Here is a 55,264-nt window from a genome sequence, read left to right on the forward strand (position 1 = left end):
CGCTCAAATTCCGCGATTCAAAGCGTTACCCCGACCGTATCAAGGCAGCCCGCGCCCAGACCGGCGACCAGGACGCGCTGATCAACGCACGCGGCGCAATCGACGACGTGCCGCTAGTCATGGGCGTCCAGAATTTCGCCTTCATGGGCGGTTCCATGGGCATGGGCGTCGGCGCGGCCTTCATCCAGGGCGTGAATGAGGCCATCGGCCACAAATGCCCCTATGTCATCTTCACGGCGGCAGGCGGCGCGCGCATGCAGGAAGGCATCCTGTCCCTCATGCAGATGCCGCGCTCGACCGTCGCCATCCAGAAGCTGCACGCGGCGGGCCTGCCCTATATCGTCGTCCTCACCGATCCCACGACCGGCGGCGTCACGGCGAGCTACGCCATGCTGGGCGACGTCCAGATCGCCGAGCCCAATGCCCTCATCGGCTTCGCAGGCCAGCGCGTCATCGAAAGCACGATCCGCGAAAAGCTGCCGGACGGTTTCCAGCGCGCCGAATATCTGCTGGAACATGGCATGCTCGACATGGTCGTGCATCGCAGTGAATTGCGCGACACGCTGGCCCGAGTGATCGGCTATCTAGCCCCTCGCGCCGCCGCCTGACGCGATCGCGCGAGGAACATAGGGCCATGCCCGACCACGCCATTTCGGACGACCCGGCGGTCCAATCGCAGCTGGACCGCCTCGCTACGCTGTCGCCGGGCGCGGACATATTGGGTCTGGAACGCATCACCAGCCTGCTTGACCGGCTCGGCAATCCGCACCGCGCGCTGCCGCCCATCTTCCATGTCGCAGGCACCAATGGCAAAGGATCGACCTGCGCCTTCTTGCGCGCCGCGCTCGAAGCGGATGGCCGGAGCGTCCATGTCTTCACCTCGCCCCATCTCGTCCGCTTCAACGAACGCATCCGCATCAACGGCCAGCTGATCAGCGACGAAGCGCTCGCCCACTATCTCTCCCGCGTCCTGGACGTGGCCGAAGGCATCGGCCCCAGCTTCTTCGAAGTCACCACCGCCGCCGCCTTCCTTGCCTTCGCCGAACATCCCGCCGACGCCTGCATCCTTGAAGTTGGGCTGGGCGGCCGTCTCGACGCCACCAATGTGATCGAAAACCCCGCCGTTTGCGGCATCGCCCAGCTCGGGATCGACCATCAGGCCTTCCTCGGCAACACGCTGCGCGCCATAGCGGCGGAGAAGGCGGGCATCGCCAAGCCCGGCGCCGCCCTCGTAACCCAGCGCTATCCCGAATCACTGGCCCCCGCGATGCGTGAAGCAGCGGCCCGCGCCCGCACCGACTGGCTCCCCATGGGCCAAAGCTGGGACGCGGCCAGCTACCGCGACCGCCTGCATTATCGCGACGAACAAGGCCGCATCGAAACCCCGCTCCCCCGCCTCCCCGGCGCGCATCAGGTGCAGAACGCCGCCCTCGCCTTCGCCATGCTGCGCCATCAGACCGCCCTGCCCGTCAGCGAAGCCGCGCTCAAAGCCGCCCCCCTCTGGGCACACTGGCCCGCCCGGCTCCAACGCCTGGACCACGGCCCCCTGCTCGCCCCGCTCCCCCCGGAAAGCGAAGCCTGGCTCGACGGCGGCCACAACGCTGGAGCCGGAGAAGCCATCAGCGCCTTCTTCACGACAGATCGCCTCGCCGGACGCAAACTGCACCTCATCATCGGCATGCTCGCCAACAAGGAAGTGGATGCCTTCCTCGCCCCCCTCGCCGGACGCATAGCCCACATCCACGCACTGCCCGTCCCCGGCCACGAGCATCATCCCGCCAGCCGCTTCGCCGCCATAGCGGAGCGCTGGGGCATCGACTGCACCGCGCATGCAGATCCCGCCGCCGCCATCAACGCAGTCGCGGCGTCATCCAAAACCGAACCTCCGCTGCTGTTCATCGCCGGGTCGCTCTACCTCGCAGGCGAAATTTTGCGCCTGAACGAGCAATATCCCGACTGAATATACTTGCGATTGACTCGCAATAGCGTAACTTGCTCTCCGTAACGCAACGGATAAAAGGTGCACGCACATGGCCCATGGAGAGATCACCCCCCTCGACCTGCCCGGCGCATTGCCTCCCGGCTACGGCAACCGCCTGTTCCTCTACGCGATGCGCCGCATGGCCAGCGCCGGGGTCGATGATGCTCACGCAGCCAACGCCATGCTCGGCGCATTCGGCCGCAGCTACCGCCGCCCGCTAGTCCTCATGCGCGCCATGATGCTCGAACTTGCCCGCTGCGCCACCCGCCGGATACTCGTGGCGCCCTGCTGCTGCGCCCGCATGACCGCGGACGAAGCATCGCTCATGCATTCCATCAGCACTGCGCTACAGGACCCGCCTTCATCCTATGAGCAACTCGCCTCGCTGCTCGGCACGGACGACGTCCTCGGCGCCCTGACCTGCCTGCAAGCCGTCGCGCAGGCGCACAGCGACCTCGGCCGCCCCCTCGACCTTTATGCCGGAGCCTGACCACCTTCGTCCGTCGCGGCGCTGCCAACACTCGCATCCACCAGTCCGCTGCGCATCATCAGCCAGAACAGGATAATGCCCGGCAGCGCCAGCACGGTCGTCAGCAGGTAGAAATCGACATAGCCGAACCGCTCGATCAGCGAGCCCGCCGACGTCCCTGTCAGGAAGCGCCCGACAATGCTCGCCGCCGCCGAAATCATCGCATATTGCGCGGCGGTGAAACGCAGGTCGCACAGCGCGGAGAAATAGGCGACCACGGCAACGCCGCCGATCCCGCTAGCGAAATTCTCGAACCCGATGGCACCCGCCATGCCCACATTGCTCTTGCCGGTCGCCGCCAGCAGGGCAAAGCTGAAGTTCGACACCGCCATCAGCATCAAGCTGATCAGCACCGACCGCTTCAACCCCAACCGCGCATACAGCACCCCGCCAACGAAAATCCCGGCCAGCAATGCCCAGAAACCCACGCCCACATCGTAGATCGCGATCTCCTCATTACTGTAACCCAGATCGTTGAACAGCAGCCGGAACGTCAGGTTGGCCAGCGTATCGCCAATCTTGTGGACGATGATGAACAGCAGGACGAGCAGCGCGCCCTTGCGCTTGAAGAAATCAACGAACGGCCCGATTATCGCCTGCACCAGTTCCCCGCCCGTCTTCCGGGAAGCAATCTCCCGATGCCGTTCAGGCTCGCCCACGATCAACGCCGCCAGCATCGCAGGCAGCGCGAACAGCGAACAGACCAGATAGGCCAGCGTCCAATCCCAATATTGCGCCACCACCAGCGCCAGAGCGCCCGCCGCCGCCGCGCCAATGCGCCACCCATATTGCGACATGCCCGCGCCAACGCCCAATTGCTCGGGCCGCAATATCTCGATCCGATACCCATCGATGATGATGTCGAACGTCGCCCCCGCAATCCCCAACAGGATCGCGGCCCGCACCGTCCCCATCAGGTCGTTCGCCGGATCGACCACGGCCAGATTGACCACCGCCGCCATCACCAGCAGTCCCGCCACCAGCATCCACGACACGCGCTGGCCCAACCGATGCAGCAGGGGCAGCTTCACCCCCTCGATCACCCAGGCCCACAGCCATTTGAGATTATAGGCGAGCAACACCAGGCTGAACGCCGTAACGCTTTTCTTGTCGATCCCATCCTGCGCCAGCCGCGACGCCAGGTTCGCGCCGATCATGGCAAAGGGAAAACCGGACGAGATCCCCAGGAACAGCGCAGCCAGCGGCGCCTTCTCCACATAGGGCTTCACCGCATCCAGCCAGCCTCGGGTGCCCACGGCAATGTCAGTCATGAAAAAGGCGCGCCCCCAAAATGCTTGTCGCGCCACCATATGGCCAATCATCGGAGAAACAAGCGGAACTCGCCCCAGCGGCATCTCCGCCTCATCCCATATGACGAAAGCTACCCCCATTTCCAAGGCATCGCATGGTCCAATAGGCCACCACTGGGACAGAGCCGCCGTTCGGGGCAACCGCAGCGAATAACCGCTGCTGTCCGGAGCGGACGTTGACCGTGAGTGTCGGAAGTGCCGTCAACCTTCCGCAGAACGCCGTTTACGATAGACGTTCTTGCCACCCCTATTCAGGAACCCATCCAGGCTAGGTCTATCATCGAGCTCTTTCGAGCACCTAGAAAAAGCTTGGTTTGGGTGGCCGTCAGGCCTGCCGCGTTTGGCGACGCCAACCCCGGCAGGATCCGAATCTGCAATCAAACAGCCGCAACGACTTTGCTCAATCTGACAATGGTGGCCGATGACCGCGCGATGTCGACAGCACCAGCAGGGACGCTGCGGGAGGTGAGGTCCAGGCGGGCCTCACGGCTGTCAAGGGACGGGCCGCTCAACGTGGCGACGCTCTGGTGGCGGGGCAGCGGCAGGCGGACGTCGGTGCTGACTTCCTTGTTAAGGATAGCAAGCAGCGTGCCCTGAGCCGTGTCGGCTGCATAGGCGACGACGTTGAGGCCCTGCGCGTCCAACTGGACGGTCCGCATGCGCGCCCCGCTGAACAGCCCGGCGAACTTCATGCCCCAATAGACGGGCTGCGGCTGCACTTGCCCGTCCATATTGCCGATCGGCGTGTAGAAGGGGCGCGGGCGGGGCTGCGCGTCGGGCAGCATCTTTTCGCCCGCAAGGCCGCCGACCGAGTTGGCAACCGCAGGGCCAGCGCCGCCGTGCAGGTTCACGCTGGAATAGCCCAGCGACATGAGCTGGAGCATATAATCAGCGGCCCAGAGCGCTGCGACATAGCTATCCGACACGCCCGGCTTGCCACCGTGGTAGGCGGTGTTGCCTTCCGTCATGCGGTAGGCAACACCCATCTTGCGCGCGGCGTCGCTGGTCAGCTTGCCTTCCTGCGCCTCCCGGGTCGAGCGCAGGAGGAGGCGGTCGGGCTTGATCCGCGGATCATTGGGACCGCCCTTGTAGAAATGATGCGACAGTGCCTCGATCCGCGGCGGATTCTTGATCGAGGCCCAGCGGTCGGCGACGGCGGGCAGCCAATCGAGCTTGTAAGCGACGTCGGGCAGGATGAAGCGGGCATCCGGGCTGCCCGCCGTGATCGCATGGGCAGCGGCGAGCCATTCGGCAAGATAGGTGTCGGGACCCCAGGTCTTGGGATCGCGCAGGTGCGAGCTGAACACGTCAACTTCATTGCCGATGACGAACGCGACCAGCCGCTTGCCAAGCCGCCGTTGGACATAGGCTGCCTCGCGCGCCATGTCATGCGGCACGCCATTGCCGAGGTTAAGGCCGTAGATGCACCGCCATCCGGTCGCATCCAGGAAGCCCTTTAGCGCATCGATGGCTGCTGGGGTGACGGCGTAGCTCAGGTCAGGGCGCGGCTGGCCCGGCTTGATCGGCCGTTCGATGCGCGGCGGCTGCTTGTCGCCGGGGCGCTCCTTCCACCAGGAAAATTCGCTGGTGTTGCCGCCGATGCGCAGAATGCCAGCGGGCGTCAGGTCACGGAAAGCGCGGACCAGCGGGCGGTTGCGCGCGTTGAAGAAATCGGGCGTTTCAAGCTGCTGCGTCTCGTAGGACAGGCCGACGAAGTCGCGGGGCACCAGCGGTCCTTGCGCCGATCCATTGAGTGAGAGCGACAGGGTCGCCGGGGTTTCCGCAGCGCGCGCCGGGACGATCAGCGCCCCGGCCGCCGTCAATATTCCCGCGTTCAGAAAATTACGGCGGTCTATCATTGCTCGCACCTCTTGGACGATAATTACCGGCGATCTACATTTCTGCCGACTTTAAATAAGCCAATAACGATTGGGCAGAGACGGTAAAGCTACTTGGCCCCATGACAGATTTAAGGGTCAATGGTGCAAAAGTAATAGCACGAGATTCAGGTAACCCCCGCGAGGGCAAGTCAGGTCAGACAAACCACCGCCGACCCAACCGCACCTACTCACCCCACCCGATCAAACAAATGCAACCCACGCGGCACGCGCGGCAACTCCCCACCACGCAGCACCGCCTCAATTACCCCGATCGAAGCCAGCAGATCACGCGGCAAATAGGGCTTCGCCAGACACCCTACCGCCATCTCATGCGCATCAACCGGACAGGCCCCACTGACGAACAGCACCGCCAATCCCCTGGCATAGGCATGACGCGCCACATCGATACCCGTCTTGTCGCCATGCAGGGTGATATCGGCGATCACCAGATCGACCTCATCCTGCTCAATGACGCTGATCGCATGGTCATAATCCTCGACCGTCGCGGCCACGCGGTAGCCCGCCTGTTCCAGCACATGCTCATTGTCGAAGGCGACCAAAGGCTCATCTTCCACCACCAGCACGCTGCTGATGGCCTGTGCCTGCTGCCGTGGCTTCGAGTCCCCTTTGACTAGCCCGAAAAACATTTGCCGATCTGCCCCATATGCGCCATGCACCCGATCAAACGCGCAACCGCCTAAGGGAGTTGCGACCGATCCTGCGCACTCGGCGACAGGACGGCACTATTCGTCATTTTCCCGGCATCTCCGATATGGGAATGCCGCCGCTTCGTTAAAAGGAACCGAGCGTGGAGCCGCCGAAAAAATCAGCACCGCCGCGCAGGACAGGACCGGGCGGCCCCCGGCGTCCTACCGACGGCAAGCCCTCCGGTTCGTCGCGCCCGGCTCGCCCGCCTTTCAAGAAAAGAAACGCTGCTCCAGCCAAACCGGCAAATCCTCATCCGGCACGCATGGCCGCTGCCGTCAGCGGCACGAACGAACCGCAACGTATCGCCAAACTGCTCGCCCGCGCCGGAATAGCCTCGCGCCGGGAAGTCGAACGGATGATCGAGGAAGGCCGGGTCACTCTCGATGGCCAACTGATCTCGACGCCCGCGACCCTGTTGACCTCGCTCAACGGCGTGGCGGTGGATGGCAACCCGGTGGCGCAACCGGCTCCCGCCCGTCTCTTCCTGTTTCACAAGCCTTCAGGCTATTTGACCACCGAGCGCGACCCCCGCGGCCGTCCTACCATCTACGACCGCTTGCCCGCCGATCTGCCCCGCCTCATGCCGATCGGTCGTCTGGACATGACCACGGAGGGGCTGCTGCTCCTCACCACCGATGGCGAATTCAAACGGCAGATGGAATTGCCCGCGACCGGCGTACCGCGCACCTATCGCGCCCGCGCCTTTGGCGAAATCAGCCAGGCCCAGCTTGAAGATCTGTTTATGGGCATAGAGATTGACGGCATTCGCTATGGCCAGATCGAGGCCAATCTGGAGCGCCGCACCGGCCGCAACCAGTGGATCGAAATGACCCTGACGGAGGGTAAGAACCGCGAAGTGCGGCGCGTTCTGGAGCATCTGGGCCTACAGGTAAGCCGCCTCATCCGCACCAGCTATGGCCCTTTCCACCTCGGCGAACTCGCGTCGGGCGCGGTGGAAGAAGTGCGCCAGCACGACCTCATCGTCTTCCGCAAGAGCTTGAAGACGCCCAAATCCTGAAGCTAAACCCGTTTGCCCTGCGCTTGTCTCAGGGCATTTCTTCTGCACGGACGCCAATAATGAGAATCATCGCAGGCCAATGGCGCGGCCGCCCGCTGGCAGCTCCCAAGGGCGACGCCACTCGTCCCACGGCCGATCGTACGCGCGAAACGCTCTTTTCCATGCTGGTGAGCCGCATCGGATCATTTGAAGGGCTGGCCGTCGGCGATTTCTTTGCAGGATCGGGCGCCTTGGGCTTTGAAGCCCTGTCCCGTGGCGCTGCTAGCTGCCTCTTCGTTGAACAGGATCAGGCCGCTTTGAATGTGATCCGCGCCAATGGTGACAAGCTCGGCATCCGGCCCGACATCCGCCAGAGCAGCGTGCTGTCGCTCGGCCCCGCGTCGAAACCGCTGGACCTCATTTTCATGGACCCGCCTTATAGTAGCGGCGCAGGCGTCGTCGCTCTCGACAAGTTAAGCCGTCTCGGCTGGACCGGCCCCGCGACCTGGATCAGCATCGAAACCGATCGCCGCGAAGATGTGGAGGTCAAGGGCTTCACCATCGACGCAACCCGCGACGTCGGCAAAGCCCGTCTGACCCTGTTGAGAATGGCTGCCTAACACTATCGTCCGACCCGAAAAAACGCAGACGGGAGGGACAAAAGCTCTCCTCCCGCAAGCGGGCGGGGCCGGGGGTGGGCCTGCGAGCGGGCGGGCCATTCACCCCACCCATCAATCAAGCCGCTTCAGCATCCTCATAAGCCTGCGCTTCCTTGCCAATCAATATCTCGGCCAGGAACCAATAGGCCTTGCCCCACGCTTCCAACACGGCGTCCGTGGCAACTTCCGCGCCCAGAACATCGCGGATCGCGGGCAGCAGCGCTTCGGCAACCTTGGGATAATGTTCGGCCTTCACGCCGGTTTCGACGTGCCGCTGCACCATGCGCTCGACCGCGCCGGTCAAAGCCTGCAACTTGTCGATATTCTCGGCATAGCCCAGGATCGCCGCAGCCAGACGCTTGGGCTGCTCACCGCTGTCCTGCGCCGCCTGGTCGAACATGTCCTTGATCGATGCATCCTGGAACAGGCGCGCATACATGGCGGTCGTGATTTCCACCCCATGGCTCCGCAGCGCAGGAGCGGTTGCCTTGACGATCGCGATGGTTTCAGCGCTGAGCTGGCTCATACATGCACCCCTTTGAACTAGAGACTCGGTAACGACGCCTTTACGGTACATCTTTAAACATGTAAACAATCTACATGTTTGATCCGCAAACCTCGTTCAATTAACGCATTCCCTCATGCAATTGACCCGTCACACCGACTACGCCCTGCGCGTCCTCATCCATCTGGCCGTCACGCCAACAGGTCGCGCAACCATCCCCGAGGTCGCAGACGCCTACGCTCTTTCGCGAAACCATTTGATGAAAGTCGTCCACCACCTCGGCCAAGGCGGCTTCATCCTAACCCAGCGCGGCAGAGGCGGCGGCTTCACCCTGGCCCGTGTTCCTGAAGCAATCAGACTGGGCGATGTGGTTCGTCACACCGAAACGGACATGAACCTGGCAGACTGCGCAGGCTGCGGCCTCCGCGCGGCTTGTGGCCTATCGGGTATTTTGAGGGCCGCGACGACAGCTTTTCTCGCTGTGCTTGATCAGCACAGCCTGGCGGACGCCGCCAAAGACAGAACCGGGCTGGCAGCGCTTATTGCCGCCCTGCCCGGTTCTGTCTCTTCGGTCAGCGATGCCTGCGCGCCGACCTCTTCGAACGCGGTGCCTCGCCTGGATTGATGCAGCTATCCTGTACCGTGCGACTGCATAGCGGATAATCTTTACCGCTCGCAGGCGGAGGGGTCATGTTCCCGCCAACGGTAACCGGATTCGCCGAACTGCCCACGGGCGCGGCAGGGTCTTTGGGCATGCCCGGCGTTGCGGGCATCATACCGGTGTCAGCTGGAACCTCTCCAGTCGGCTGACCAGCATTGGGATCTGCCGCTGTGGCAGGGTTCGCAGGCGTAGCAGGATCCGTCGGCATGCTATTAGTGGCTGGGGGTTGGGCCGTATTGGCCGGCACACCCTGAGCGATCGCAATGCCAGTAGCGCCGGTGGTAAAAGCCAGCATGGCGGCACTCGCAAGCATGATCGATTTCATGGGTAATCCTTTCCTGTTAATCACCCCGTTCTGCCTCTTGGCGGGTAGAGAACCAGATCGGTGACGCACGCGTTCCGATGTCGGCGACGAACTGTGGCTCTGCTGCTATCAGGCGATGACGACTGTCTCAGCAAAGCGTTCAAGTCTGAATTGCGCGCCCCTTTCCCCCACTGGAACCGCTTGGCCTTGACTTAACGACATGACGAGAGGCTGAGGGATATCGAAGGTGAACATCGTGACCTTCCCCCTTGCATTATTCCCCTTTTGTTCTCATAGATTGCTATCAATCACACGTGGTCAAGCCCTTGCTCCCTCTATCCATGCTCCCTAGTTGTTGACCATGACCCTTCCCGCTCCCTCGCCTGATGATCCGCCCTATCTTCAAGGCCTCAATGAGCCGCAACGGGAAGCCGTCCTTACCACTGAAGGGCCGGTCCTGGTGCTGGCGGGCGCGGGAACGGGCAAGACGGCTGCGCTGACCGCAAGACTGGCGCATCTTATAGCTACGCGCCGTGCCTATCCGTCGGAAATCCTGGCGGTCACCTTCACCAACAAGGCCGCGCGCGAAATGCGCGAGCGTGTCGGACGCATGATCGGTCCCGCAGTGGAAGGAATGCCATGGCTCGGCACGTTCCATGCTATCGCTGCCAAAATGCTTCGCAGACATGCCGAATTGGTCGGCCTGCAATCCAACTTCACCATTCTTGATACAGACGATCAGCTTCGACTGATGAAGCAGCTGATCCAGGCTGAAGGGATTGATGAAAAGCGCTGGCCCGCGCGGCAGCTTGGTGGCTTGATCGATCAGTGGAAGAATAAGGGGCTGACGCCTAACGAAATCAGCGCGGGAGATAGCGAATCTTACGGGAACGGGCGCGGGCAGAAACTATATGCTGCCTATCAGGCCCGCCTTCGCGATGTAAATGCTTGCGACTTCGGCGACTTGCTGCTCCATGTGCTCACCATATTGAAGCGTCACCGGGATGTGCTCGAAAGCTATCAACAGCGGTTCCGCTATATCATGGTGGACGAGTATCAGGACACCAACAGCAGCCAGTATCTCTGGCTCCGCCTGCTCGCTCAGCAGCGCAAAAATATTTGCTGCGTGGGTGATGATGACCAGTCCATCTATTCGTGGCGCGGGGCGGAAGTCGCCAACATCCTGCGATTTGAAAAGGACTTCCCGGGCGCCAAGATTGTCCGCTTGGAGCAGAATTACCGATCCACGCCTCATATCCTGGGCGCCGCATCCGGTGTGATCGCCGAAAATGGCAACAGGCTAGGCAAGACGCTCTGGACCGACATCGACATCGGGGAGAAAGTCCGCGTTATCGGCGTTTGGGATGGGCCAGAAGAGGCTCGCCGTGTCGGCGACGAAATCGAGGCGATCGAGCGCACCGGTCGATCGTTGGAGGAGGTAGCCATCCTTGTCCGCGCGCAGCACCAGACCCGCGAATTTGAAGATCGATTCATTCAGATCGGTCTTGCATATAGGATTGTGGGCGGCTTTCGGTTTTACGAGCGGGCTGAGATCCGCGACGCGCTTGCCTATCTTCGCCTGGTCAACCAACCGGCCGACGACCTAGCGTTTGAAAGGATCGTCAATGTTCCGAAGCGCGGCTTAGGTGACAAAGCCGTGGAGAAACTTCACCGGCTTGCTCGGGCCGAGGCTATACCCTTAGCGCTCGCTGCTGCACGAATTCTCGATACCGACGAAATGACTCCGCAAGCGCGCCGCAGTCTTGGCGCCTTTATCGGGGATTTGGCCCGCTGGCGCGACCGTGCGACCCAGCTTCCCCATGCTGAACTCGCGCGCCAGATACTGGATGAAAGCGGTTACACGGCCATGCTTCAGGCGGAGCGCACCGCCGAAAGCGCGGGCCGCCTCGAAAACCTGAATGAACTTACTCGCGCGATGGAGGAATATGAAACGCTGGGCGCGTTCCTCGAACATGTGTCGCTGGTCATGGATAATGACGCGCAAGCCGAGGAACGGAAGGTCACGATCATGACCATCCATGCGGCCAAAGGGCTCGAATTCGACACCGTTTTCCTCGCGGGTTGGGAAGAGGGTATTTTTCCTTCTCAACGAGCGTTGGACGAAGGTGGTCTCAACAGTCTGGAGGAGGAACGTCGGCTCGCCTATGTGGCGATTACCCGCGCCAGGAAGCTGTGCGTCATCCTTCATGCGGCGAACCGGAGAATATATGGCCAGTGGACCAGCTCCATCCCGTCACGGTTCGTAGGGGAGCTACCCCCTGAACATGTCGAGGAGGAAAGCAGCATGGCGGGCGGCGCATCCCTATGGCGTGCCAACTGGTCCGAGCGCGCTGATCCCTTCTCCGACGTACAACGAGGCAGCGGGCGTGGCCCAGGCTGGCAGAGGGCGCAACAAAGTGGCCAGTTCTCCCGCGAACCCGTGCGGATCGTGGAAGCTCGCGCCTCGGCGGTATCCCTCGGCAACAAGGGGCGAGATGATATGCACCTGGGGTTGCGCGTATTTCACCAGAAATTTGGTTACGGCACGATTGCGGAGATCGAGGGCAACAAACTCGAGATCGATTTTGAAACGGCAGGCCGTAAGCGCGTGATGGATAGCTTCGTGCAGCCAGCTTGAGCAGATGCCAATTGAACCCGTGAAAACTTGATGAGTCCTCGCCGACAATTTATGTCAGGCGACGTGGGACTGGAATACAATCTGCTACCAGACGCTCTCTGAGATTAGGCAAGCTGAGTAATGAGTAGCATTCCGGAGAATTGGTGGAGCCTAGCGGGATCGAACCGCTGACCTCCTGCATGCCATGCAGGCGCTCTCCCAGCTGAGCTAAGGCCCCATCGTCGCGCAGCATCATACCGCATCCCAATGGATTGGGCCATGTCCGGCATGGAGCAGCCGTCGGCCGATGTAGGATGCCAAGCACCCACTTGATAGCTTCCAGGCTATACAGGTGAGGCTTAGACCGTCCGGAAACTGGTGGAGCCTAGCGGGATCGAACCGCTGACCTCCTGCATGCCATGCAGGCGCTCTCCCAGCTGAGCTAAGGCCCCGTTACCAGTGTCAGCGCCGCTTGGGACCGGCGCTTCGGAGGTCGCTGCCATTAGGAGGCAGCAACTTCCTTGGCAAGCACAAAATTACTTAATTGTCGTCGTCGCCGTCGTCGGCGGCGGCATCCACGCCGAGGTCGTCGTCACCGCCTAGGTCAACGTCATTGTCCGGCGAATCACCATCATCATCGACGTCCAGATCAAGATCCAGATCGTCATCCGCCGTCTCCAGCTCCCCGTCGGCGGTTTCGATAACCTTCTTCGGCGCTTCCTCGTACGGCAGCGGCTGCTTCGACTTCAGGACCGGTTCCGGCTCCCAAGCCGTGTTGCAGTTGATGCAGGAGACCGGGTCGTCCTTGCCCAGGTCATAGAAGCGCGTGGCGCATTTCGGGCAGGTACGCTTCGTGCCCCATTCAGCCTTGACCATGTCCGGCCTTGTCCTTCTTACGAGTGCTTCAACGAATATCACGCGGCGCGACCATGTCGCCCGCGAAGCGACGGGCGCCTTGCCATAGCGGAACCGCGCTGTCAAAAGCCGGGCGCAATTTTTCAGCTTCCTGACAAACGGATTGACCCGTGACCACTTCTTCCGACCAGCCTGTTCCCATGACCTTCTCCAGTGCTCCTCCCCTTGCGGGCAGCGTAAGGGTGCCGGGTGACAAAAGCATTTCGCATCGCTCACTCATGCTCTCTGCACTGGCCGTTGGGGAAAGCCGTGTCGAAGGCCTGTTGGAGGGAGAGGATGTGCTGGCCACTGCCGCAGCAATGCGTGCGATGGGCGCGCAGATCCAGCGGGACGATAATGGCATTTGGCACATTCGGGGCGTGGGCGTGGGCGGATTGCTGCAACCCCAAACAGCTCTGGACATGGGCAACAGTGGCACGTCTACCCGCCTCCTCATGGGCTTGGTCGCAAGTCATGGCATCACCGCGACTTTCATTGGAGACGCATCGCTGAGCAAGCGCCCGATGCAACGCGTCACCGAGCCGCTGTCCCATATGGGCGCGAGCTTCACCACCAGTCCTGGACAACGGCTGCCGCTCACCATGCGGGGTGCCTGTCCGGCCGTGGCGCTTGATTATCGCCTTCCGGTCGCATCAGCGCAGGTAAAGTCCGCGATCTTGCTCGCGGGTCTGAACACCCCCGGGGTCACGCGCGTCGTCGAGCCGGTTCCGACTCGCGATCACAGCGAGCGGATGCTCAAGGGCTTTGGTGCTGACCTGGACATAGAAATCGATGCTGATGGAACACGGATCATCACATTAAAAGGCGAGGCCGAACTTCGTCCCCAAGCCATCACCGTCCCCGGCGACCCCTCATCGGCAGCCTTCCCCATGGTCGCCGCGCTGCTTGTCCCCAGCTCGAAGATTACCATTGAAAATGTCGGCCTGAATGGCACTCGGGCAGGATTGATCGATCTGCTGCGCGAGATGGGGGGCGATATCGTCATTGAGAACCCGCGCGACGTCGGTGGGGAGCCGGTGGGGGACATCGTCGTCACTGCCTCCCACCTGACGGGCGTCGAGCCAGACCCCGCCCGCGCGCCCTCCATGATCGATGAATATCCGATCGCGTTCATCGCGGCCGCGTTCGCCGAAGGGCGCAGCACCTTCCGAGGCCTTGAAGAATTGCGGGTCAAGGAATCTGATCGTATCGCCACCATGGCGGCGGGCCTTCGCGCCATCGGCGTGAGAGTGAACGAACTGGAGGACGGCATCGCCATCGAGGGAACTGGAGGTACGCTCCTGCCCGGCGGCGGCCCCATCGCGACGAAGCTGGATCATCGTATCGCCATGAGCTTTGCGGTGGCCGGTCTTGTGTCCAAAAGCGGTGTCACCATCGATGACATGCGCCCGGTCGCGACCAGCTTCCCCGGCTTTACCGCCCTCTTGCAAACTCTCGGCGCGATGGCGTGAATTTGGATTTCCCCAACGTGGTTGGCCTTGTTGGGAGCGGCCTCATGGTTATTGCTTACGCCTACAGCAATATGGCGAAGGTGCTGAACTTTACGCTATTCAACTTTCTCAACCTGATCGGTTCGTTGCTGCTGATTTACTCCCTGACGGTTCATTTCAATGTCGCATCGATGGCGCTGGAGGTCGTCTGGGCCTTTATAGCCATCATTGGTCTCGCCAAGACGTTGCGGAAAGGCAAAGCAGAATGATCATCGCCGTCGACGGTCCCGCAGCATCGGGCAAAGGTACGATCGCCAAGGCGCTCGGAAGTCATTACGGGCTGCCTGTCCTGGACACCGGCCTGCTCTATCGTGCGGTTGGGCTTGCTGTGGTGAAAGCCGGGGGCGATCCGGACCACGAATCCGATGCGGTTTCCGCTTGCGATTTTGACGATGCAGTCCTGTGCGACCCTGCGCTGCGGAGCGAGGCCATCGGCTCGCTCGCTTCCCGCGTTTCAATCCACTCGAGCGTTCGTCAGGCGCTCGTTCAGCGACAGCGCGATTTTGCGACCCGGCCGGGTGGCGCGATACTTGACGGCCGCGATATCGGGACGGTGATCGCGCCTGATGCGGATGCGAAGGTCTTTGTCACGGCGAGCGTTCACGTGCGCGCCAAGCGCCGCTATGATGACGCGCTTTCCCATGGCGGACGCCCGGACATGGACAGCTTGATCGCAGATATTCAAGCACGCGACACTCGCGACATGAGCCGGGATCATGCGCCGCTGCGAATGGCTGATGGCGCAGACTTGCTCGACACCAGCAATTTGACTATAGACGCCGCCGTCCAGCAGGCGATTGCTCTGGTGGACGCCCAGTTGGAACGTCGGCAACAGGCCTGACGCGATGACGGCGCTTGGGATTCCCCGGCGTCCTTTTCGCTTATCCAAAGAGCGTCTCACCCGACATGGCCGAACGGATGTTCGCGCGGCAATCCGGCCGTGCGGACGGTTTGGCCTGAAAGACCACCGGATACAACCGGTAGGCCAGCAATGACGAGTGAAGGAACTACCATGGCCTCTACGGCATTCCCCTCGCGCGACGATTTCGCCGCGCTTCTCAATGATTCTCTCGGTGGCGAGGACGGCGGCTTCGAAGGTCGCGTCGTCAAGGGCACCGTTACCGGCATCGAAAACGACATGGCGCTGATCGACGTCGGCCTGAAGTCGGAAGGCCGCGTGCCGCTGCGCGAATTCGCTGCGCCGGGCCAGAAGGCTGACCTGAAGGTCGGCGACGAAGTCGAAGTCTATGTCGACCGCGTCGAAAACGCCCATGGCGAAGCCATGCTGTCGCGCGACCGCGCTCGCCGCGAAGCCGCCTGGGACAAGCTGGAATCCGAATTCACTGAAAATGCCCGCGTCGAAGGCGTCATCTTCGGTCGCGTCAAGGGCGGCTTCACTGTCGACCTCGACGGCGCCGTGGCGTTCCTGCCCGGTTCGCAGGTCGATATTCGCCCGGTTCGCGACGTCACTCCGCTGATGGACATTCCGCAGCCCTTCCAGATCCTGAAGATGGATCGCCGCCGCGGCAACATCGTCGTGTCACGCCGTGCCATCCTGGAAGAAACCCGCGCCGAACAGCGCTCGGGCCTCATCCAGACGCTGGCCGAAGGTCAGATCATCGAGGGCGTCGTTAAGAACATCACCGACTATGGTGCGTTCGTTGACCTGGGCGGCATCGATGGCCTGCTGCACGTCACCGACCTGTCGTACAAGCGCATCAACCACCCGAACGAGATGATCAACATCGGCGACACCGTTCGCGTTCAGATCATCCGCATCAACCGCGACACCCAGCGCATCAGCCTTGGCATGAAGCAGCTGGAAAGCGATCCGTGGGAAGGCGCCGCCGCCAAGTATCCGGTCGGCGCGAAGCTGTCGGGCCGCGTCACGAACATCACCGAATATGGTGCGTTCGTCGAACTGGAAGCCGGCATCGAAGGCCTGGTCCACGTTTCGGAAATGTCCTGGACCAAGAAGAACGTCCACCCCGGCAAGATCGTTTCGACCAGCCAGGAAGTCGAAGTTCTGGTCCTCGAAGTCGATCCGGAAAAGCGCCGCATCTCGCTCGGCCTCAAGCAGGCCCAGAACAACCCTTGGGACAGCTTTGCCGAACGTCACCCGATCGGTTCGACCGTCGAGGGCGAAGTCAAGAACGCGACCGAATTCGGCCTGTTCATCGGCCTGGACGGCGACGTGGACGGCATGGTCCACATGTCGGACATCGCATGGGGCATTTCGGGCGAAGACGCGCTGGCTCTGCACCGCAAGGGCGAGACGGTTTCGGCCGTCGTTCTCGACATCGACGTCGAGAAGGAGCGCATCAGCCTCGGCATGAAGCAGCTTGAGCGTGGCGGTCCGGCCGCTGGTGGCACCGCTGCCGCTGCTGCTGGCCTCAACAAGAACTCGATCGTCACCGTGACGGTTCTGGAAGTGCGTGACGGCGGCCTGGAAGTCCAGGCTGGCGAAGACGGCGCCGCCGGCTTCATCAAGCGCAGCGACCTTGGCCGCGACCGCGACGAGCAGCGTTCGGAACGCTTCCAGGTCGGTCAGAAATTCGACGCCATGGTCACCGGTTTCGACCGTGCCAAGAAGCCAACTTTCTCGGTCAAGGCAATGCAGATCGCTGAAGAGAAGCAGGCCGTGGCTCAGTATGGCTCTTCCGACAGCGGTGCATCGCTCGGCGACATCTTGGGCGAAGCGCTGAAGGCCAAGAACGAAGGCTAATCCCTTCGGATACAACTAAAGTAATAGGCCCGTCGGAACTTCTTCCGGCGGGCTTTTTATATCCCAAAATGAGAAAACAACTACCGACATTGGATAATTGTCATGTGGGTAGGGACTCACTATGACTAAACTGGGAACCAGAAGGGGGAGCTGGAGGACCAATGATACGCTCGGAATTAATTCAGACTCTGGCAGAGGAAAATCCGGACCTTGGCCTTCAGGAGGTCGAGAGGATTGTAGACCTCTTCTTCAAAGAGATTGTTGACCGCCTGTCGGGTGGCGGCCGGGTAGAATTGCGTGGTTTCGGCGCCTTTACCACTCGTGCGCGAGACGCGCGGACTGGGCGTAATCCGCGTACAGGGGAACAGGTCCCTGTTTCGGCCAAGCGGGTGCCTTACTTCAAGCCGGGCAAGGAAATGCGCGAACGGCTGAACAGCAAGACGCAGTGAACTCCAGCACATCTTGACCTACGCGCTCGGAAAGGTCAGTGGGAGCGCCACGCGGACGTGGCGAAATCGGTAGACGCAGCGGACTTAAAATCCGCCTCCCCCTGGGAATGCGGGTTCAAGTCCCGCCGTCCGCACCAGGGGTATCACGCATCGGACGTGAATTTGCCGCAAGGCTGGATATTCTGCCGCGCTTACCGCAATGATGGCGTATGGCCGGTGCAATCAATCCACAAAGTTTCAGCGATTCCCTCGTCATTCTGGGGGCCGCCGGGCTGGTGATCCCCGGCTTTGCACGCTTGAGGATCAGTCCCGTCATTGGCTTCATTCTGGTCGGGCTAGCTGTCGGCCCATCGGGCCTTGGCGCGCTGGTCGCTGAATATCCGTGGCTTTATCATGTCACCATCTCAAACAGAGGTGCGATTGAACCATTCGCTGAGCTTGGTGTCATATTACTTCTCTTCTCGATCGGGCTTGAGCTCAGCTTTCGTCGCCTCTGGACAATGCGCGCCCAAGTGTTCGGGGTCGGCGCCGCCGAACTAATCGGCGGCGCGTCGCTGATTGCTTTGGGCCTCTACTTTCTGGGACAACCAACCGCAGGGGCTGTCGGATTGGGTCTTGCCCTGGCCCTTTCCTCAACGGCCGTGGTGCTCCCTATGGTCGGCACGCAAAGCGCCGTGGGGCGGGCCGCGTTCGCGATGCTATTGTTTGAGGATCTGGCGCTTGTCCCCATAATATTCATGCTCGGCGCGCTCGCGCCGTCGGTAGCCTCCAGTCCTGACGGTGCTTGGAGCGAACTGGCCAATACGTTGCTAAAAGGCGGCATCACTATCGCGGTGATGCTCGTTCTTGGCCGCATTTTCCTGTCACACATTTTCAGCCAGGCCGCGCGGACCAAAAGCCCTGAAGTTTTCCTTGCGGCCAGTCTGCTGGTGGTCATCGTTTCAAGCATCGCGACTTCGCTCGCAGGCCTTTCGCCAATCGTCGGCGCACTGCTGGCAGGCCTGCTCATCGCAGAGACCGAATATCATGGTGAGGTCGAAGTGATGACAGCGCCGTTCAAGGGGCTGGCGCTTGGCGTTTTCCTCATCACTGTGGGCATGAGCCTGGACGTCCGGGTGATCCTGGCGAACTGGCCGAGCCTTGTTCTTGCGGTCGTTGGCGTCGTCCTGGTCAAAACATTGGTCACCGCCGCGCTCCTCTATTTTTCAGGCGCGCGAAAGGGTGTGGCTCTGGAAGTTGGCGTGCTGATGGCCAGTCCTTCTGAAACGACCCTCATCGTGCTTTCGACAGCAGCAGCAGCCAAGCTCATCCTCCCATCGACCGCCGCCTTTTGGCAGATCGTCACAGCCATCGGCCTGACGATCACGCCACTTCTCGCACGCATCGGTCATGACATCGCGCGCAGGCTGGAAATGGCGCTGGGCGAGGAAGCGCCAGACCTACAGCAAGAAAGCACCGAGGCGGCAGCTGTCGTAATCGGGTTCGGGCGCGTCGGGCGAATGGTGTGCGATCTTCTTCGCCTCCATAACCAGCGCTTCACCGTTGTCGAATCCGACCCGGACGTAGTGGCGGAGGGGCGTCGTGGCGGCTACCCGATCCTTTTCGGTGATGTGGCGCGCGTCGAAATGCTCGACAAGCTCCGCTTGGGCCATGCACGAGCGTTGATCCTTACCATGGACGATCCCGTGCTTTCGGTGCGTGTCACGAAACGGGTGCGTGGATGGGTGCCGGATTTGCCGATCATCGCCCGTGCGCGCGATACTGATCATGCGGCACAACTCTATCAGGCGGGCGCAAGCGATGCGGTTCCCGAGACGCTTGAAAGCTCGCTACAACTCGCAGAAACGGCGCTCATCGACCTAGGCGTGGCGATGGGGCCGGTTATTGCCTCGATCCATCAAACGCGTGAGGACTTGCGCATGGGTATTAAAGATGCGGCGCAGATGGATACCGCTCCGAAACTGAGGCGGCTCCGCCCTGACGAGGTCGGCTAAGGTGCAATAGCTACAGCATTGTCAGGCCCCGTGCCGGGCATGCCGCTCCCATCCCAATTCGGTTCCTTATCCATCCGTTCCAATACTGTGCTTGCGGTCTCAGCAAGGCTACCGCCATGGGGGTTATAGGCCACAGGCAGTAAATTGCGTCGCGCCTCCTTGCGGTCACCGATACGCAATTGCTGGATCGCCAGAGTCATACGCAGGCCGAGGTCAAAGGGCGCCAGTTCCGACGCGCGCTCCAGCCCTTGAAGCGCGAGCGAAGATGGCGTTTTCCCCTGCCGGGCGAAGCTGTCATAATAATAGAAGAGCGGCAGCGGATGGTCATTTTCGATGCGATTGAGTGAAATGAAAGTGGCGCGTGCTTGCTTATAGCCCTCGTCCTGATCCGGGGCATCTTGGGCCATGCGATAGAGGGACAGGCCCTTCTGGACATAGGCGTTGACCTGCTTCGGATCGTTAGCCAGGGCAGCATCTGCTGCGGCGATCGCTTCCTTGTCGTTCCCAGCGTCATGTTCGGCCTCCGCCAACGCGGATAGGACCGCTGGATCTTTGGGGAAGCGCGAAGCTATGGCGCGCGCGTCCGTCAGAACGGCTTTGGCCGCTTCGTCATCGACGCCGCGCCTGGAACGAATGATAACCGGCATCATTGCGTTTGCTCCCGCACTTACCCCTTGCACGACAACGGGGCCGGTTTTGATCATGCTGGCTGGCAGCTTGAGCATGGTCATGCGGGATTTGAGCAGATAGCGGTCCAAATCGTGTTCGAGCTGGCCGAAATCTCCAAACGCTTCGATCGCAGCAGACCGTGGGTCCTTACCCTGGGACATGAGCGTGAGGTAGCGCGAAAGCTGGCCTTTCCTGTCGGGGCTGAAAGTCAGGTAATGATAAAGCAGCCAGCTCTTGCCGTAGAAGGCATCATACCCCTTGCCTCGGCGCTTTTCATAGGCGGCGGGATCAAGCAGATCGTTCGCGGTCACGTCGATCGCCATATAAAGCTCATACGCGCGATGCTGCGCTGGCCGCCCGAGTTCAACCCCGCCATCATTGGGAAAAGCGGCTGACGAAAAGAACTCCGCCGCACCTTCGGACATCCAGCGCGGCATCGGGAAGTTGCTCGATCCGATCAGAAAATAATGTGCATATTCATGGAGCAGCGTGATCATCGACGTGTCGATTTGACCGTGCGTCGCTCTGACCCGCGGAACGATCGCGACCGATCCTCCCGCACGGGGTATGTAAAATCCGCCTACATATTGCGAATTGGCCCCATACAGCTTTCGGACCTGGGCTTCACTGCTCACTACATAGATAGTCAGTCGATTGGAGGGGCTCGGACGGAGGTTCGGCGTTCCCGTGACCGCCGCCATGGCAGCATGGTAGCTTTCAAGCTGCTGCGAGAAGAGACGAGCGTCCGTTGCCCGGGCTTCGGCATAGACGACAAAATGGTCGCTCGAAGCTTCCAGCCATTCAGCACGCGCTGCAGCGGGCACCAGCAGTAAACAGATAGCAACAAGAAACCGCATGATCCCCCCGATCATTGTCTCTCATCAGATTAGCGGTGATGACAGCAGAAACAAGGTGGCTAAAGCGCAGCTTAAGCATCGCCTCCTTGTCGGCGGTCTTCGAAACCTGGAATTTTTATGCCGGGACGCTGGCCAAGGCCGTCTTGACCGCGTCAATCGCGGCGCCCGCCTTTTCTGCTTCCGGTCCACCGCCCTGAGCCATGTCCGGACGGCCGCCGCCGCCCTTCCCGCCTAGCACTTCTACACCCGCACGGACAAGATCGACGGCGCTGATCGTGCCAGTAAGGTCATCCGTCACGCCTACCGCGATGCTGACGCGGCCGTCCACCACGGCGAGCACGGCGGACACGCCGCTGCCTAGCGCGGCCTTGTTCTGGTCAACGATCCCGCGCAGTTCCTTGGGATCAAGCCCTTCGATGACCTGGCCGATGAAGTCAATCTGGCCAACCTTCTCGGGGCCGGCTGCCTGAGCGCTGCTACCCCCGCCGAGGGCCAGAGCCTTCTTCGCTTCGGCCAATTCGCGTTCGAGCTTACGGCTCTGTTCCACCAGAGCGGCGATGCGCGCGGGCACCTCTTCAGGTGTGGTCTTGAGCGCAGCGGCCGATTGACGCAGGCGATCTTCGCGGTCGGTCAACCACAGGCGGGCCGCTTCTCCGGTCAGTGCCTCAATGCGGCGAACTCCCGAAGATACCGCACTTTCGGAGATGATCTTGAAAATCGCAATGTCACCCGTCGCGCGGACGTGGGTGCCGCCACACAACTCAACCGAATAGCTGTTCGCGTCGCCCTTACCCATGGAAAGAACGCGGACCTCGTCGCCATATTTTTCGCCGAACAGAGCCATAGCGCCCGCCGCGATAGCGTCATCGGGCGTCATGAGGCGCGTCGTGACGCTCTCATTGTGGCGGACCTGTTCGTTTACCAGGCTTTCAATCGAGGCGATCTGGCTGTGGGTCAGCGCTTCGGGATGCGAGAAGTCGAAGCGCAGGCGATCGGGCGCCACGAGGCTCCCCTTCTGCGTCACATGAGCGCCCAGGGTGTTCCGGAGCGCCGCATGTAGCAGGTGGGTAGCGCTATGATTCGCGCGGATGCGATCGCGGCGGTCGGTGTCGACTGTGAGATGCACCGTATCGCCAACCTTGATGCTGCCCGTCCCGATTTTTGCTCGATGCGCGTGCAGGCGACCAAGTGGCTTTGCGGTATCTTCTACATCAGCCACAAGACCCGACAGCGACGTAATAGTGCCCGCGTCCCCCATCTGGCCGCCGCTTTCGCCATAGAAAGGCGTCTGATTTGTGACGATTGTGACCGTATCACCGGCTGCTGCGCTGTCGAAGTTCACACCGTCCTTGACGATCGACAGCACCTCGCCTTCGCCCTCGGTCGAGCTGTAGCCGATGAACTCGGTATTGCCCGTTTTCTCGGCAATATCGAACCAGATTTCGTCAGACGCCTTTTCACCCGAGCCCTTCCACGCAGCGCGGGCGGCGGCCTTCTGCTCCGCCATGGCGGCGTCGAAGCCTTCGCGATCAACGCCCAGGCCGCGTGAACGCAGCGCATCTTCAGTCAGGTCATAGGGGAAGCCAAAGGTGTCGTAGAGCTTGAACGCGGTTTCGCCGGGCAACGTGCCGCCTTCGGAAAGATCGACCGTCGCTTCGTCGAGCAGCTTGAGGCCCTTTTCCAAAGTCTGGCGGAAGCGGGTTTCCTCACGCAGCAGCGTTTCCTCAATCAGCGGCTGGGCGCGGACCAGTTCCTGATAGGCGCCGCCCATTTCAGAGACGAGGCTGGGCACCAGTCGGTGCATCAACGGATCCTTTGCGCCGATAATGTGTGCGTGGCGCATGGCGCGGCGCATGATGCGGCGAAGGACATAGCCGCGGCCTTCATTCGCGGGCAGCACGCCGTCCGCGATCAGGAAGCTGGTGGAGCGTAGATGGTCCGCGATGACGCGGTGGCTGGCTTGATGCTCGCCATCGATGGCGGTCTTGGTCAGCGCGCCCGATTCCTCGATCAGCGCCTTGAACGTGTCGGTGTCGTAATTGTTATGGACGCCTTGCAGCACAGCGGCGATGCGCTCCAGACCCATGCCGGTGTCGATGCTGGGCTTGGGCAATTCGCCGACGATCTCGTTCGCTTCCTGCTCATATTGCATGAAGACGAGGTTCCAGATTTCGACGAAGCGGTCGCCATCCTCTTCTGGCGATCCCGGAGGGCCGCCCCAGATATGATCGCCATGATCGTAGAAGATTTCCGAACAGGGACCGCAGGGACCGCTGTCACCCATCGCCCAAAAATTATCCTTGGTCGGGATGCGGATGATCTTGTGATCAGGCAGCCCCGCAATCTTCTTCCACAGGTCGAAGGCTTCATCGTCGGTGTGATAGACGGTGGCGGTCAGCTTGTCCGCCGGAATGCCCCATTCCTTGGTCAGCAATGTCCAGGCATGAGTGATCGCCTGTTCCTTGAAATAGTCGCCAAAGCTGAAATTGCCCAGCATTTCAAAGAAGGTATGATGGCGCGCGGTATAGCCGACATTGTCTAGATCGTTGTGCTTACCACCTGCACGAACCGACTTCTGGCTGCTGGTAGCAGTCGTGTAGGGCCGCGATTCCAGGCCCGTAAAGACATTCTTGAACGGCACCATGCCCGCGTTGACGAACATCAGCGTCGGGTCGTTATGCGGCACCAGAGGCGCTGAAGGAACGATGGTGTGGCCGTTCGCCCCGAAATAGTCGAGGAAGGAGCGGCGAATGTCGTTGGTCGATGTCATGCGCGCGATTTAGTGGGAAGCGCCCCGGCGCACAAGCGGGGCTTTTCATCGCAGCGGTCAAGTGGGGTCTCTTATCCGACAAGACACGCAAATCCGCCATTTACGGGCGCGTCGGCATTGCCCCTGCCCCAAATCAATAATAAGGCCGGGTCATGGACGACAACACCCGCCGCGCAGCCCTGGATTATCACCGCTTTCCGCAGCCGGGGAAGCTACGGATAGAGCCTACCAAGCGCATGGTGAACCAGCGCGACCTGGCGCTGGCCTATTCGCCCGGCGTGGCCGCTCCCTGCCTGGAAATCGCCGAAGATCCCGAGAAGGCGATGGACTATACGGCGCGCGGCAATCTGGTCGCGGTGATCTCCAACGGCACGGCCGTGCTGGGGCTGGGTGCCATCGGTGCCCTTGCCTCCAAGCCGGTGATGGAGGGCAAGGCTGTCCTCTTCAAGAAGTTCGCCGACATCGATGTGTTCGATATCGAGGTGGACACGACCGATCCGGAAAAGTTCATCGAAGCCGTGGCGCTGCTGGAGCCGACATTCGGCGGCATCAATCTGGAAGATATCAAGGCGCCGGAATGTTTCGCCATCGAGGCGGAGCTCAAGAAGCGGATGAAGATTCCGGTCTTCCACGACGACCAGCATGGGACAGCGATCGTCGTGGCGGCCGCTGTGCGAAACGCGCTGGTCTTGCAGGGCAAGACATTGGCGGAAGCGCGACTGGTCACATCCGGGGCCGGAGCGGCGGCGTTGGCCTGCGTCGATCTGCTGGTGTCGATGGGCCTTCGGCAAGAGCATGTGACGCTGACCGACAAGGATGGCGTCATCCATTCTGGTCGCGAGGGCATGTTGCCCAACATGGCCCGTTACGCGCGCGCGACCAACGCGCGGACTTTGCCCGAAGTGCTGCCGGGGGCCAACATTTTCCTGGGCTTGTCGGCGCCGGGGGTGCTGAAGCCTGAATGGCTTCCCCTGCTCGCGCCCAATCCACTGATCTTCGCGCTGGCGAATCCGGAGCCGGAGATCCGGCCCGAGGTAGCGCGCGAGGCACGACCCGACGCCATCGTCGCAACCGGGCGTTCCGACTATCCCAATCAGGTCAATAACGTCCTGTGCTTCCCCTATATGTTCCGGGGGGCGCTGGACGCCCGCGCGACCGAGATTAACGAGGCCATGAAGGCCGCAGCGGCGGAAGCGATCGCCGCGCTCGCCCGGTTGCCAGCGCATGACAGCGTCGCGCAGGCCTATGGTGGGCGACGGCTGGCGTTCGGCCCGGACTATATCATTCCAACGCCGTTCGACCCGCGCCTGATCGCAGAGATTGCGCCTGCGGTCGCCAAGGCGGCGATGGACAGCGGGGTGGCGAAGCGATCACTGGATATCGAAGCCTATCGCCGGTCACTGGCCCAACAGAACACGCGATCAGCGCAGCTAATGCTGCCGGTGTTCGAGGCCGCGCGGGGCACCTGCCGCCGCATCGCCTACGGCGAAGGCGAGGATGAGCGCGTGCTGCGCGCGATCCAGGACGGGTTGGACGAGGGGATCGTTCGTCCCGTCATCGTCGCGCGGCGGCGGATATTGAAGGATAAGCTGCCCAGCCTTGGCCTACGGTTCGAGCTGGATCGCGATGTGGAAGTTGTCGATCCAGAAACCGATCATGAACTGCTCGGGCAGCTGGTGGATGCCTATCGCGCCATCGCTGCTCGCAAAGGCGTCCCCACCGCAGAGTTGCTGCGCCACGTTTACCGACGCCCGACAGTGACGGCAGCGATGCTGCTGCGCACCGGGCGCGTCGATGCGGCGCTGGTCGGCGGCAACAGCGAATATTGGGGCCAAGTTGAACATGTCCTGCGGATCGTCGAGCGTCGGCCGGGACATAGCCGCGTCTATGCGCTGTCGGGACTGATCCTGGACGCAGGTGCGCTGTTCATCGCCGATACGCATATGGTCCCCGATCCTACACCCGAGCAGGTGGCCGAGATGGCTATAGCGGGTGCGACCGAGCTACGGCACTTCGGGCTTTCGCCGCGCGTGGCGCTTCTTTCGCATTCGAATTTTGGAGCTTCGCACAGTCCCAGTGCGCGGAAGATGCGGACGGCGTTGCAACTGGTGCGCGCGCAGGCGCCGGACCTGCTCGTCGATGGTGAAATGCATGCGGATGCTGCGCTCAGCCAGTCGCTGCGGGAACGATTGGTCCCAGATACTCGCTTTGAAGGACCTGCCAATCTGCTGGTAATGCCGAACCTCGATTCGGCGAATATCACCCTCACCGCGCTATCCGCCTCCTCCAGTTCGCCGACCGTGGGGCCGATGCTGATGGGGCTGGCGCAACCCATTCACGTGCTGACGCCGGGCGTCACCGCTCGCGGTGTCCTGAACCTGACCGCAATCGCGGCGGCCGAGGTGGATCGGGAAGGCTGAGCTTAACCTTTTGCATGCAATAAAACGGGCATGGCGCGACTGATCCGGAATGTAGCGAAAGCGGCGGGGCCGAAGCTGATAATAGGCAGCGTGCTTGGCGCCGCCGGTTTGCTGGTGAGTATGTATGTGGATCGCGGGCGCGATCTTGAGTCTTCGCCGCAGAAGGCCGCCTCACCTGAAAGCGCCCCTGCCAAGGCACCAATCGAGCGAAGCCGGTCACAGCCGCTGCCCGTCAGTCCCCATGCGCTGGTGGTCAAAAGCGTGTTGCCGATCGAGGGGCCGTTCCGTCATGGCGACTATGTCTGGGATGAGAGCCAAGCGCCCGCGACGGGACCGGTCATCATCACGGTAGACCTGAAGGCTCAAACCCTGTCAGCTTTTCGCGCTGGCCATGAAATCGGCGCGGCAGTGATCCTCTATGGCGCCGATGACAAGCCCAGCCCCTTGGGCGCCTTCCCCGTTACGCAGAAGGACGCGGACCATGTGTCCAGCCTTTATGATGCGCCGATGCCCTACATGCTGCGATTGACGAATGATGGGGTGGCAATCCATGGCAGCGACGTCAAATGGGGTAGCGCCACCCACGGTTGCATCGGCGTACCGACCGCCTTCGCGCGCAAGCTGTTTTCCGCGGTGAAGCTGGGGGACCTGGTGATCATCACGCAGGGCAAAATGCTGGACACCAGCCAGGTTCGAGACGCAGGCTGAACCCCGTCAATCCTGTTCACAAAGCGGATTGCCATCGCTACCGGTGACGCGCAGCGCAGAGCTGGCGTCGCTCGATGCGCGGGGGAAGCTGACGCCTTCGAGTGAACCCCGTCCTTCGCAAAGATGAGCGCATTTTAGGTCGAGAACACCGGGGAAGGCGATCTGATCGCCATCATATTGCGCGATGATGATGCAACCCCCGGCCCGATCGAAGCTGAGTATCAACTTGTCTCCGGCTCGCTTTGCGGAACCCCGCCCCCGACAGCGTTGATCCTCGCCGAAAATGGCTTCGGCGCCGAAGCGGAAATCGCCGGATCTACCGGGGATGATGCACAGGCTGTCACTGCCCGCCTCATGACGCCGCTGGAAAAGCCCGACGGGAGACGATCTGGAGGTGTCCGCGATGACGCCGCTTTCGATGGCTGCGCGTTCGAGCCCGGACGTCGAGGCGGTATTGCCTGCCGAACTCGCGGAGCGCTCGCCGTCCCCCTGGCACCCGACCAGTAGCGGCAGGAAGGCCAGGCTATTCCACCGTATCGACAGCGGTCAGTCCTTCCGGGCCTACGTGGCGAAAGAAGCAGGAACGCGCGCCTGTGTGGCATGTTGGACCTGCCGGAACCGCCTTCACCCAAACTGCGTCCTGGTCGCAATCGATCCGGATGTCGCGTACCTCCAGCATGTGGCCCGATGTCTCGCCCTTTTTCCAGAGCGACTGGCGGCTGCGCGACCAGAAATGCGCCAATCCGGTCTCGACGGTCAGCGTCAACGCCTCCGCATTCATATGGGCGACCATCAGCACTTCGCCACTGCCAGCGTCGGTCACGACTGCTGTGATCAGTCCGTCACGATCATATTTGGGATTGAGGGTCAGGCCCTTGTCACGCGCATCGTCCATAGTCGGGCTATAGTCGGGTGGAGGGCTCATGCGAAGCCCATCGCGTCAGAAAAAGGAGGGAAATGGGGCGATCGAGGGGATCCGAACCCCCGACCTCTGGTACCACAAACCAGCGCTCTAACCAACTGAGCTACGATCGCCACAGGGCCGTTCGGCCCAAGAGAGATGCGGCACATATGCGGCGATTGGATAGTCGTCAAGCTGGCAAATGCGTGCGCGGTGCGGAAAAAGAAACGGGGCGCAGACCCGCTGGCCCGCGCCCCTCTTCCCTCTGTTCAGTACATGGTCGCAGCGAGGCTTTCTCACCTTCGGCGACGCTACTCTCCTAAACCAATCAGGCCGCGATACCCAACATCTTGGTTTCTGGATCAGGCACCCTGGAAGGCGCCGTCCTGCTTGTTAGTTGACCGAGTCCTTCAGACCCTTGCCAGCCTTGAACTTTGGCTGAGCCGAAGCCTTGATCGTCATCGTTTCGCCGGTGCGCGGGTTGCGGCCAGTGGATGCCTTGCGCTGGGAAACGGAAAAAGTGCCGAAGCCGACGAGGCGAACTTCATCGCCCTTCTTCAGCGCGGAAGAAATTGAATCGAACACGCCTTCGACCGCCTTGCTGGCGTCGCTTTTGCTAAGGCCGCTGCTTTCCGCAACAGCACTGATAAGATCCTGCTTGTTCATACCTTTGGAACCCCCTTCTAAATGTGTGAATACCTAAGGAATCGCGGATTAGGCGGGGCAATAAGGCGCAGCTTTGAACAACTGTCAAAGGGAAAGCGACAAAGCTGCCACCGTCAGTGAGATTTTCAGCCTTGGGGCGAAATCTCACTGAAAGTAGCGGCTAATCTGCCTAACCGAAATTAGTGACGAAGCGTGGCATCGTTATCCCGGCCGGCGGCCGGGCTTGGCTGAGCCGCCAGATCATCTTCTTCCGTCCAGGCAATCGCTTCAGGCACAGAAACCAGCGCACGGGAAAGGACCTCGTCCACATGGGACACGGGCACGATTTCCAGCCCTTCCCGAATATTCGCCGGGATTTCAGCTAGATCCTTTTCATTTTCCGCCGGGATCAACACCGTCTTGATACCGCCGCGCAACGCCGCCAGCAGCTTTTCCTTCAGCCCGCCGATCGGAAGCACGCGGCCACGAAGCGTCACTTCACCCGTCATCGCAACATCCTTGTGAACAGGGATGCCGGTCAATGTCGAGACGATGCTCGTCACCATGCCGATGCCTGCGGAAGGGCCGTCCTTTGGCACAGCACCTTCGGGAAGGTGGATGTGAATGTCCTTCCGGGTGAAGAGGCTGGGCTTGATACCATAGCCCGGTGAGCGCGCTTTCACGTAAGAAAAGGCGGCCTGCACGGATTCGGTCATCACTTCGCCAAGCTTGCCGGTCGTCCGGATCGCGCCCTTTCCAGGGACGGTCACCGCTTCGATGGTCAGCAGCTCGCCGCCCACTTCGGTCCAGGCGAGCCCGGTGACGGCACCGATCTGGTTCTCCTCCTCACCGACGCCGTGGCGGAACTTCCGCACCCCGGCATATTCGGCAAGATTGTCCGGCGTGATCGTGACCTTCTCGAAAACGCCTTCCAAAATCTTGCGGAGCGCCTTGCGGGCAATACGTGCCACTTCACGTTCAAGCGTGCGGACGCCCGCCTCTCGCGTATAGTAGCGGATAAGATCACGGATCGCGGCTTCGGTGACTTCCACCTCGCCTTCCTTGAGACCGTGAGCGTCGATCTGCTTTTGCAGCAAGTGGCGCTGCGCGATCTCGACCTTCTCATCCTCTGTATAGCCTTCGAGCCGGATGATCTCCATGCGGTCCAGCAGTGGCTGAGGCAGGTTCAGCGAGTTGGCGGTCGTGACGAACATCACGTCCGAAAGATCGACATCGATCTCGAGATAATGGTCCTGAAACTTGCTGTTCTGTTCAGGGTCCAACACCTCCAGCAGCGCCGAAGCCGGATCGCCCCGGAAATCCTGGCCCAGCTTGTCGATCTCATCCAGCAAGAAGAGCGGGTTCATCGTGCCCGCCTTCTTGAGGTTGGTCACGATCTTGCCGGGCAGAGACCCGATATAGGTGCGGCGATGGCCACGAATTTCGGCTTCGTCGCGCACGCCGCCAAGCGACTGGCGCACGAACTCACGGCCCGTCGCCTTGGCGATCGAACGGCCGAGCGAGGTCTTGCCAACGCCCGGAGGGCCAACGAGGCACAGAATAGGACCCTTCAGCTTATTAGTGCGGGCCTGCACCGCAAGATATTCGATGATCCGGTCCTTGACCTTCTCCAGCGCGAAATGATCCTCGTCCAGGATGGCTTGCGCGCGCTTCAGGTCGGTCTTGACCTTGCCCTTCTTGCCCCATGGCAGGCCCAGGAGCACGTCGAGATAATTACGCACGACCGTGGCTTCGGCCGACATGGGCTGCATGCCCTTGAGCTTTTTGAACTCGGCTGTCGCCTTTGCGCGCGCTTCCTTGCTGAGCTTTGTCTTGGCGATCTTCTCGGCCAGTTCGGCAAGTTCATCGCCCTCTTCGCCCTCGCCATTACCCAACTCGCGCTGGATCGCCTTCAACTGTTCGTTCAGATAATATTCGCGCTGAGTCTTTTCCATCTGCCGCTTTACGCGACCGCGAATCTTCTTTTCGACCTGAAGAACGCCAAGCTCGCCTTCCATGAAGGCGAAGACCATCTCCAGACGCTTTACGGGATCAGCCTCCACCAGCAGCGACTGCTTGTCGGCGACCTTCACGTTGATGTTGGCGGCAACGGCGTCGGCCAGACGGCCTGCATCCTCAATCTCACGCAGCTGAACGGGCGTTTCCGCAGGCAGCTTCTTGTTGAGCTTCGCGTAGTTTTCGAATTGCTCGGCGACGGAGCGCATCAGCGCTTCGGCTTCAGGCCCCTCCGCTGCGATCTCATCGACCGGATCGACTTCGGCGATCAGATGGTTATCGGTCGAGCTGATCGACTGCAGTTGCGCGCGATGCTTTCCTTCGACCAACACCCGAACGGTGCCGTCCGGCAGCTTCAGCAACTGCAACACGATCGCGACGACGCCGGTGTCGTACAGCGAGTCACGGTTCGGATCATCCTCGGCCGGGTCAAGCTGCGACACGAGGAAGATTTCCTTATTTCCTTCCATCGCCGATTCAAGGGCAGAGACGCTCTTGTCGCGACCGACGAAAAGCGGGACGATCATCTGTGGAAAAACCACGATGTCGCGCAACGGAAGGAGGGGATATTGCGTAGTCATTCAATCTCCGGCGGGCCGCACGATTATTTGCTCTGCCATGCGGTTCATGGCTTTATGGGGACCATCAGGGCATCATTCAATTGGTGCCGTCCTTTTGAACGGACTGTTATCCGAGTGCCGATCAGAAAGGCAGCTTGAACCCCGGCGGAAGCGGGAGGCCGCTCGTCATCTTCGACATTTCCGCAGAACTTACCTCGTCCGCTTTTTTGCGAGCGTCGTTGAAAGCTGCTGCCACGAGATCCTCAAGCATCTGCTTTTCGCTAGGCGCGAGCAGACTGTCGTCGATCGATACGCCCACGATCCGGCCCTTGGCCGAAGCGCGGACCTTTACCAGACCGCCGCCTGCGGCTCCCTCAACTTCGATCTTGTCGAGATTGTCCTGAGCGCGTTGCAGTTCTTCCTGCACGCGGCTGGCCATGCCCAATATTTCGTTCAGATCCTTCATCGCTCTGCGCTCCATGCTTCGGTCCGATCAAGATCGGCTTCGGGGAAGGCCGCAAGCACGGCCTTCACCACCGGGGTATCGAATATTTCGGCACGTTCCTGTGCCCGACTTGCCTGCTGCTGCTCCAGCAATGACGGAGCGGCACCGCCTTCACTGCGCCTGACCTGCCACGGGGAACCCGTCGCCCTCTGCAATTCTATCGAGAGCGTACGGCAGAAATCGCCGTCGGCCCACTCCTGCGTTAGTTGTAATTCCAATTCAGGTGGATCGAACCGGACGATGCGCACGCAATCATGAAGGAAGTCAGCGAGCCGCCCCTTCTTTTGTTCCCAAAGCAGATCGACGAGGGCCTTCGCATCCTGGGGCAGCGATGCGGTAGGAGCAGAGGCGGATGAGGCCGAAACCGAAGCCGTTTGCGCAGCCGGAACAGAGCCTTCGCGCAGGAGCCGCGCGATCTCGCCGGGGTCGGGCATGGTCGCGGCGTGCATGACACGGAGCAGGGCCATCTCGCAGGATTCGATCGGGAATGCGGCGCCTGCAACCTCGTCATGGCCCTTGAGCAGCAACTGCCAGAGACGATGAAGCGGCGCGAAGCCGATTTGCGATGCCCAAGTGGCCAGCGCCTCTCGTTCCTCCGCGGACTGGCCGGGATTGGCGATGTCCCGCCCTGCCTTCGCCAGCGTCACTGCATGCACCAGTTCAAGCAGGCCCCGAACCAGCGACAGGGGCTCAACACCGAGCGCATATTGCTCGCGCACCGCAGCCAGCAGCGCGGCGGTATCGCCTTCCAGCAACAAGCCGAGCAGGCGGCGAACGGCGCCACGATCCGAAAGGCCGAGCATATCGCGGACCTGAGCGGCGGTGACGAGCGGGGCGCCCTCCCCCATTTCCGCATGGGCGATCGCCTGATCGAGGATGGAAAGGCCGTCGCGGGCGGACCCCTCCGCTGCTTGGGCGATCAGCGCGAGGGCATCGTCTTCGGCGGCAACCTGTTCCGTCTCGACCACATGCGCAAAGTGGGCCGCGAGCAGTTCAGCGGGAATGCGGCGCAGGTCGAAACGCTGGCAACGGGAAAGGACGGTGACGGGGACCTTGTTCACCTCGGTCGTGGCGAACAGGAATTTTACATGCGCGGGGGGCTCTTCGAGCGTCTTGAGAAGCGCGTTGAACGCGTTCTTCGAAAGCATGTGAACTTCGTCGATAATGTAAATTTTGTAGCGCGCGGAAACTGCGGCATAGCGCACCGCCTCGATAATCTCGCGTACATCGTCGACACCGGTGTGGCTGGCGGCGTCCATTTCGACCACGTCGATGTGGCGGCCCTCTGCAATTGCCTGGCAGGGTTCGCACACGCCGCAGGGATCGATCGTGGGGTCGCCCTGCCCGTCGGGTCCCACGCAGTTCAACGCCTTTGCGATCAGGCGGGCCGTTGATGTTTTCCCGACGCCTCGCACCCCGGTCATCAAGAATGCGTGGGCCAACCTGCCCCGACGGATGGCGTTACCCAGCGTCTGGACCATGGCATCCTGCCCGATCAGTTCGCGAAAGCTGCGCGGCCGGTATTTGCGCGCAAGCACGCGATAAGGCTGAGATGAATCGGACATGGTAACAATCTAGCGGCTTGAGGAGCGGCTGTCGAAGCCGGAAAGCCGAATAAAGGTGGGAGCCGGAACGACCCGCGGCGAAATCGTTGTGGCTGCTTCCGTCAGGACCTGACCAGGTTGGCGACGACCACGTCCGCCCGACTCCCGGCGCGGCATATGGCGAAAGGCTGTGGCGATGGCAAGGGCCGGGTTATTCAAGCCCGGTTCGCTGCGCCTTTGCGACGAAATCAAGTGCGGCGCGGGCAGCTTCGGCGATGGCGGCTTCGGCTGCTTTGGCTTCGGTGGTTGGACGGTCGAGATAGATAGTGAGGACATATTCCTCACCCGAGGGCGCCTTTACCAGCGCCACGTCATTATAAGCTGTACCGCAGCTTCCGGTCTTGCTGCCCGAGGTCCAGCCTTTAGGCAGGCCCGCCTTGATCCGCTTATCGCCCGTTGTGCTGGCGTTGAGCCATGTTCTCAGGCGATCAGCGCTCTCGCTCTTCATGTCGCGGAAGATCAGGCGAGCCATGAGGTTTGCCATGGCGGCAGGACTGGTGGTGTCACGGGGATCACCTTCGACATTTTCGTTCAGCGCCGGTTCGGCCCTGTCGAGTCTCGTCACCGTATCGCCATGCGCGCGGGCGAAGGCCGTCAGTCCTTCCGTGCCGCCGATCATCGGCAGCAGCAGATTTGCGGCACTATTGTCGCTAACCTCCACTGCCGCCTCGGCAAGTTCCGCCATGGACAGGCGACCGCGTTTCCGGTTTGCCTTCACCACCGGCGCATAATCGAGAATGTCCGCGTCAGTGAACGCCACCTGCCCTTCCAGCCCGAACCGCCCTGCGTCGGCGCCCATGAGCACGGCCGCTGCGAGAGGCGCCTTGAAGGTCGAGCACATGGCAAAGCGTTCGTCCCGGTTGAAGCCGAGGAGCAGTCCGCCCTTGCTGTCGACCAGCGCGACGCCGAGGCGGCCGCCGGTCTCCTTTTCGATCTCGCGCGGGTTGCGCACAGATTTCATTGCCGATTCGCTGACCATGTAACGCGGCGCAGGCGGCAAGAGGGATTGGCGTGCGCCGTCCTGTTGCGCCATGACTGGGCCAGAGAGCGACAACATCATCCCCGCCGCGACACCGATGCAAAGGCGCATGAACTACATGCCCTGCATATTGTAGGATTCGCCGGGGATGCGGACGGTGAGGCCGTCGAGCTTCTCTTCCAATATGATCTGGCATGACAGGCGGCTGGTTCGCGTGGCTGCTGCGGCGAGGTCCAGCATATCCTCCTCCGCCTCGCTGGCGGGCGGCAGTTTGGAAAAATCCTCTGATTCAACAATCACATGGCAAGTGGAACAAGCCATCTGCCCCTCGCACGTTCCCTCCAGCGGCTGACCTGCCGCCTGAGCTACCTCCAAAAGCACCGAGCCTGCGGCGGCATCGACCTCCTGACGATTTTCGCCATCCGCGCTGACGAACGTGACCCTGATCATGATTGCGACTCCCTTGGCTACGGCGCCGCTTGTACGGCTGCCGCGTCGTTTATTATCTTTGCGGCGCTCTCCAGTTCGGCCGGTGTCGTGTAGCGGCCAAAGCCGATCCGCACCGATCCGCGCGCCTCTCGTTCCGACAATCCGATGGCGCGCAGCACATGGCTTGGCCGCCCGGAGCCACTCGCGCAAGCACTTCCCAGCGAAAATGCGACTTCACGGCATTCCGACAACAGCCGGGCGCCATTGATCCCGTCACGACGAAGATTGAGATTGCCGCTATAGCGCGCGTCCACGCCGCCGTTGAGGGTCCATGTGTCGAACAACTCACGCGCCTGTTGCCATAGCGCCTCTACATGCGCGTGGTCCTGTTCTGCCCGCTCCCGCATCAGCCGGGCGGCGACGCCGAAACCGGCGCACAAGGCAGGCGATAGCGTGCCTGATCGCAGGCCCGCCTCTTGCCCGCCGCCATACATGACGGGTTCCAACTTCACCTCGTCCCGTATCCAGAGGGCACCCACGCCCTTTGGCCCATGGATCTTGTGGGCGCTTATGGCGATCATGTCACAGCTGTCGGGGATAGGGACGCGGCCATAGCCTTGCACCGCATCGCAGAGGAACAGCGCGCCTGCGCGGTGAGCAAGGGCGGCGAGTTTGTCCACGGGCTGGATGACGCCGATCTCATTGTTCACGAGCATGGCAGCGACAAGCCCCACGCCGGGTTTGATCGCGGCTTCCGCTGCGTCCAGATCGACGAGGCCGTCGCTGCCGACTGGCAGGATTGTGACACGTCGCCCCCTGGTTCCGAGTGCGGACACCGTATCAAGAACGGCCGCATGCTCGGTCGCCAGCGTCACTATGTCGCCAGCGGGCGCCCCGAGAATGGCGAGGTTCAGCGCTTCGGTCGCGCCTGATGTGAAGATCAGTCGGCCTCCGTGGGGCAAGAGCCTGATGACCTCTTCGCGCGCCAGCTCGACCTGCGCCGCAGCGGCTCGCCCCAATCGGTGGGCACTGTGGGGGTTGGCGAACTGGTCGCGGAGAAGTGGGACCATGGCGTCAAAGGCCTCTGGCGCGAGCGGCGTCGTGGCCTGATAGTCCAGATAGATGGTCATGGCCGCCTGCTCGCCATCCTTGTCCATTGGTCCAGGAAGCGATCGATGTCGGCATCGCTGGTCGATGGACCGAAGCTGACCCGTATGACTTCACCAGCCGCAGCCTCGTCCCAGCCCATGGCGTGGAGAACGTGGCTGGTCTTGAGCGAACCGGATGAGCAAGCGCTACCCGCCGAAACGGAAATTCCGGCAAGGTCGAACTGAATGAGCTGGGCGCGGGCCGAAACACCGGGCATGCGGTAGCTGGCAATCGCAGGGCTGCGCGGCGCCGCGCGCGCGACGATTTCACCGCCCCTTTCCTCGATGGCTTGGTCCAGACGCTCCCGGAGCCGCGCAGCCACTGGCAGCCAGTCCAGGCGATCCAGAGCAGCCGCCATAGCGAGAACGCCGGGGAGGTTTTCAGTGCCGGGCCGATAGCCCTGCTCCTGACCACCGCTGGGTTGCAGTAGCCCCAAATCCCGGACGAGAAGAGCGCCTACACCGGGCGGCCCTCCGAATTTATGGGCACTGATCGCGATCATGTCCGCGTCAGGCAGGGGGAGTTTGCCCGCGCTCTGGGCGCAGTCGGCAAAGAGGATCGATCCTTGACGATCCAATGTGTCGAGCGGCTGGATGACGCCGGTTTCATTATTCACATGCTGGATGGCGATGAGCGTTTCGGGGCCAAATGCAGTTGAAGCGAGCGCCACAGCGCCTTCTGCGGTGACTTTCAGCCGTTCGACCTCGGGCGTCACGCGGAGAACCGAATCATGTTCTACTGGAGATGTGAAAATATGGGCGGCCTTTGCTCGCGTCAGGCCAATGACGATCGCCTCGCTCGCGCCCGAGGTGAACAGGACATGTCCCTTCCATCCCAAGGCAGCAGCGATCCGCGCCCTGGCATCCTCCAGCGCAGCACGGGCCGCGCGTCCTTCCGCATGCGGGCTGGATGGGTTTGCCCATAGGTCCATTGCCTCCCGCATGGCAGCTTTCGCCTGCGGCAGCATGGGGGTTGTCGCGGCGTGGTCCAGATAAAGGCGATCAAGGGCCACGAGGCGATGTTACTCATTGATTGCGGAAATGGCGGTGGCTTCTATATAGGCGGTCTGCCGCGCAACGCCAGCACTGGCTTTTGCGCGCCCGCATCCAACCGCCGGCCTCCTTTCTCCGGGTGGCGGCCAGAACCATAACAGGTGCCATGCCCGACGTTATTTTCCCCGGACCCGAAGGCCGTCTCGAAGGCCGTTTCAGCCCCCCGCCCCGTCCCCGCGCACCGGTCGCGATGATCCTGCATCCCCATCCGCAGGGCGGCGGCACGATGAACGACCGCATTACGCAGGCGCTCTACAAGACGTTCGTGAAGCGGGGCTTTGCGGTGCTGCGTTTCAACTTCCGGGGCGTAGGCCGCAGCCAGGGCACGTTCGACAATGGCATCGGCGAGCTGAGCGATGCCGCCGCGGCGTTGGATTGGATCCAGAGCTTCCACCCGGAGGCGCAGACCACCTGGATCGCCGGTTTCTCCTTTGGGGCATGGATCGGCATGCAGCTGCTGATGCGCCGTCCGGAAATACGCGGTTTCATCTCGGTCGCGCCGCCCGCGAACATGTATGACTTCTCCTTCCTTGCCCCCTGCCCTGCTTCAGGAATTATCGTGCAGGGAACGGCGGATGAGGTCGTGACCGCCAACGCGGTGCAGAAGCTGGTCGATAAGCTGCGCACGCAGAAGGGCATCACCATCCATCATGACGAAATCCGTGGCGCGAACCACTTTTTCGAACATGAGCTGGATCAGTTGATGAAGTCGGTCGACAATTATCTGGACATGCGCCTGTCGCCTGACTCGCCGATCCGCTGACACGCTTCACTGATTATGAAGGGGGGCCGCGTGCGATGCGGCCCTTCTTTGTTTCGGCTGCGGCACGTTTCCAGCCAAATCAGCTATCAAGAAAATATATCTTGGCCTGCGCGGTCGCCGCGACTAGCGGCGGCGGGCCATGAGTGACGAGAAGAACAACGACGTTCGCCTGATATGGAGCCGCTATTACAGCGCCTTCATACCTGCGCCGCCCGGGCCGGGCTTCTTCGACCGATTGAAAGCGGCGAGCGGCGCAATTGGCGGTATCGCAATCACAGGATTGCTTTGCGGCCTGATGCTTGGGAACGGCATAGCGCATCCGTTGCTGGTTGCTCCGATGGGCGCTTCGGCGGTGCTGTTGTTCGCCGTGCCGGCAAGTCCGCTTGCACAGCCATGGTCCGTTTTCGGCGGCAATGTCGTATCGGCGCTGGTCGGGATTACAGTCGCGCGAATTATCCCTGATCCTACGATAGCTGCTGCTTTGGCGGTGGGTTGCGCCATTGGGGGGATGTCCCTGCTGCGCTGCCTCCATCCACCGGGCGGCGCGGTTGCGCTTTCGGTCGTGTTGGGCGCGGCCAATGGTGCGCCGAGCTATATGTTCGCTTTTATCCCGGTGGGGCTGAACACTGCGCTGCTGGTGACGGTGGCGATCATCTTTCACCGGATCGCGGGGCACAGCTATCCTCATGTCGCGCCCAAAGCTCCGAGCGCACATGGGACGAGCGATCCGGCGCCCTTGCTACGAACGCCGCCCTCCGAACAGGATGTGGAGGAAGCGTTGCAGGCCTATGGCGATGTTCTGGACGTCAACGCCGCCGACTTGCAGGTCGTGCTCCATGATGCGGAGGTCCGCGCCGCTGAACGCAGCCATGCCACGCTGACGTGCGGCGAGATCATGTCGCGCGACATCCTGTCCATTTACGAAGGCCAATCCGTGGCCGAAGCGGCCGACCTGCTGCATGCCCGGCGTCTATTGTCGCTGCCGGTGCTGGATGACGCTGGGCGGGTTCAAGGCCTGGTCGGTCCACTCGACCTTTCGCGGGAAGGTGAGACGGCCCGCGACATTGCGTCGGAGCCGCTGCTCGTGTCGGAACATACGCCGGTTTCGCAATTGCTGCGTCCGCTGACGAGTGGACTGACGCATGAAGCCATCGTCGTGGATGGTGCGGGACGGCTGCGTGGGATGGTGACCCAAACCGATCTTCTGGCGGCTATGGCGCTGCGCGCCTGATCAGTCGCGATGGCGTTCCAGCATCGGTACATCGGGGCCGGGGATAGCGGAAATCGCTACATTGGCGAACATGACCAGTCCGGCTATGATCATCAGGACGCCACGCTTGCGATCGCCCTTCTTCACGATCGCGTAGATGCCGCCGCCCGTGAGAAACAGTCCCGCGAGCATGAGAATGGATAATATTGTCGATGCCATGAAACAGGCCATAAGCGGCCAGCTGGACTGTGGCAATTGGCAGCCTCTGCCCCTAAGAGGCGCGGGACACGAATCACCTTTTGCGTGACAGGACAATTTCGCCGTGAAAATCGCCCTAGCTTCCGATCATGCCGCCGTTGATCTGAAGGCCGAACTCGCCGATTGGCTGCGTGATGAAGGTCATGAGGTGAATGACCTCGGCCCAGCGACAGCCGACCGCGTCGATTACCCCGATTTTGGCTACAAGCTTGCCGTCGCCATCGCGTCAGGCGTTGCAGAACGAGGTATAGCGTTGTGCGGTTCTGGCATCGGCATATCCATCGCGGTAAACCGCAATCCTGCGTGCCGCTGTGCGCTGGTGTCGGAACCATTATCGGCAGCGCTATCCCGCGAACATAATGACGCAAACGTCCTTGCCCTGGGTGCCCGCTTGACTGGCGTGGACATGGCAAAGGCCTGCGTCACCGCCTTTCTTTCCACCGAATTCGGTGGTGGCCGCCATAGTGGCCGTGTCGAAAAACTCTCTCAGCCCGCGCTTTAAGGAGCCAGCCCTATGAGCACCGCACCCCTCGCCCAGCCCGACCTCTCCGATATCCGCGCGGAAGGCTATTTCACGCGCAATCTGGCCGATGCCGATCCCGCGGTCTTCGCGGGCGTCACCAAGGAACTGAAGCGCGAGCAGAACCAGATCGAGCTGATCGCTTCGGAAAATATCGTGTCGAAAGCGGTGATGGAGGCTCAGGGCAGTGTCTTCACCAACAAATATGCCGAAGGCTATCCGGGCAAGCGCTATTATCAGGGCTGCGCGCCTTCGGATGAAGTTGAGCAGTTGGCGATCGACCGGGCCAAGCAGATCTTCAACTGCGGCTTCGTCAATGTGCAGCCCCATTCGGGCGCTCAGGCGAACGGCGCGGTGATGCTCGCGCTGACCAAGCCGGGCGATACGATCATGGGCCTGTCGCTCGACGCTGGCGGCCATCTGACGCATGGCGCCAAGCCCGCACTGTCGGGCAAGTGGTACAATGCCGTGCAATATGGCGTGCGCGAGGATACGCACGTCATCGACTATGACGCTCTGGAAGCGCAGGCGATCGAAGCCAAGCCAACGCTCATCATCGCGGGCGGATCGGCTTATCCGCGTCACCTCGACTTCGCTCGGTTCCGTGCGATCGCGGACAAGGTCGGCGCGCTGCTAATGGTCGATATGGCGCACTTCGCAGGGCTCGTCGCCGGTGGCGCGCATCCGACGCCCTTCGGTTTCGCTGACGTGGTGACGACGACCACGCACAAGACCCTTCGCGGTCCACGCGGCGGTATGATCCTGACCAATGACGAAGCCATTGCGAAGAAGATCAATTCGGCGGTCTTCCCCGGCCTTCAGGGCGGCCCGCTGATGCATGTCATCGCTGCAAAAGCAGTGGCATTCGGCGAGGCACTGCGGCCTGAGTTCAAGACCTATGCCCAGGCGATCGTGACCAATGCCAAGGCGCTGGCGGGCAAGCTGGAGCAGCGCGGTCTTGCCGTCGTTTCGGGCGGTACGGACACGCATCTGGCGCTGATCGACCTGCGTCCCTACGGCATTTCGGGCAAGGATGCCGACGAGGCGCTGGAGCGCAGCTTCATCACCTGCAACAAGAATGGCGTCCCGGGCGACCCCCTGCCCCCGACCAAGACCAGCGGCATCCGCGTGGGTTCGCCCGCCGGTACGACACGCGGCTTTGGCGTGGCTGAGTTCGAGGCGATTGGCGACATGATCGCCGATGTCCTGGAAGGTCTGCGCGACAAGGGCGAGCATGGCGACGCGGCGGTCGAAGCCAGTGTCCGGGAACGCGTGTCAGCCCTCTGTGCCCGCTTCCCAATCTACGAAGGCTGATCGCTTCGTTCTGTCAGGGGTGGTCGAGGCGCGGCGGCTGTGCCATCTCGTGTCTCGACTCATCCGAACGAACGGAGCTTATTACTGAATGCGTTGCCCCTTCTGTGCTCACGACGACAGTCAGGTAAAGGACAGCCGCCCCACCGAAGATGGCGCCGCCATTCGCCGCAGACGGCAGTGCGAAGCCTGTGGCGCGCGCTTCACCACGTTCGAGCGCATCCAGTTGCGCGACATCTGGGTGGTGAAAAGCGAGGGACGTAAGGAAGCGTTCGACCGCGACAAGCTGGCGCGCTCCATCGATATCGCCTGTCGCAAGCGACAAATCGATCCGAGCAGGCTGGAAAAGCTCATATCCGGTATTCAGCGGCAGCTGGAAACCAGCGGCGACGGCGAAGTGCCTGCGCGCGCGATCGGCGAGATGGTGATGGAAGGCCTCAAACGGCTCGACAGCGTCGCCTATATTCGCTTCGCCAGCGTGTATAAGGACTTCACCGATGCTCAGGATTTCGAGGATTTCGCGGGTTCAGTGAAAGAGGTTGGGAGTGAGTGAGGGCGGCTACACCAACTCCCCCATTCGCCACTTCGCAAAGAACCTTCGATACCGAGTTGCGATAAGCTCGGCCACTTTTCAGAGCAAACGGGATAATGTCAGAGCTTTCAGCCCCCCGCCCCGTCATCGTCCTCGTGCGCCCGCAACTCGGCGAGAATATCGGCAAGGCCGCGCGGGCCATGCTGAACTTCGGGCTTACCGAAATGCGACTGGTTAGCCCGCGCGATGGGTGGCCCAACCCTGATGCTGGCCCGTCGGCGGCGGGAGCCGATGTCGTGCTCGACAAGGCGGAGGTTTTTGAAAGCCTTGCCGACGCCGTCGCGGATTGCTCGCACGTTTATGCGACCACGGTGCGCAAGCGGGGCGTGACCAAGCCGGTGGTGACGCCGGAAGAAGCGGCGCGCGAAATTCACGAGACTATAGGAAGGGCGGCCTATGTTTTCGGGCCGGAGCGGTCAGGGCTTGAAACGGAGGATGTAGCGCTCGCGCGCAAGATCCTGACTGTGCCGATTAATCCTGAATTCGGATCATTGAACCTGGCGCAGGCAGTCATCTTGTGCGCCTATGAATGGTCGAAACAGGCCCAGTTGGAACAGCCGACGGTCGTTGACCTTGGCGAACCGGCGCCACAGGTGGAACTGGAAGGGATGATAAACCAGTTCGAAACTTTGCTGGAAGGCGCGGGCTATTTCTTCCCGCCCGATCGGGCACCCGCGACCAAGCGGACGTTGCGGAACCTGCTGACGAAGCCCGGCTGGAACCATTTGGAGGTGCGGACGCTGCGCGGCGTACTTTCCGCCCTGAACAATCCGCGATCGCGCTAGGCTTTGAGGCGATCGAATTCCTTCATTTCATAGGCGATCGAAGCTTCAACCAACTGGTCCCACAAAGCGGCAAGAATGTCATCGGGGACGCCTAGACGAGCAGCTTCAGCGCGAACATTGTCGATGACCTCCGCCTTACGCGCTTCGTCGCGCACGGCGCTTCTTTCCGGCTTGATACGGGCGGCCGCGCGCATGTGGGCGAAGCGTCGAGCGAGCAGCGCAACGAGCTGACGGTCGATTTCATCCACGCCGGTCCGGACTTGCGCCATGCTGGTGTAGTTTTCGGGGTCCATGGCGACGCTGACTAGGCGCGCCGAGGGCGGCTGTCGAGGGTTGACATGCCACTTTGCCTTCTTCATAGGCGCGCCTTCGTGATTGGCCCCGCACCCCGGTGAAGCGGCGGCCCTGCCCCTTTATGGCAAGCAGGCGAGTACCGGGAATAAATTTCACCCTCCCCGAAAAGTGGGAACCGGTTTTCGGATCAGGAGGGTGAGCAAACGTTGTTAGCGATTGTAAGGAATTATCATGTCGAAGCGTTCCAGCGCGAAGTACAAACTCGACCGTCGCATGGGCGAGAACATCTGGGGTCGCCCGAAAAGCCCGGTCAACAAGCGTGAATATGGTCCCGGTCAGCACGGTCAGCGCCGCAAGGGCAAGATGTCCGACTATGGCATCCAGCTGAAGGCGAAGCAGAAGCTGAAGGGCTATTACGGCGACATCACCGAAAAGCAGTTCAAGAAGAACTACACCGAAGCCGCCCGCATGAAGGGCGACACCGGCCAGAACCTGATCGGTTTGCTGGAGCGCCGCCTGGACGCAGTAGTTTATCGCGCCAAGTTCACGCCCACCATCTGGTCGGCGCGTCAGTTGGTTTCGCACGGTCACGTCTATGTGAACGGCGTGAAGTGCAACATCGCAAGCCGTCTGGTTAAGCCGGGCGACGAAATCACCCTGGGCAAGAAGGCGCAGGAAATGGCGCTGGTTCTGGAAGCACAGAGCCTGCCCGAGCGCGACATCCCTGACTATGTGTCGCCCGATGGTGCCGCCAAGGTCACCTATGTCCGCGTCCCGACGCTGGACGAAGTGCCTTACCCGGTGAAGATGGAACCGAATCTGGTCGTCGAATTCTATTCGCGCTGATCAGTCAGGTCATGATTTACGGAAAGGCGGTCCTTCGGGGCCGCCTTTTTTGTTTGTTCGACAAGCCTTGTACCGTGTGAGGGCTGCTGGCAGAAATGCTGCGCCCTTCCGTTTTCAAGGCTGTTGCGATGCGTCCGTTTATTTCAATTTCGCTGATGGCCTTGGTTGCTGGCAGTGCCGCGGCGGCTGCGCCGTCGGACATAAGTCCGTCGATCGAAACCATGAAGGAGGTGGTGAAAGAAATTTCATCGGATGCTTATGAGGGGCGGGCGCCGGGGACTGCGGGTGAGGAGAAGACGCTTTCCTATTTGGTGCGGCGGTTTGAGGCGATCGGGCTGAAGCCGGGCAACAAGGGCAGCTGGTTTCAGGATGTCCCGCTGGTAGAGATCGCGGCGAAGAATGTTTCGCCGCTGCGTTTCAATGGCGGCAAGGCGCCCGTGTCGGCCGATTATGGATCGCAGATGGTGATCGCCACATACCGCACGGCTCAAACGCATATCGAGGTCAAGGATAGCCCGGTTGTCTTCGTCGGCTATGGCATCAAGGCGCCTGAAAAGAAGTGGAACGACTATGCCGGGGTGGATGTCCGAGGCAAGACGGTCATCATTCTGGTCAACGATCCGGATTATCAAAGCCCTACCTTAAGTGGCCCGTTCAAGGGGCGCGCTATGACCTATTATGGCCGTTGGACCTACAAGTTCGAAGAGGCCGCGCGTCAGGGCGCGGCGGCCGCGATCATCGTCCATGACACTATGCCCGCCGCCTATGGCTGGAACGTCGTTCAATCGAGCTGGACAGGGGCACAGCATGTCGCGGACAGCGCGGACGGCAATGCGAAGCAATCGGCGGCTATCGGCTGGATGCAGAAGGACAAGGCTGCGGCGCTGATGGCGAGCGCGGGCCTTAACCTGGACATGTTGAGTGCGGCGGCGAAGAAGCGCGGGTTCAAGGCGGTGCCGCTGAAGGGCATCAAGGCGAGTGTCTCCTTTGACAATGCCATCCGCAAGCACATGTCCAAGAATCTCGTGGCCCTGCTGCCGGGCAAGGTCCGGCCTGATGAATATGTGCTCTATGCGGCGCATTGGGACCATCTGGGTCGTTGCGAAGCCGCGCCCGATGGCGACGACATCTGCAACGGCGCCATCGACAATGCGACCGGGACGGCAGCGCTGGTTGCGCTGGCGGAGGCGAATGTGAAAGCGGGGCCGAGCGCGCGTAGTCAGGTGTTCCTGGCGGTGACAGCCGAGGAGTCCGGGCTTCTGGGATCAGCCTATTATGGAAACCACCCTGTCTTTCCGCTGAAGCAGACGGTGGGCGGCGTCAACATGGACGCGCTCAGCATGGCGGGGCTGGCGAAAAACATTGTGGTGATCGGCAAGGGCAAATCGCAGTTGGACGCCTATCTGGATCGTGCCCTGGCCGCGCAGAAGCGTGTAGCCAGCCTGGAGCCCACCCCGGAAAAAGGCTTCTATTATCGATCCGACCATTTCAGTTTCGCCAAACATGGTGTGCCCATGCTCTATTTCGAAGGCGGGCAGAATCTGGCGAAGGGCGGGACTGAAGCGGGAGCCGCAGCAGCGAAGGATTACGAGGAACATCGTTACCACAGCCCAAAGGACGAATATGATCCAAAATGGGACTGGAGCGGCGTGAAGGCTGACCTCAAACTTTATTACGAGGTCGGCAGGGCACTGGCGAACACGACCGAGTGGCCAAACTGGGTGGCAGGCGACGAATTCCGTACTATCCGGGACAAAAGTCGGGCCGGCAATCAACATCATTAAGCGCGTCCGACGCGCTATTTTGCATTCGATCCGACGCAGAACATCAATCTGCGCGCGCCGCCCCATCATCCAGCAAAGTTAGCCAGTTAATTGTTTCCCTTACGGAAACTTGATCCCTATGACCAAAGGGTCCGAAGAATCGGACACGTAACGATAAAAAAATGGGGATGGGTCGTGGAAGTCAATAAGTCAGTCACAATCTTGCATGTCGGCAAGTTGGTGACGGCGCACAAGGAATGCCTGTGCGTCGTCCATTCGCTGTCACCGCGTGAAGCACTTGTGCGCACCAGCCTGCCGATGATGGCGGGCGAAAGCGTCACACTGGGGCTGCGAAACGGTTTTTCCGTTTCGGCCGTCGTCGGCATGAACATGGGCGACCATGTGTCTTTGCTGTTCGAAGAGCATATCGCCATTTCGACCATCATCGCGGAACAGAGGCAAGGTCGCAGCGAGCGGGAAGCAGTTCGGCTGAACATCATCATGCCTATTACCGTATCCGCTATCACCGGTACGCATTCCTGTACGATGCAGGACATTTCGCTGTTCGGGATCAAGGTCCTCGACGAGGCAGGCCAGCTTCGGGAAAACATGAAGGTGCAGGTCATCGTGGAAGGACTGGGCAAACGGGATGCCATGGTCCGTTGGTGTCAGGATACATATGCGGGATTGAGTTTCGAGGTAGCCCTTGGATTCAAGTTGCTCGACCAGTGGGCGGCGCAGATAATGGGCTGACGCCGTTGAATTTGGCGCTGTCACACTGACCGCAATCCTGTAGAGCGCAGGGGACAACGCCATCTCAGCAGGAGAAAGCCGATGACATTCCATATGCCTGCCGAATGGGCGCCGCATGAATGGACCTGGATCGGCTTTCCGACTTGTCCGGAGGAATGGCCAGGCGCATTTAAAGATGCGCGGTTGCAGATAGCTGCCTTTGCCAGGGCGCTTCATGCCGATGGCAGGGGTGAAGAAGTGCGGCTGGTCTGCGCCAATGAGGGCGACGCGGAAGTGGCGCGATCGCTGGCTGGACCGGATGTGACGATCGTCGTCCAGAAGCTGGGCGACGTATGGCTGCGGGACACGGCGCCGATCGCCGTGATGCGCGGAAGCGAGCGGGCTCTGGTCGATTTCGGCTTCAATGGGTGGGGCGGCAAATATCGGATGCCGGGCGATGAGGATATTGGGGCGCGTTTGGCGGCGACCACCGGATTGCCCACATCCTCGCAGCATTGGATATTCGAAGGTGGCGCCGTCGATACGGATGGCACTGGCCTGTTCGTGACGACCGAGCAATGCCTGCTCAATCCCAACCGCAACCCCGACCTGGATCGCGGCAAGATCGAGACGCTGCTGGCAGGATCGCTGGGGCTGTCCGACATGCTGTGGCTGGGCGACGGGTTGCTGAACGACCATACGGACGGCCATGTGGATAATCTGGCGCGCTTTGTCGCTCCGGGAGTGCTGGCATTGCCCGAAGCAAGCACGGATGATGATCCGAACGCCGTCATCTATGCCGATGCGCGCGCCCGCGCCAAGGCGTTCGGGGTCGAGGTGGCGTCCATCCCCTCCCCCGGCCGCGTGCTGGTGGATGGCGAAGTGATCCCCGCCAGTTACATGAATTTCTATATCGGCAACGCTGCCGTCATCGTGCCCGTCTATGGCCAGCCCAATGATCAGGCGGCGCTGGACGCGATAAAGCCGTTCTTTCCCGGTCGGGAGATCATCGGACTCCGCAGCGACGCCATCCTGTCGGGCGGCGGCAGTTTCCATTGTTGCAGCCAGCAGATGCCGTCTGCGTGATGAGCGGAATGGTGGCGATACGCGCGCTACTGTCGGGCGTCATCATCGCCATCGTTTCTGTCGTATCCCGGCGCTATCCGGCGCTCGGCGCGTTGATCGCGTCCCTGCCCCTGATTTCGGTGCTGGGGATGATATGGCTGTGGAATGACAAGCCCGATGCGGAGAATATGGCGCGGCATGCGGAGGCGACCTTTTACTATGTCCTGCCGTCCCTGCCCATGTTCCTGCTGATTCCCGCGCTGCTGAGGCGGGGGATTTCCTTTCCCCCAGCATTGATCGCCGGTTGCGCAATGACGATCCTTCTCTATCTCGCAACCGTCGCCATCACCGCCCGATTGGGCATTCGCCTCTAGGACCATCGAGGATATGACCAAAGTCACCGTTGCCGCCCTTCAGCTCGCCTTTTCAAAGGATCTGGATGACAATGTCGCCATGGTGTCGGACCATGTGGTGAAGGCAGCGGCACGGGGCGCGAAGATCGTCCTGCCGCCCGAATTGTTCGAAGGGCATTATTTCTGCAAGGTCGAGGATGAGGCCCTGTTCGCCAATGCCATGCCGATCGGCGAACATCCCGCCGTGGCCGAGATGCGCAAGGTGGCGAAGGCGGAGCGCGTCTATATTCCCACCAGCTTTTTCGAACGCGATGGCCAGCATCATTATAATTCTCTCGCGATGATCGACGATGAAGGCGAGATCATGGGCGTCTATCGCAAGAGTCACATTCCAGACGGGCCGGGTTATGAGGAAAAATATTATTTCCGCCCCGGCAACAGCGGGTTCAAGGTTTGGGAGACACGCTACGGCACGATCGGCGTCGGCATCTGCTGGGACCAATGGTATCCGGAAGCGGCGCGGGTCATGGCACTGATGGGGGCCGAACTGCTCTTCTATCCGACCGCGATCGGATCTGAACCCTATGATGCAGATCTGGACACGAGCCGCATGTGGCGCCGGGCCATGATCGGCCATGCCGTCAGCAATTGCATGCCGGTTATCGCGGCGAACCGGATTGGCGACGAGGACGGCCAGAAATTCTACGGCCACAGCTTCATCAGCGATGAGTGGGGCGATTTCGCAGCGGAAGCCGACGCAAAGGACAATGGCGCACTGGTCGCCACGATCGATCTGGCCCAGGCGCGCAAGCATCGGGCAGGCATGGGCTTCTTCCGTGACCGGCGGCCGGAGCTTTATTCCCGGATCGCACAAGACATTTGATTGGGAGAATAACGCCATGACGGTAGCACGCCATTATGTGATGCACGCAAAGGAAGGATCGGACGCGGCGCTGGAAAGTGCCCTTCGCGCGCTTGCCGTCGCCGTCCGCCCGCTTCCCGGTTGCGAGGGTGTTGAGATGCTGCGCGACCTGGGGAATGAGCGCCGCTTCGTTTTTATCGAGCGCTGGGCTGATGTCGAAGCGCACAAGGCGGCGGGGCCGATGCTGGACAAGGGGTTGTTCGGGCCAATGATGGACGCGATGGATGGGCCACCGGAAGGTGCTTATCTCGACTATCTGATAAGCTGAGCGGTCTGCGTCAGAGCAGCGTCACTGCCCGTTCGAATACGGCTGCAAACATCTCATTCGTCAGGCGGCCGGTCATTATGTTTCTTTGGGAACAGTGATAGCTGTCGATGACGATCTTGCCGCTGGGCATGCGATGTTCCGCCATATGGGCGAAGCGCGCCTTTGGAAGCTTGCCGCCCAGCACCTTCACGACCGATTGATGCGCGATTTCGCCAAGCGCGATGAATATCCGTGCGTTGGGCAGCGCTTCCACGGCGGACTTCAGGAATATACGGCAATTATGTGCTTCCTGCGGCACGGGCTTATTCTGCGGCGGGAGGCATTTCACGGCGTTGAGGATGATGGCGTCGTGCAGCATCAGCTGGTCGTCGGGCCGTGCCTCATAGGTGCCCTGGGCCAGACCGACATTCAGCAGCGTCGTGAAGAGAAGATCGCCAGCGAAATCGCCAGTGAACGCCCGGCCGGTGCGATTGGCCCCCTGCTTGCCCGGAGCCAGGCCGACGACGACGATGCGGCCGAGCGGATCGCCGAAGGCGGGCACAGGAGTGTTCCACCAGTCTGGATGCTGGGTCCGGCACTCCTCACGCAAAGCGACGAGGCGCGGGCAGAGCGGGCAATCGAGCGGAGCTTCCGCATGAGCTATGGGGCTTTGCAGCGTCATGCGTAGCGGTTAGGCGCAATGCGATGGTCAAGACAAGCACTCTTCATCTTTACGCGCTTGCACTAGGGTCGAACCGGCCGCTGTCGGGGAAGCGGACGCCGAAGATATTGGTGCAGGAAGCTGCGGCGGACTTGCGGCGGGTTGGCCGGGTGCTTACGATGGCGCCGACATTGACGTCATCGCCGATCGGGCCTTCGCTGCGAGAATATGCGAACAGCGCCTTGTTGATCGAGAGCGATCTACCACCAAAGGCAATGTTGAGCGCGATCAAGATGATTGAAGCGGGACTTGGTCGGCGCCGCCATCGCCGCTGGGGCGCGCGCAGCATCGATATCGACATCATTCTCTGGTCCGGCGGGCGCTGGGAGAGCAGGACGCTGGACATTCCGCACCCCGCATTTCGGGCGCGCGATTTCGTGCTGTCACCGCTTTGCGCGATCGCACCGGGCTGGCGCGATCCGGTTTCCCGCCTGTCCATCCGGCAGCTGCGGGCAAGGTTGCGAAAAGCACAAGTTTTGCTGCCTCCTAGAGGTTGACCAGTCGCATAACGGCCTCTAGTGCGTGCGGACCTCGCACGAGAGGGCCCTTAGCTCAGTCGGTAGAGCAACTGACTTTTAATCAGTAGGTCGCTGGTTCGAATCCAGCAGGGCTCACCATATTTCGCTATCGTCGGTTTGACATGGCGAGCCGCGCTTTCTCTTTAAACGCCTGTAATCCGGATACCGGAGCCCGGTATTTTATATTTGCGGTTGAGCGCGATGAGGACGGAGGTCAGGCCTTCCGCCACGACGGAGTTGCAGAGAGGCCCGGCGTTCCAGGCGCGCAGGCCGATTTCCTGCGCCAGTGCCACTACCTGATCTGCGGCATCGGGGTCGTCAGCGCAAACCAGAACGTCGCATTCCACATCTTCGTCCAGCTTAGTGAGATGATGGGCGCTGATATTCTGGAAGGCGGACACGACGCGAACGCCCTCGCCCAGCATCTTCTGCACAGCCTCCACTGCCGATCCGCCATTGGGAAGCTGTACGCGGCTTACCTTGGGCGGCATCAGGGGTACGGTGACGTCGATGAGGATCTTGCCCGACAGGGCCGTTGCGACCTCTTGCACGGTGGACTGTTGGGCGGCGTAGGGGACAGCTAAAACAACGATCTCACCATGCGCGGCGGCCTCAGCATTAGGGGCGCCGGTGACGCGGTTGCCGCCAAGCACCTCGTTCATCTGCGCGGCGGCTTCCATTGCTCGTTCGGCCGTGCGGCTGCCGATGATGACCCTGTGCCCCTTGTGCGCCCAGCGCAGCGCGAGCCCGCCGCCTTCCTTGCCGGTTCCACCGAGCACGGCGATCGTCGCCAGTTGTTCATTTTGCATCAGACATACTCTCCAATATTCGCGGCGCGGTTTTGAGCGCCATTTGATCTTTTTGTCGTCCCATCCTTGGGCAAGGCTCACAGGTCCACGGTCCAGTAGCGTGGGGAAGGTTTTGCTGTCTCCGAGAACGGAAGTAGAAGTCTAAGCTGCGATCGCCTTTGCGCTATGGGGCACAGGGATCGCATCCGCGCCGCGTTCAGCGATGTCCTTGAGAAGCGCCTCTACATCCTTGCGGGCATTGCCCTTCAGCGCGCCTGAGAGGCAGCCCAGATAGCTGCTAACGAGCCGGACGATGACTTCATCGTCGGCGATGCGCCCCTGCGCCCATTCGTTGATCGTCGCGAATTCGAACCGCACCAGATCATCGACAAGCTTATCGACATCAACCCATGGCTGAAGCTGCTTCTTCGCCTCAAGCGCTGCGATCCAGCTTCGATTATGATGGACGGCGGGGGCGTGGATGGCGGTCCAGATGTCGTGATCGACATCGGAGCTGAAATAGAGGGACATGACCGCCTTGACGTAATTCCGCAGTTTCGCGTTACGTTGAAGGACGGAGATCATGCGTTCGATATTATGCTCCATCGTGCCAGGCTCACTGACATAGGAGAGATGGCTCACATATTCGTCGAAATATTCCTGGATCGCCGCCGCGATCATCCGTTCTCGGGTCTGGAACGCATTATAGAGTGTTCGCTTGGCAACGCCCGCGCGGTGCCCGATCTCGTTCATGCTGAAGGCGGCGATGCCCTGTTCAGCGATTACTTTTCGCGTTTCGTCCAGAATGCGCTTGCGCCGTTCGATGATGGCGGGGCTGGAATAGGTTTGCGGACGATCACCTACATCCTTCAGCATCGGCTTACCCTTGGCGGTCAATCTCGTGCCTCATTCTGCGCATTTCATCCCCCGCTGCCTAGCATAGCGGGAATGCATGAAGGCGCAAATTTCGGTTTGCGTGGATGCGAGATGAAGCGGGTCTCATCTGCTCAGGCCTTGCGCGTCGCAATTGCTGCCCGCACGCCATCGCGCAGTTCCCGGCGGATCGGATAGCTGTTCGACGGCAGATGCTGCGTCATCAGCAACCCGATGATCTTTTCCATGGGGTCGATGAAGAAGAAGGTGGAGAATAGGCCTCCCCAAAAATATTCTCCGGTCGCAAGGTCAGTGGCTAGGCCCAGCCCGAAGCCTACCCCCGCATAATCCGCTTCGCTGAACAGGGACAAGGAATGGCGGGCAAGATCACCCCCGCCCGGAAGATGATTTGCGTGCATGGCCGCAACGGTCTGCGGTTTGAGCAAGCGCGTCCCGTCCAGTTCACCGCCGCGCAACAGCATCCGCGCAAAGCGATGATAGTCGTCCACAGTCGATATGAGCCCGCCTCCGCCGGAGCGCAGCTTCAAACTTCGCCGCCAACCGCTACGTGCGCCACGATCGTAGAGCGACAGGTCGCCATCGGGACGCAGCTGCCACGCGTCGGTCATCCGCTCTATCTTGTCGTCGGGCAGCTCGAAAAACGTGTCGGTCATCCCGAGTGGACGGAAGATGCGATGTGTGAAGAAGCTGTCCAGATCAAGGCCGCTCAGCCGTTCGACCACCACGCCCAGAACGTCGGTCGCGACCGAGTAATTCCAGCGCTCACCGGGAGAAAATTCCAGAGGCAGTTGGGACAATGCCGCGATGAACTCGTCAGAGCTGCGCTTTTGCTGAAACTCGTCAAGCCCGAGCCGACGATATTCGGCGTCGATCGCCGTCTGCCGCTGGAGGCCGTAGGTCAGCCCAGACGTATGGCAAAGCAGATCGATCATTCGCATCGGCTGCTTTAAGGGCGTCCGATCCAATCCCACAGAGAGACTGGCAAATTCCGGCAGGACATTCGTCACGGGATCGTCAAGCGCGACCAACCCCTGTTCGACCAGCATCATGAAAGCGACCGATGTGACCGGCTTCGTCATCGACGCGATCCGGAACAGCGAGTCTTTCTCAAGCACTTCCTGGCTGGCGCGTGCGACGCCACTGACATGCGACAGCAAAACGCGCTCATCGCGCGAGACAAGCAGACGCAAATGAGGCAGCTTGCCGGTCGCTACATATTTTTCGTGCAGCGATGTGGCGAGCAGCTCCAATTTCTTCGGGTTCATGCCCGTCGCTGTCGCTGCCGCTACGTCAACCTGCGTGGTCGCCTGCATCCTGCCTCCGCTCACTCACCCGATTTGCGCTAGAGCAGTGGCGCTTTGAGAACAATCCCGGCAGGGGCTATTCGCTTGTCCATTGCCAAAGACCTGTGGAGCCATCTATTTCGGGCGGCCTCACCTGCACTGGACCCACAACGGCATGGCCAGCGGCCTATCTGCGATATTTCTGGCGAACCGCGCAGCGCTGCTGCGCTTCCTGCGCGCGCGTGGCGCGGGGGATGATGCAGAAGACCTGCTTCAGGACATGTGGATGAAGCTGGAAGCGAGGGACGTTGGTCCGGTCGCTGACCCCCTGCCCTATCTGTATCGCGCGGCCAACAATCTGATGCTGGACCGCTATCGTTCCAGCACGCGCCGGGGTAAGCGGGAGCAGGATTGGGCGGAGAGCGCTGGTGGCGTCATGGCCGATCCGGGCGGGGACATGGCCGTGGACGAGCGGCTGATCCTGGCGCAGATCGTGGAGAACGCGCAGGAGGTGCTGCGTGAGCTGGGGCCACGGGTCGAACTGGTGTTTCGTCGATTTCGGATCGAAGGCGTCGGACAGCGGGGGATCGCCGAGGAATTGGGGGTCAGCCTGACCACCGTGGAGAAGGATTTACAGAAGGCCTATCGCGCGTTGACCGTCCTCAAACAGAAGCTGGATACGGAATGACCTGCGCGGCGCCGTCTCGCCCGGTAAGGGGCACTATATGACCGGGGCGAATGCCATGCTTCACGAGGAGGCGCTCGGATGGACCATCCGAACGCGCGATCCCGATTTTGTGGAATGGGAAGCCTTCACCGTCTGGCTGGAGGCTGATCCGGCGCATGCGGCCGCCTATGATGCGGTGATGTCGGCTGATGCCGAACTCGATGCCATCATGTCGGCCCCCGAAGCCACGCGTGCCGCCGCAAATGATCCGGGGACACCCAGATCGCGCCCCGGACGCTGGATTGCGGGAGGCGCGATAGCCGCCGCAATCGTGGCGGCCGTCTCCATCGGCAACTGGACGAGGAGCGACATCTATACCGTGACCACCCGTCCGGGTGAGGTCCGCAACATCGTCCTGGACGACGGCACGCGCATAGATTTGAACGGTGGATCGACGTTGCGCCTCGATCACAAGAATGATCGCTTCGCCGCACTCGATGGGGGCGAGGCGGCCTTTACCGTCCACCATGACAGCGGTGATCCGTTCCGGGTAACCGTGGGCAAAGCCGTGTTCGAGGATGCGGGCACCATCTTCAACATCGTCCATAGCGGCAATGCGACACGGATCGGCGTTGCGGAGGGCAAGGTCATCTTCGATCCCCAAGGACAGGCCATTGCCCTGCCCGCAGGCCGAGGGTTGTCCAGGGACCCAACCGGCATCCACCTTATGACCATCGCGCCCGATGGCGTGGCAAGCTGGCGCGAGGGGCGGCTAAGTTACGACAATATGCCGGTGGCGCAGATCAGCGCGGACATCGCTCGATCGCTGGGAGTGAAGCTGGATACGACGCCTGGGGCAAGCGGCACGCGGTTTACGGGCACTATCCGGCTGGACCGGAACCTGCCGCGCTTTTTCGCAGCCGCCGCCCCGCTAATGGGTCTTTCGGCCGTGCGGCAAGGTGACGGATGGCTGCTGAAGGAAAAGGATGGCTCGATCCGCTGACGTCCTTATCGTCACTGCCTTAGCCGTTGCAGCCACATCCCCGGCGAACGCTGCGGACAGGCAGATGATCAGCATCGCCCCAACCCGGCTGGGCGAGGCTGTCGTTGCGCTTGGCCGTCAGACGGGCGCCTCCATCGGCATGTCGGACCAGTCGCTCGCAGGGCTTGCCACGCCTGCGATCAAGGGCCATTTGTCGGTTGAGACCGCGCTGCGCCGACTACTGCGCGGGACCAATGCTCGTGCCGAGCGGATAAACGCCAGCACATGGCGCATCGTCCGCGCGCCTGTGATGCCCGCGCCTGCCGTTGTCGCTCGCGCCAGATCAGCAATTCCCGAGCCTCCACCGCCCGCCGAGATCGTCGTCACCGCCTCCAAGCGCGACGTCCCGTTGCCGCGCTATCCCGGCATCGTGGAAGCCCTGGACTATGCCCCGCTCACCAGCGCAGAAGCTGCGGCTGGCACCGCAACTCTGCTTAGCCGTGTCGCCAGCCTGAGTTCCACCCATGCAGGTCCCGGCCGTAACAAGCTGTTCCTGCGCGCCATCGCCGATTCTGCGATCGCTGGTCCGACGCAGGCGACCACCGGGCAATATCTGGGCGACATGCGCCTCAACTATGCGGCACCCGATCCCGACCTGCGCCTCTATGATATGCAGGGCGTCGAAGTGCTGGAAGGGCCGCAGGGCACGCTGTATGGCGCTGGGTCGCTGGGTGGGATCATCCGTCTGGTGCCCAATCCGCC

At 61.4% G+C, this 55,264-nt stretch carries 54 protein-coding genes, 5 tRNA genes, 1 other RNA gene and 1 pseudogene (2 of these 61 cut by a window edge); 34 read left to right on the forward strand and 27 right to left on the reverse strand.

Going from position 1 to position 55,264, the window contains the following annotated elements; genetic code table 11:
• From accD to ACZ5YV_RS04815, 3 genes are all read left to right on the forward strand, one after another.
• On the forward strand, positions 1–608 hold the 3' portion of the coding sequence (accD, locus tag ACZ5YV_RS04805) for an acetyl-CoA carboxylase, carboxyltransferase subunit beta (protein ID WP_449472282.1). 244 nt of this gene lie to the left of the window's left edge; 608 of the gene's 852 nt are visible here — the last part of the coding sequence; its start codon lies beyond the left edge, outside the window; the stop codon is at positions 606–608.
• 26 nt (positions 609–634) lie between these two features.
• Positions 635–1,960, forward strand: a complete 1,326-nt coding sequence (locus ACZ5YV_RS04810; RefSeq protein ID WP_464788815.1) for a bifunctional folylpolyglutamate synthase/dihydrofolate synthase — start codon at positions 635–637, stop codon at positions 1,958–1,960.
• A gap of 70 nt (positions 1,961–2,030) precedes the next feature.
• Positions 2,031–2,471, forward strand: coding sequence for a DUF6628 family protein (locus ACZ5YV_RS04815; RefSeq protein ID WP_464788816.1), 441 nt, complete (start codon positions 2,031–2,033; stop codon positions 2,469–2,471).
• On the opposite strand, the gene ACZ5YV_RS04820 is transcribed toward ACZ5YV_RS04815, so the two are convergent.
• The 3 genes from ACZ5YV_RS04820 to ACZ5YV_RS04830 form a co-directional block, all read right to left on the reverse strand.
• Positions 2,456–3,781 (reverse strand): AmpG family muropeptide MFS transporter, encoded by a 1,326-nt coding sequence (locus ACZ5YV_RS04820; protein ID WP_464788817.1) that lies wholly within the window; start codon positions 3,779–3,781, stop codon positions 2,456–2,458. The two genes, ACZ5YV_RS04815 and ACZ5YV_RS04820, sit on opposite strands and share 16 nt — an antisense overlap.
• Positions 3,782–4,197: 416 nt before the next feature.
• Entirely contained in the window at positions 4,198–5,679 is a 1,482-nt protein-coding gene (locus tag ACZ5YV_RS04825) for a hypothetical protein (protein ID WP_464788818.1), read from the reverse strand.
• A gap of 209 nt (positions 5,680–5,888) precedes the next feature.
• Positions 5,889–6,347 (reverse strand): response regulator, encoded by a 459-nt coding sequence (locus ACZ5YV_RS04830; protein WP_464788819.1) that lies wholly within the window; start codon positions 6,345–6,347, stop codon positions 5,889–5,891.
• Positions 6,348–6,508: 161 nt separating this feature from the next.
• On the opposite strand from ACZ5YV_RS04830, the gene ACZ5YV_RS04835 reads away from it, so the two are divergent.
• Positions 6,509–7,426: a pseudouridine synthase gene (locus ACZ5YV_RS04835; protein ID WP_464788820.1), complete on the forward strand. Its 918-nt coding sequence runs from the start codon at positions 6,509–6,511 to the stop codon at positions 7,424–7,426.
• 59 nt (positions 7,427–7,485) lie between these two features.
• Positions 7,486–8,025, forward strand: a complete 540-nt coding sequence (gene rsmD / locus ACZ5YV_RS04840; RefSeq protein ID WP_464788821.1) for a 16S rRNA (guanine(966)-N(2))-methyltransferase RsmD — start codon at positions 7,486–7,488, stop codon at positions 8,023–8,025.
• Positions 8,026–8,140: 115 nt separating this feature from the next.
• Here the strand turns inward: rsmD and ACZ5YV_RS04845 are convergent, their stop codons facing one another.
• Positions 8,141–8,590, reverse strand: coding sequence for a globin domain-containing protein (locus ACZ5YV_RS04845; RefSeq protein WP_464788822.1), 450 nt, complete (start codon positions 8,588–8,590; stop codon positions 8,141–8,143).
• Positions 8,591–8,705: 115 nt separating this feature from the next.
• Here ACZ5YV_RS04845 and ACZ5YV_RS04850 point away from each other — a divergent pair, with 115 nt between their 5' ends.
• Positions 8,706–9,194, forward strand: coding sequence for an Rrf2 family transcriptional regulator (locus tag ACZ5YV_RS04850; RefSeq protein WP_464788823.1), 489 nt, complete (start codon positions 8,706–8,708; stop codon positions 9,192–9,194).
• A 701-nt stretch (positions 9,195–9,895) separates the two neighbouring features.
• Positions 9,896–12,172, forward strand: a complete 2,277-nt coding sequence (locus ACZ5YV_RS04855) for an ATP-dependent helicase (protein WP_464788824.1) — start codon at positions 9,896–9,898, stop codon at positions 12,170–12,172.
• A 141-nt stretch (positions 12,173–12,313) separates the two neighbouring features.
• Here the strand turns inward: ACZ5YV_RS04855 and ACZ5YV_RS04860 are convergent.
• The 3 genes from ACZ5YV_RS04860 to ACZ5YV_RS04870 all read right to left on the reverse strand — a co-directional run bounded on the left by ACZ5YV_RS04860 (position 12,314) and on the right by ACZ5YV_RS04870 (position 13,027).
• A tRNA-Ala gene (locus ACZ5YV_RS04860) sits at positions 12,314–12,389 on the reverse strand.
• Positions 12,390–12,527: 138 nt separating this feature from the next.
• Positions 12,528–12,603 (reverse strand) — tRNA-Ala (locus tag ACZ5YV_RS04865).
• 88 nt (positions 12,604–12,691) lie between these two features.
• The gene (locus tag ACZ5YV_RS04870; RefSeq protein WP_449472261.1) at positions 12,692–13,027 is read right to left on the reverse strand and encodes a TIGR02300 family protein; all 336 of its coding nucleotides are present in this window, start codon (positions 13,025–13,027) and stop codon (positions 12,692–12,694) included.
• A 149-nt stretch (positions 13,028–13,176) separates the two neighbouring features.
• Here ACZ5YV_RS04870 and aroA point away from each other — a divergent pair, with 149 nt between their 5' ends.
• From aroA to ACZ5YV_RS04905, 7 genes are all read left to right on the forward strand, one after another.
• Entirely contained in the window at positions 13,177–14,517 is a 1,341-nt protein-coding gene (gene aroA, locus ACZ5YV_RS04875) for a 3-phosphoshikimate 1-carboxyvinyltransferase (RefSeq protein WP_464788825.1), read from the forward strand.
• Positions 14,514–14,765 (forward strand): CBU_0592 family membrane protein, encoded by a 252-nt coding sequence (locus tag ACZ5YV_RS04880; RefSeq protein WP_464788826.1) that lies wholly within the window; start codon positions 14,514–14,516, stop codon positions 14,763–14,765. The genes aroA and ACZ5YV_RS04880 overlap by 4 nt, the downstream gene beginning before the upstream one ends.
• Positions 14,762–15,397 (forward strand): (d)CMP kinase, encoded by a 636-nt coding sequence (gene cmk / locus ACZ5YV_RS04885; protein ID WP_464788827.1) that lies wholly within the window; start codon positions 14,762–14,764, stop codon positions 15,395–15,397. Before ACZ5YV_RS04880 ends, cmk begins: the two co-directional genes overlap by 4 nt.
• Positions 15,398–15,568: 171 nt before the next feature.
• A complete protein-coding gene (rpsA, locus tag ACZ5YV_RS04890) occupies positions 15,569–17,281 on the forward strand; it encodes a 30S ribosomal protein S1 (protein WP_464788828.1) in 1,713 nt (570 codons plus the stop codon).
• A 161-nt stretch (positions 17,282–17,442) separates the two neighbouring features.
• Positions 17,443–17,730, forward strand: coding sequence for an integration host factor subunit beta (locus ACZ5YV_RS04895; protein WP_449472252.1), 288 nt, complete (start codon positions 17,443–17,445; stop codon positions 17,728–17,730).
• Positions 17,731–17,781: 51 nt separating this feature from the next.
• Positions 17,782–17,867: transfer RNA gene (locus ACZ5YV_RS04900), tRNA-Leu, on the forward strand.
• 72 nt (positions 17,868–17,939) lie between these two features.
• Entirely contained in the window at positions 17,940–19,724 is a 1,785-nt protein-coding gene (locus tag ACZ5YV_RS04905) for a cation:proton antiporter domain-containing protein (protein ID WP_464788829.1), read from the forward strand.
• Here the strand turns inward: ACZ5YV_RS04905 and ACZ5YV_RS04910 are convergent.
• Together ACZ5YV_RS04910 and alaS are read right to left on the reverse strand one after the other, a co-directional pair.
• Positions 19,721–21,250 carry a hypothetical protein gene (locus tag ACZ5YV_RS04910; RefSeq protein ID WP_464788830.1) on the reverse strand — a complete coding sequence of 510 codons (1,530 nt, stop codon included), beginning with the start codon at positions 21,248–21,250 and terminating at the stop codon, positions 19,721–19,723. The genes ACZ5YV_RS04905 and ACZ5YV_RS04910 overlap by 4 nt on opposite strands.
• A 115-nt stretch (positions 21,251–21,365) precedes the next feature.
• Positions 21,366–24,020 carry an alanine--tRNA ligase gene (gene alaS / locus ACZ5YV_RS04915; RefSeq protein WP_464788831.1) on the reverse strand — a complete coding sequence of 885 codons (2,655 nt, stop codon included), beginning with the start codon at positions 24,018–24,020 and terminating at the stop codon, positions 21,366–21,368.
• Positions 24,021–24,172: 152 nt separating this feature from the next.
• Here alaS and ACZ5YV_RS04920 point away from each other — a divergent pair, with 152 nt between their 5' ends.
• Together ACZ5YV_RS04920 and ACZ5YV_RS04925 are read left to right on the forward strand one after the other, a co-directional pair.
• A complete protein-coding gene (locus ACZ5YV_RS04920; protein WP_464788832.1) occupies positions 24,173–26,440 on the forward strand; it encodes an NADP-dependent malic enzyme in 2,268 nt (755 codons plus the stop codon).
• 30 nt (positions 26,441–26,470) lie between these two features.
• Positions 26,471–27,148, forward strand: coding sequence for a L,D-transpeptidase family protein (locus tag ACZ5YV_RS04925; RefSeq protein WP_464788833.1), 678 nt, complete (start codon positions 26,471–26,473; stop codon positions 27,146–27,148).
• A gap of 6 nt (positions 27,149–27,154) precedes the next feature.
• On the opposite strand, the gene ACZ5YV_RS04930 is transcribed toward ACZ5YV_RS04925, so the two are convergent.
• From ACZ5YV_RS04930 to ACZ5YV_RS04985, 12 genes are all read right to left on the reverse strand, one after another.
• Positions 27,155–27,373 (reverse strand): hypothetical protein, encoded by a 219-nt coding sequence (locus ACZ5YV_RS04930; RefSeq protein ID WP_464788834.1) that lies wholly within the window; start codon positions 27,371–27,373, stop codon positions 27,155–27,157.
• Positions 27,374–27,671: 298 nt separating this feature from the next.
• Positions 27,672–28,043, reverse strand: coding sequence for a phosphoribosyl-AMP cyclohydrolase (gene hisI / locus ACZ5YV_RS04935; protein ID WP_464789148.1), 372 nt, complete (start codon positions 28,041–28,043; stop codon positions 27,672–27,674).
• 63 nt (positions 28,044–28,106) lie between these two features.
• A tRNA-His gene (locus ACZ5YV_RS04940) sits at positions 28,107–28,183 on the reverse strand.
• 259 nt (positions 28,184–28,442) lie between these two features.
• Positions 28,443–28,715 (reverse strand): HU family DNA-binding protein, encoded by a 273-nt coding sequence (locus tag ACZ5YV_RS04945; RefSeq protein ID WP_196226204.1) that lies wholly within the window; start codon positions 28,713–28,715, stop codon positions 28,443–28,445.
• 179 nt (positions 28,716–28,894) lie between these two features.
• Positions 28,895–31,291, reverse strand: coding sequence for an endopeptidase La (gene lon / locus ACZ5YV_RS04950; protein ID WP_464788835.1), 2,397 nt, complete (start codon positions 31,289–31,291; stop codon positions 28,895–28,897).
• Between the two features lie 121 nt (positions 31,292–31,412).
• Complete coding sequence (locus tag ACZ5YV_RS04955) at positions 31,413–31,736, reverse strand: YbaB/EbfC family nucleoid-associated protein (RefSeq protein ID WP_196226206.1); 324 nt, start codon at positions 31,734–31,736, stop codon at positions 31,413–31,415.
• On the reverse strand, positions 31,733–33,340 hold the full coding sequence (locus ACZ5YV_RS04960) for a DNA polymerase III subunit gamma/tau (protein ID WP_464788836.1): 1,608 nt from the start codon (positions 33,338–33,340) through the stop codon (positions 31,733–31,735). The genes ACZ5YV_RS04955 and ACZ5YV_RS04960 overlap by 4 nt, the downstream gene beginning before the upstream one ends.
• Positions 33,341–33,391: 51 nt before the next feature.
• An RNA gene (gene ffs / locus ACZ5YV_RS04965) (signal recognition particle sRNA small type) lies at positions 33,392–33,489 on the reverse strand.
• Positions 33,490–33,530: 41 nt separating this feature from the next.
• Complete coding sequence (blaSGM, locus tag ACZ5YV_RS04970; RefSeq protein WP_464789149.1) at positions 33,531–34,439, reverse strand: SGM family class A beta-lactamase; 909 nt, start codon at positions 34,437–34,439, stop codon at positions 33,531–33,533.
• Between the two features lie 33 nt (positions 34,440–34,472).
• On the reverse strand, positions 34,473–34,808 hold the full coding sequence (locus ACZ5YV_RS04975) for a 2Fe-2S iron-sulfur cluster-binding protein (protein ID WP_196226209.1): 336 nt from the start codon (positions 34,806–34,808) through the stop codon (positions 34,473–34,475).
• Between the two features lie 17 nt (positions 34,809–34,825).
• Positions 34,826–35,917: a cysteine desulfurase family protein gene (locus ACZ5YV_RS04980; RefSeq protein WP_464789150.1), complete on the reverse strand. Its 1,092-nt coding sequence runs from the start codon at positions 35,915–35,917 to the stop codon at positions 34,826–34,828.
• Positions 35,914–36,948, reverse strand: coding sequence for a cysteine desulfurase family protein (locus ACZ5YV_RS04985; protein ID WP_464788837.1), 1,035 nt, complete (start codon positions 36,946–36,948; stop codon positions 35,914–35,916). The genes ACZ5YV_RS04980 and ACZ5YV_RS04985 overlap by 4 nt, the downstream gene beginning before the upstream one ends.
• A gap of 146 nt (positions 36,949–37,094) precedes the next feature.
• On the opposite strand from ACZ5YV_RS04985, the gene ACZ5YV_RS04990 reads away from it, so the two are divergent.
• Both ACZ5YV_RS04990 and ACZ5YV_RS04995 read left to right on the forward strand, forming a co-directional pair.
• Positions 37,095–37,751 carry an alpha/beta hydrolase gene (locus tag ACZ5YV_RS04990; RefSeq protein WP_464788838.1) on the forward strand — a complete coding sequence of 219 codons (657 nt, stop codon included), beginning with the start codon at positions 37,095–37,097 and terminating at the stop codon, positions 37,749–37,751.
• 139 nt (positions 37,752–37,890) lie between these two features.
• On the forward strand, positions 37,891–38,982 hold the full coding sequence (locus tag ACZ5YV_RS04995; RefSeq protein WP_464788839.1) for an HPP family protein: 1,092 nt from the start codon (positions 37,891–37,893) through the stop codon (positions 38,980–38,982).
• Here the strand turns inward: ACZ5YV_RS04995 and ACZ5YV_RS05000 are convergent, their stop codons facing one another.
• Positions 38,983–39,180 carry a hypothetical protein gene (locus ACZ5YV_RS05000; protein WP_460988024.1) on the reverse strand — a complete coding sequence of 66 codons (198 nt, stop codon included), beginning with the start codon at positions 39,178–39,180 and terminating at the stop codon, positions 38,983–38,985.
• Between the two features lie 103 nt (positions 39,181–39,283).
• On the opposite strand from ACZ5YV_RS05000, the gene rpiB reads away from it, so the two are divergent.
• From rpiB to ACZ5YV_RS05020, 4 genes and pseudogenes are all read left to right on the forward strand, one after another.
• Positions 39,284–39,721, forward strand: a complete 438-nt coding sequence (gene rpiB / locus ACZ5YV_RS05005; protein ID WP_464788840.1) for a ribose 5-phosphate isomerase B — start codon at positions 39,284–39,286, stop codon at positions 39,719–39,721.
• Positions 39,722–39,733: 12 nt separating this feature from the next.
• Positions 39,734–41,053 carry a serine hydroxymethyltransferase gene (gene glyA / locus ACZ5YV_RS05010; RefSeq protein WP_464788841.1) on the forward strand — a complete coding sequence of 440 codons (1,320 nt, stop codon included), beginning with the start codon at positions 39,734–39,736 and terminating at the stop codon, positions 41,051–41,053.
• 88 nt (positions 41,054–41,141) lie between these two features.
• The gene (nrdR, locus tag ACZ5YV_RS05015) at positions 41,142–41,603 is read left to right on the forward strand and encodes a transcriptional regulator NrdR (protein WP_196226215.1); all 462 of its coding nucleotides are present in this window, start codon (positions 41,142–41,144) and stop codon (positions 41,601–41,603) included.
• Between the two features lie 32 nt (positions 41,604–41,635).
• Positions 41,636–42,427, forward strand: a pseudogene (locus tag ACZ5YV_RS05020) (RNA methyltransferase); the annotation flags it as partial.
• Here ACZ5YV_RS05020 and ACZ5YV_RS05025 read toward each other — a convergent pair.
• On the reverse strand, positions 42,424–42,720 hold the full coding sequence (locus tag ACZ5YV_RS05025; RefSeq protein ID WP_464789151.1) for a chorismate mutase: 297 nt from the start codon (positions 42,718–42,720) through the stop codon (positions 42,424–42,426). The pseudogene ACZ5YV_RS05020 and the gene ACZ5YV_RS05025 sit on opposite strands and share 4 nt — an antisense overlap.
• A 232-nt stretch (positions 42,721–42,952) precedes the next feature.
• Here ACZ5YV_RS05025 and rpsD point away from each other — a divergent pair, with 232 nt between their 5' ends.
• The 7 genes from rpsD (at position 42,953) to ACZ5YV_RS05060 (ending at position 48,670) form a co-directional block, all read left to right on the forward strand.
• Entirely contained in the window at positions 42,953–43,567 is a 615-nt protein-coding gene (rpsD, locus tag ACZ5YV_RS05030) for a 30S ribosomal protein S4 (protein WP_097091626.1), read from the forward strand.
• Positions 43,568–43,722: 155 nt separating this feature from the next.
• Complete coding sequence (locus ACZ5YV_RS05035; protein ID WP_464788842.1) at positions 43,723–45,351, forward strand: M28 family peptidase; 1,629 nt, start codon at positions 43,723–43,725, stop codon at positions 45,349–45,351.
• Positions 45,352–45,525: 174 nt separating this feature from the next.
• Complete coding sequence (locus ACZ5YV_RS05040; RefSeq protein ID WP_464788843.1) at positions 45,526–46,083, forward strand: PilZ domain-containing protein; 558 nt, start codon at positions 45,526–45,528, stop codon at positions 46,081–46,083.
• A gap of 81 nt (positions 46,084–46,164) precedes the next feature.
• On the forward strand, positions 46,165–47,148 hold the full coding sequence (locus tag ACZ5YV_RS05045; protein WP_464788844.1) for an agmatine deiminase family protein: 984 nt from the start codon (positions 46,165–46,167) through the stop codon (positions 47,146–47,148).
• A complete protein-coding gene (locus ACZ5YV_RS05050) occupies positions 47,148–47,501 on the forward strand; it encodes a DUF3147 family protein (protein WP_464788845.1) in 354 nt (117 codons plus the stop codon). The genes ACZ5YV_RS05045 and ACZ5YV_RS05050 overlap by 1 nt, the downstream gene beginning before the upstream one ends.
• 13 nt (positions 47,502–47,514) lie before the next feature.
• Complete coding sequence (gene aguB / locus ACZ5YV_RS05055; RefSeq protein ID WP_464788846.1) at positions 47,515–48,363, forward strand: N-carbamoylputrescine amidase; 849 nt, start codon at positions 47,515–47,517, stop codon at positions 48,361–48,363.
• Positions 48,364–48,379: 16 nt separating this feature from the next.
• On the forward strand, positions 48,380–48,670 hold the full coding sequence (locus ACZ5YV_RS05060; protein WP_464788847.1) for a putative quinol monooxygenase: 291 nt from the start codon (positions 48,380–48,382) through the stop codon (positions 48,668–48,670).
• Positions 48,671–48,680: 10 nt separating this feature from the next.
• Here the strand turns inward: ACZ5YV_RS05060 and ACZ5YV_RS05065 are convergent, their stop codons facing one another.
• Positions 48,681–49,331, reverse strand: a complete 651-nt coding sequence (locus ACZ5YV_RS05065) for a uracil-DNA glycosylase (protein ID WP_464788848.1) — start codon at positions 49,329–49,331, stop codon at positions 48,681–48,683.
• 23 nt (positions 49,332–49,354) lie between these two features.
• On the opposite strand from ACZ5YV_RS05065, the gene folK reads away from it, so the two are divergent.
• Positions 49,355–49,867 (forward strand): 2-amino-4-hydroxy-6-hydroxymethyldihydropteridine diphosphokinase, encoded by a 513-nt coding sequence (gene folK, locus ACZ5YV_RS05070; RefSeq protein ID WP_464788849.1) that lies wholly within the window; start codon positions 49,355–49,357, stop codon positions 49,865–49,867.
• Positions 49,868–49,911: 44 nt separating this feature from the next.
• Positions 49,912–49,987: transfer RNA gene (locus ACZ5YV_RS05075), tRNA-Lys, on the forward strand.
• A gap of 44 nt (positions 49,988–50,031) precedes the next feature.
• Here ACZ5YV_RS05075 and npdG read toward each other — a convergent pair.
• The 3 genes from npdG to ACZ5YV_RS05090 all read right to left on the reverse strand — a co-directional run bounded on the left by npdG (position 50,032) and on the right by ACZ5YV_RS05090 (position 52,883).
• Positions 50,032–50,697: an NADPH-dependent F420 reductase gene (gene npdG / locus ACZ5YV_RS05080; protein WP_464788850.1), complete on the reverse strand. Its 666-nt coding sequence runs from the start codon at positions 50,695–50,697 to the stop codon at positions 50,032–50,034.
• 141 nt (positions 50,698–50,838) lie between these two features.
• Positions 50,839–51,573, reverse strand: coding sequence for a TetR/AcrR family transcriptional regulator (locus ACZ5YV_RS05085; RefSeq protein ID WP_464788851.1), 735 nt, complete (start codon positions 51,571–51,573; stop codon positions 50,839–50,841).
• Between the two features lie 110 nt (positions 51,574–51,683).
• A complete protein-coding gene (locus ACZ5YV_RS05090; protein WP_464788852.1) occupies positions 51,684–52,883 on the reverse strand; it encodes a serine hydrolase domain-containing protein in 1,200 nt (399 codons plus the stop codon).
• A gap of 145 nt (positions 52,884–53,028) precedes the next feature.
• On the opposite strand from ACZ5YV_RS05090, the gene ACZ5YV_RS05095 reads away from it, so the two are divergent.
• The 3 genes in view from ACZ5YV_RS05095 to ACZ5YV_RS05105 are tightly spaced (at most 55 nt apart) and all read left to right on the forward strand, a layout consistent with a single transcriptional unit that may run on beyond the window.
• On the forward strand, positions 53,029–53,541 hold the full coding sequence (locus ACZ5YV_RS05095) for an RNA polymerase sigma factor (protein WP_464788853.1): 513 nt from the start codon (positions 53,029–53,031) through the stop codon (positions 53,539–53,541).
• Positions 53,542–53,596: 55 nt separating this feature from the next.
• Positions 53,597–54,523 (forward strand): FecR family protein, encoded by a 927-nt coding sequence (locus tag ACZ5YV_RS05100; RefSeq protein WP_464789152.1) that lies wholly within the window; start codon positions 53,597–53,599, stop codon positions 54,521–54,523.
• Positions 54,507–55,264 carry the beginning of a TonB-dependent receptor gene (locus ACZ5YV_RS05105; protein ID WP_464788854.1) on the forward strand. Its footprint extends 1,672 nt past the window's final position, so the window shows 758 of its 2,430 coding nt (coding positions 1–758); it begins with the start codon at positions 54,507–54,509; its stop codon lies beyond the right edge, outside the window. The genes ACZ5YV_RS05100 and ACZ5YV_RS05105 overlap by 17 nt, the downstream gene beginning before the upstream one ends.

The organism is Sphingobium sp. TomTYG46, from assembly GCF_055396345.1.

Excerpts from the sequence above, each read along its gene's own strand:
- ACZ5YV_RS05060 (WP_464788847.1), top strand. The coding sequence starts at position 48,380 with ATGACGGTAGCACGCCATTATGTGATGCACGCAAAGGAAGGATCGGAC.
- ACZ5YV_RS04995 (WP_464788839.1), top strand. The coding sequence starts at position 37,891 with ATGAGTGACGAGAAGAACAACGACGTTCGCCTGATATGGAGCCGCTAT.
- alaS (WP_464788831.1), bottom strand. The coding sequence starts at position 24,020 with ATGACATCGACCAACGACATTCGCCGCTCCTTCCTCGACTATTTCGGG.
- ACZ5YV_RS04870 (WP_449472261.1), bottom strand. The coding sequence starts at position 13,027 with ATGGTCAAGGCTGAATGGGGCACGAAGCGTACCTGCCCGAAATGCGCC.
- ACZ5YV_RS04980 (WP_464789150.1), bottom strand. The coding sequence starts at position 35,917 with ATGACCATCTATCTGGACTATCAGGCCACGACGCCGCTCGCGCCAGAG.
- rsmD (WP_464788821.1), top strand. The coding sequence starts at position 7,486 with ATGAGAATCATCGCAGGCCAATGGCGCGGCCGCCCGCTGGCAGCTCCC.
- ACZ5YV_RS04955 (WP_196226206.1), bottom strand. The coding sequence starts at position 31,736 with ATGAAGGATCTGAACGAAATATTGGGCATGGCCAGCCGCGTGCAGGAA.
- ACZ5YV_RS04920 (WP_464788832.1), top strand. The coding sequence starts at position 24,173 with ATGGACGACAACACCCGCCGCGCAGCCCTGGATTATCACCGCTTTCCG.
- ACZ5YV_RS04975 (WP_196226209.1), bottom strand. The coding sequence starts at position 34,808 with ATGATCAGGGTCACGTTCGTCAGCGCGGATGGCGAAAATCGTCAGGAG.
- ACZ5YV_RS05000 (WP_460988024.1), bottom strand. The coding sequence starts at position 39,180 with ATGGCATCGACAATATTATCCATTCTCATGCTCGCGGGACTGTTTCTC.
- cmk (WP_464788827.1), top strand. The coding sequence starts at position 14,762 with ATGATCATCGCCGTCGACGGTCCCGCAGCATCGGGCAAAGGTACGATC.
- ACZ5YV_RS04905 (WP_464788829.1), top strand. The coding sequence starts at position 17,940 with ATGGCCGGTGCAATCAATCCACAAAGTTTCAGCGATTCCCTCGTCATT.
- ACZ5YV_RS04895 (WP_449472252.1), top strand. The coding sequence starts at position 17,443 with ATGATACGCTCGGAATTAATTCAGACTCTGGCAGAGGAAAATCCGGAC.
- ACZ5YV_RS04845 (WP_464788822.1), bottom strand. The coding sequence starts at position 8,590 with ATGAGCCAGCTCAGCGCTGAAACCATCGCGATCGTCAAGGCAACCGCT.
- aguB (WP_464788846.1), top strand. The coding sequence starts at position 47,515 with ATGACCAAAGTCACCGTTGCCGCCCTTCAGCTCGCCTTTTCAAAGGAT.
- ACZ5YV_RS04910 (WP_464788830.1), bottom strand. The coding sequence starts at position 21,250 with ATGCGGTTTCTTGTTGCTATCTGTTTACTGCTGGTGCCCGCTGCAGCG.
- ACZ5YV_RS05025 (WP_464789151.1), bottom strand. The coding sequence starts at position 42,720 with ATGGACCCCGAAAACTACACCAGCATGGCGCAAGTCCGGACCGGCGTG.
- nrdR (WP_196226215.1), top strand. The coding sequence starts at position 41,142 with ATGCGTTGCCCCTTCTGTGCTCACGACGACAGTCAGGTAAAGGACAGC.
- ACZ5YV_RS04830 (WP_464788819.1), bottom strand. The coding sequence starts at position 6,347 with ATGTTTTTCGGGCTAGTCAAAGGGGACTCGAAGCCACGGCAGCAGGCA.
- ACZ5YV_RS04820 (WP_464788817.1), bottom strand. The coding sequence starts at position 3,781 with ATGACTGACATTGCCGTGGGCACCCGAGGCTGGCTGGATGCGGTGAAG.
- npdG (WP_464788850.1), bottom strand. The coding sequence starts at position 50,697 with ATGCAAAATGAACAACTGGCGACGATCGCCGTGCTCGGTGGAACCGGC.
- ACZ5YV_RS04990 (WP_464788838.1), top strand. The coding sequence starts at position 37,095 with ATGCCCGACGTTATTTTCCCCGGACCCGAAGGCCGTCTCGAAGGCCGT.
- ACZ5YV_RS05065 (WP_464788848.1), bottom strand. The coding sequence starts at position 49,331 with ATGACGCTGCAAAGCCCCATAGCTCATGCGGAAGCTCCGCTCGATTGC.
- ACZ5YV_RS05050 (WP_464788845.1), top strand. The coding sequence starts at position 47,148 with ATGAGCGGAATGGTGGCGATACGCGCGCTACTGTCGGGCGTCATCATC.
- ACZ5YV_RS04810 (WP_464788815.1), top strand. The coding sequence starts at position 635 with ATGCCCGACCACGCCATTTCGGACGACCCGGCGGTCCAATCGCAGCTG.
- ACZ5YV_RS04825 (WP_464788818.1), bottom strand. The coding sequence starts at position 5,679 with ATGATAGACCGCCGTAATTTTCTGAACGCGGGAATATTGACGGCGGCC.
- ACZ5YV_RS04855 (WP_464788824.1), top strand. The coding sequence starts at position 9,896 with ATGACCCTTCCCGCTCCCTCGCCTGATGATCCGCCCTATCTTCAAGGC.
- folK (WP_464788849.1), top strand. The coding sequence starts at position 49,355 with ATGGTCAAGACAAGCACTCTTCATCTTTACGCGCTTGCACTAGGGTCG.
- rpsA (WP_464788828.1), top strand. The coding sequence starts at position 15,569 with ATGGCCTCTACGGCATTCCCCTCGCGCGACGATTTCGCCGCGCTTCTC.
- ACZ5YV_RS04945 (WP_196226204.1), bottom strand. The coding sequence starts at position 28,715 with ATGAACAAGCAGGATCTTATCAGTGCTGTTGCGGAAAGCAGCGGCCTT.
- ACZ5YV_RS04815 (WP_464788816.1), top strand. The coding sequence starts at position 2,031 with ATGGCCCATGGAGAGATCACCCCCCTCGACCTGCCCGGCGCATTGCCT.
- ACZ5YV_RS05035 (WP_464788842.1), top strand. The coding sequence starts at position 43,723 with ATGGCCTTGGTTGCTGGCAGTGCCGCGGCGGCTGCGCCGTCGGACATA.
- ACZ5YV_RS05090 (WP_464788852.1), bottom strand. The coding sequence starts at position 52,883 with ATGCAGGCGACCACGCAGGTTGACGTAGCGGCAGCGACAGCGACGGGC.
- ACZ5YV_RS05095 (WP_464788853.1), top strand. The coding sequence starts at position 53,029 with ATGGCCAGCGGCCTATCTGCGATATTTCTGGCGAACCGCGCAGCGCTG.
- ACZ5YV_RS05045 (WP_464788844.1), top strand. The coding sequence starts at position 46,165 with ATGACATTCCATATGCCTGCCGAATGGGCGCCGCATGAATGGACCTGG.
- ACZ5YV_RS04960 (WP_464788836.1), bottom strand. The coding sequence starts at position 33,340 with ATGTCCGATTCATCTCAGCCTTATCGCGTGCTTGCGCGCAAATACCGG.
- ACZ5YV_RS04850 (WP_464788823.1), top strand. The coding sequence starts at position 8,706 with ATGCAATTGACCCGTCACACCGACTACGCCCTGCGCGTCCTCATCCAT.
- blaSGM (WP_464789149.1), bottom strand. The coding sequence starts at position 34,439 with ATGATGTTGTCGCTCTCTGGCCCAGTCATGGCGCAACAGGACGGCGCA.
- rpsD (WP_097091626.1), top strand. The coding sequence starts at position 42,953 with ATGTCGAAGCGTTCCAGCGCGAAGTACAAACTCGACCGTCGCATGGGC.
- hisI (WP_464789148.1), bottom strand. The coding sequence starts at position 28,043 with ATGGACGATGCGCGTGACAAGGGCCTGACCCTCAATCCCAAATATGAT.
- ACZ5YV_RS04925 (WP_464788833.1), top strand. The coding sequence starts at position 26,471 with ATGGCGCGACTGATCCGGAATGTAGCGAAAGCGGCGGGGCCGAAGCTG.
- lon (WP_464788835.1), bottom strand. The coding sequence starts at position 31,291 with ATGACTACGCAATATCCCCTCCTTCCGTTGCGCGACATCGTGGTTTTT.
- glyA (WP_464788841.1), top strand. The coding sequence starts at position 39,734 with ATGAGCACCGCACCCCTCGCCCAGCCCGACCTCTCCGATATCCGCGCG.
- ACZ5YV_RS05100 (WP_464789152.1), top strand. The coding sequence starts at position 53,597 with ATGCTTCACGAGGAGGCGCTCGGATGGACCATCCGAACGCGCGATCCC.